General features: G+C 44.0%; 54 protein-coding genes and 1 pseudogene (2 of these 55 running past the window's edge). 36 read left to right on the top strand and 19 right to left on the bottom strand.

Features of this window, described 5'->3' with window-relative positions:
- A protein-coding gene (locus KJB35_RS23480; RefSeq protein ID WP_005386112.1) for a type VI secretion system ImpA family N-terminal domain-containing protein crosses the window boundary here: on the bottom strand, positions 1-396 show its beginning. 918 nt of this gene lie to the left of the window's left edge; 396 of the gene's 1,314 nt are visible here — the first part of the coding sequence; its start codon is at positions 394-396; its stop codon lies beyond the left edge, outside the window.
- 503 nt (positions 397-899) lie between these two features.
- On the opposite strand from KJB35_RS23480, the gene KJB35_RS23475 reads away from it, so the two are divergent.
- From KJB35_RS23475 to KJB35_RS23430, 10 genes and pseudogenes are all read left to right on the top strand, one after another.
- Complete coding sequence (locus KJB35_RS23475) at positions 900-1,499, top strand: hypothetical protein (protein WP_017633753.1); 600 nt, start codon at positions 900-902, stop codon at positions 1,497-1,499.
- Between the two features lie 9 nt (positions 1,500-1,508).
- Positions 1,509-3,002, top strand: a complete 1,494-nt coding sequence (locus KJB35_RS23470; protein WP_213869178.1) for a type VI secretion system-associated FHA domain protein — start codon at positions 1,509-1,511, stop codon at positions 3,000-3,002.
- Positions 2,995-3,495, top strand: a complete 501-nt coding sequence (gene tssJ / locus KJB35_RS23465) for a type VI secretion system lipoprotein TssJ (protein WP_005386118.1) — start codon at positions 2,995-2,997, stop codon at positions 3,493-3,495. The genes KJB35_RS23470 and tssJ overlap by 8 nt, the downstream gene beginning before the upstream one ends.
- An 11-nt stretch (positions 3,496-3,506) precedes the next feature.
- Positions 3,507-4,832, top strand: a complete 1,326-nt coding sequence (gene tssK / locus KJB35_RS23460) for a type VI secretion system baseplate subunit TssK (RefSeq protein WP_005373357.1) — start codon at positions 3,507-3,509, stop codon at positions 4,830-4,832.
- The gene (gene icmH, locus KJB35_RS23455; protein ID WP_005373354.1) at positions 4,829-5,620 is read left to right on the top strand and encodes a type IVB secretion system protein IcmH/DotU; all 792 of its coding nucleotides are present in this window, start codon (positions 4,829-4,831) and stop codon (positions 5,618-5,620) included. Before tssK ends, icmH begins: the two co-directional genes overlap by 4 nt.
- A 147-nt stretch (positions 5,621-5,767) precedes the next feature.
- Positions 5,768-6,215 (top strand): annotated as a pseudogene (locus tag KJB35_RS28460) (DUF4150 domain-containing protein); the annotation flags it as partial.
- Positions 6,216-7,237: 1,022 nt separating this feature from the next.
- Complete coding sequence (locus tag KJB35_RS23445) at positions 7,238-9,394, top strand: hypothetical protein (protein ID WP_005373349.1); 2,157 nt, start codon at positions 7,238-7,240, stop codon at positions 9,392-9,394.
- Positions 9,387-10,145: a hypothetical protein gene (locus KJB35_RS23440; protein WP_213907709.1), complete on the top strand. Its 759-nt coding sequence runs from the start codon at positions 9,387-9,389 to the stop codon at positions 10,143-10,145. Before KJB35_RS23445 ends, KJB35_RS23440 begins: the two co-directional genes overlap by 8 nt.
- 31 nt (positions 10,146-10,176) lie before the next feature.
- Positions 10,177-10,680, top strand: coding sequence for a hypothetical protein (locus KJB35_RS23435; RefSeq protein WP_005373343.1), 504 nt, complete (start codon positions 10,177-10,179; stop codon positions 10,678-10,680).
- A gap of 203 nt (positions 10,681-10,883) precedes the next feature.
- Positions 10,884-11,294, top strand: coding sequence for a hypothetical protein (locus KJB35_RS23430; RefSeq protein WP_054577796.1), 411 nt, complete (start codon positions 10,884-10,886; stop codon positions 11,292-11,294).
- A gap of 114 nt (positions 11,295-11,408) precedes the next feature.
- Here the strand turns inward: KJB35_RS23430 and KJB35_RS23425 are convergent, their stop codons facing one another.
- Positions 11,409-12,545: a multidrug effflux MFS transporter gene (locus KJB35_RS23425; protein WP_054577797.1), complete on the bottom strand. Its 1,137-nt coding sequence runs from the start codon at positions 12,543-12,545 to the stop codon at positions 11,409-11,411.
- A 99-nt stretch (positions 12,546-12,644) separates the two neighbouring features.
- On the opposite strand from KJB35_RS23425, the gene KJB35_RS23420 reads away from it, so the two are divergent.
- The gene (locus tag KJB35_RS23420) at positions 12,645-13,418 is read left to right on the top strand and encodes a helix-turn-helix domain-containing protein (RefSeq protein WP_017820362.1); all 774 of its coding nucleotides are present in this window, start codon (positions 12,645-12,647) and stop codon (positions 13,416-13,418) included.
- 90 nt (positions 13,419-13,508) lie between these two features.
- Here the strand turns inward: KJB35_RS23420 and KJB35_RS23415 are convergent, their stop codons facing one another.
- Positions 13,509-14,417, bottom strand: a complete 909-nt coding sequence (locus tag KJB35_RS23415; RefSeq protein ID WP_005373334.1) for a LysR family transcriptional regulator — start codon at positions 14,415-14,417, stop codon at positions 13,509-13,511.
- A gap of 135 nt (positions 14,418-14,552) precedes the next feature.
- Here KJB35_RS23415 and KJB35_RS23410 point away from each other — a divergent pair, with 135 nt between their 5' ends.
- From KJB35_RS23410 to mnhG, 9 genes are all read left to right on the top strand, one after another.
- The gene (locus KJB35_RS23410) at positions 14,553-15,272 is read left to right on the top strand and encodes an SDR family oxidoreductase (RefSeq protein ID WP_005373333.1); all 720 of its coding nucleotides are present in this window, start codon (positions 14,553-14,555) and stop codon (positions 15,270-15,272) included.
- Between the two features lie 393 nt (positions 15,273-15,665).
- A complete protein-coding gene (locus KJB35_RS23405) occupies positions 15,666-16,601 on the top strand; it encodes a universal stress protein (RefSeq protein ID WP_005373330.1) in 936 nt (311 codons plus the stop codon).
- 109 nt (positions 16,602-16,710) lie between these two features.
- Entirely contained in the window at positions 16,711-16,902 is a 192-nt protein-coding gene (locus KJB35_RS23400; protein WP_005373328.1) for a hypothetical protein, read from the top strand.
- Positions 16,903-17,066: 164 nt separating this feature from the next.
- Entirely contained in the window at positions 17,067-19,736 is a 2,670-nt protein-coding gene (gene mbhE, locus KJB35_RS23395; RefSeq protein ID WP_017820361.1) for a hydrogen gas-evolving membrane-bound hydrogenase subunit E, read from the top strand.
- The gene (locus KJB35_RS23390) at positions 19,736-20,089 is read left to right on the top strand and encodes a Na+/H+ antiporter subunit C (RefSeq protein WP_017633704.1); all 354 of its coding nucleotides are present in this window, start codon (positions 19,736-19,738) and stop codon (positions 20,087-20,089) included. Before mbhE ends, KJB35_RS23390 begins: the two co-directional genes overlap by 1 nt.
- Entirely contained in the window at positions 20,086-21,582 is a 1,497-nt protein-coding gene (locus KJB35_RS23385; RefSeq protein WP_213907707.1) for a proton-conducting transporter membrane subunit, read from the top strand. Before KJB35_RS23390 ends, KJB35_RS23385 begins: the two co-directional genes overlap by 4 nt.
- The gene (locus tag KJB35_RS23380; protein ID WP_054865529.1) at positions 21,579-22,055 is read left to right on the top strand and encodes a Na+/H+ antiporter subunit E; all 477 of its coding nucleotides are present in this window, start codon (positions 21,579-21,581) and stop codon (positions 22,053-22,055) included. Before KJB35_RS23385 ends, KJB35_RS23380 begins: the two co-directional genes overlap by 4 nt.
- A complete protein-coding gene (locus tag KJB35_RS23375) occupies positions 22,048-22,326 on the top strand; it encodes a cation:proton antiporter (protein ID WP_005373317.1) in 279 nt (92 codons plus the stop codon). The genes KJB35_RS23380 and KJB35_RS23375 overlap by 8 nt, the downstream gene beginning before the upstream one ends.
- Positions 22,326-22,619, top strand: a complete 294-nt coding sequence (gene mnhG / locus KJB35_RS23370; RefSeq protein WP_054865530.1) for a monovalent cation/H(+) antiporter subunit G — start codon at positions 22,326-22,328, stop codon at positions 22,617-22,619. The genes KJB35_RS23375 and mnhG overlap by 1 nt, the downstream gene beginning before the upstream one ends.
- A 19-nt stretch (positions 22,620-22,638) precedes the next feature.
- On the opposite strand, the gene KJB35_RS23365 is transcribed toward mnhG, so the two are convergent.
- The gene (locus tag KJB35_RS23365) at positions 22,639-23,346 is read right to left on the bottom strand and encodes a GntR family transcriptional regulator (protein ID WP_053307578.1); all 708 of its coding nucleotides are present in this window, start codon (positions 23,344-23,346) and stop codon (positions 22,639-22,641) included.
- A gap of 180 nt (positions 23,347-23,526) precedes the next feature.
- Between KJB35_RS23365 and KJB35_RS23360 the strand changes: the two genes are divergently transcribed.
- Together KJB35_RS23360 and KJB35_RS23355 are read left to right on the top strand one after the other, a co-directional pair.
- On the top strand, positions 23,527-24,855 hold the full coding sequence (locus KJB35_RS23360; RefSeq protein ID WP_151515680.1) for a 6-phospho-alpha-glucosidase: 1,329 nt from the start codon (positions 23,527-23,529) through the stop codon (positions 24,853-24,855).
- A gap of 55 nt (positions 24,856-24,910) precedes the next feature.
- On the top strand, positions 24,911-26,461 hold the full coding sequence (locus KJB35_RS23355; RefSeq protein ID WP_017633701.1) for an alpha-glucoside-specific PTS transporter subunit IIBC: 1,551 nt from the start codon (positions 24,911-24,913) through the stop codon (positions 26,459-26,461).
- Between the two features lie 177 nt (positions 26,462-26,638).
- Here the strand turns inward: KJB35_RS23355 and KJB35_RS23350 are convergent, their stop codons facing one another.
- The 3 genes from KJB35_RS23350 to KJB35_RS23340 form a co-directional block, all read right to left on the bottom strand.
- On the bottom strand, positions 26,639-28,666 hold the full coding sequence (locus KJB35_RS23350; protein ID WP_213907706.1) for an acetoacetate--CoA ligase: 2,028 nt from the start codon (positions 28,664-28,666) through the stop codon (positions 26,639-26,641).
- An 87-nt stretch (positions 28,667-28,753) separates the two neighbouring features.
- Positions 28,754-29,680 carry an electron transfer flavoprotein subunit alpha/FixB family protein gene (locus KJB35_RS23345; RefSeq protein WP_005373301.1) on the bottom strand — a complete coding sequence of 309 codons (927 nt, stop codon included), beginning with the start codon at positions 29,678-29,680 and terminating at the stop codon, positions 28,754-28,756.
- Positions 29,677-30,429 (bottom strand): electron transfer flavoprotein subunit beta/FixA family protein, encoded by a 753-nt coding sequence (locus tag KJB35_RS23340; RefSeq protein ID WP_005373300.1) that lies wholly within the window; start codon positions 30,427-30,429, stop codon positions 29,677-29,679. Before KJB35_RS23340 ends, KJB35_RS23345 begins: the two co-directional genes overlap by 4 nt.
- A gap of 155 nt (positions 30,430-30,584) precedes the next feature.
- Between KJB35_RS23340 and KJB35_RS23335 the strand changes: the two genes are divergently transcribed.
- The 9 genes from KJB35_RS23335 to KJB35_RS23295 all read left to right on the top strand — a co-directional run bounded on the left by KJB35_RS23335 (position 30,585) and on the right by KJB35_RS23295 (position 41,326).
- Entirely contained in the window at positions 30,585-32,222 is a 1,638-nt protein-coding gene (locus KJB35_RS23335) for an electron transfer flavoprotein-ubiquinone oxidoreductase (RefSeq protein ID WP_005373299.1), read from the top strand.
- Positions 32,223-32,464: 242 nt separating this feature from the next.
- Positions 32,465-33,265, top strand: coding sequence for an ABC transporter ATP-binding protein (locus KJB35_RS23330; RefSeq protein ID WP_005373297.1), 801 nt, complete (start codon positions 32,465-32,467; stop codon positions 33,263-33,265).
- Positions 33,265-35,217, top strand: a complete 1,953-nt coding sequence (locus KJB35_RS23325) for a long-chain fatty acid--CoA ligase (protein WP_154204278.1) — start codon at positions 33,265-33,267, stop codon at positions 35,215-35,217. The genes KJB35_RS23330 and KJB35_RS23325 overlap by 1 nt, the downstream gene beginning before the upstream one ends.
- Positions 35,217-36,110 carry a branched-chain amino acid ABC transporter permease gene (locus KJB35_RS23320; RefSeq protein WP_005373295.1) on the top strand — a complete coding sequence of 298 codons (894 nt, stop codon included), beginning with the start codon at positions 35,217-35,219 and terminating at the stop codon, positions 36,108-36,110. The genes KJB35_RS23325 and KJB35_RS23320 overlap by 1 nt, the downstream gene beginning before the upstream one ends.
- Before the next feature lie 11 nt (positions 36,111-36,121).
- Positions 36,122-37,189 carry a branched-chain amino acid ABC transporter permease gene (locus KJB35_RS23315; RefSeq protein ID WP_005382737.1) on the top strand — a complete coding sequence of 356 codons (1,068 nt, stop codon included), beginning with the start codon at positions 36,122-36,124 and terminating at the stop codon, positions 37,187-37,189.
- A 45-nt stretch (positions 37,190-37,234) separates the two neighbouring features.
- Positions 37,235-38,479, top strand: a complete 1,245-nt coding sequence (locus KJB35_RS23310) for an ABC transporter substrate-binding protein (protein ID WP_005373285.1) — start codon at positions 37,235-37,237, stop codon at positions 38,477-38,479.
- An 80-nt stretch (positions 38,480-38,559) separates the two neighbouring features.
- Positions 38,560-39,381 carry an ABC transporter ATP-binding protein gene (locus tag KJB35_RS23305; RefSeq protein WP_005373283.1) on the top strand — a complete coding sequence of 274 codons (822 nt, stop codon included), beginning with the start codon at positions 38,560-38,562 and terminating at the stop codon, positions 39,379-39,381.
- Positions 39,382-39,390: 9 nt separating this feature from the next.
- Positions 39,391-40,593 (top strand): phenylacetate--CoA ligase family protein, encoded by a 1,203-nt coding sequence (locus KJB35_RS23300; RefSeq protein ID WP_213907705.1) that lies wholly within the window; start codon positions 39,391-39,393, stop codon positions 40,591-40,593.
- 136 nt (positions 40,594-40,729) lie between these two features.
- Positions 40,730-41,326, top strand: coding sequence for a methyltransferase domain-containing protein (locus tag KJB35_RS23295; RefSeq protein WP_017820352.1), 597 nt, complete (start codon positions 40,730-40,732; stop codon positions 41,324-41,326).
- A 288-nt stretch (positions 41,327-41,614) separates the two neighbouring features.
- On the opposite strand, the gene KJB35_RS23290 is transcribed toward KJB35_RS23295, so the two are convergent.
- The 3 genes from KJB35_RS23290 to budA are packed head-to-tail and all read right to left on the bottom strand — an operon-like array spanning position 41,615 to position 44,888.
- A complete protein-coding gene (locus KJB35_RS23290; protein ID WP_017820351.1) occupies positions 41,615-42,373 on the bottom strand; it encodes an SDR family NAD(P)-dependent oxidoreductase in 759 nt (252 codons plus the stop codon).
- On the bottom strand, positions 42,370-44,073 hold the full coding sequence (alsS, locus tag KJB35_RS23285) for an acetolactate synthase AlsS (protein WP_285358016.1): 1,704 nt from the start codon (positions 44,071-44,073) through the stop codon (positions 42,370-42,372). Before alsS ends, KJB35_RS23290 begins: the two co-directional genes overlap by 4 nt.
- 29 nt (positions 44,074-44,102) lie before the next feature.
- Positions 44,103-44,888: an acetolactate decarboxylase gene (gene budA, locus KJB35_RS23280; protein WP_017820349.1), complete on the bottom strand. Its 786-nt coding sequence runs from the start codon at positions 44,886-44,888 to the stop codon at positions 44,103-44,105.
- 97 nt (positions 44,889-44,985) lie between these two features.
- Here budA and KJB35_RS23275 point away from each other — a divergent pair, with 97 nt between their 5' ends.
- The 3 genes from KJB35_RS23275 to KJB35_RS23265 all read left to right on the top strand — a co-directional run bounded on the left by KJB35_RS23275 (position 44,986) and on the right by KJB35_RS23265 (position 47,221).
- Positions 44,986-45,867: a LysR family transcriptional regulator gene (locus KJB35_RS23275; RefSeq protein ID WP_017820348.1), complete on the top strand. Its 882-nt coding sequence runs from the start codon at positions 44,986-44,988 to the stop codon at positions 45,865-45,867.
- A gap of 129 nt (positions 45,868-45,996) precedes the next feature.
- Positions 45,997-46,722 carry a hexitol phosphatase HxpB gene (gene hxpB / locus KJB35_RS23270; RefSeq protein ID WP_053349210.1) on the top strand — a complete coding sequence of 242 codons (726 nt, stop codon included), beginning with the start codon at positions 45,997-45,999 and terminating at the stop codon, positions 46,720-46,722.
- Positions 46,715-47,221 (top strand): hypothetical protein, encoded by a 507-nt coding sequence (locus KJB35_RS23265; protein ID WP_020480907.1) that lies wholly within the window; start codon positions 46,715-46,717, stop codon positions 47,219-47,221. Before hxpB ends, KJB35_RS23265 begins: the two co-directional genes overlap by 8 nt.
- A 133-nt stretch (positions 47,222-47,354) precedes the next feature.
- On the opposite strand, the gene KJB35_RS23260 is transcribed toward KJB35_RS23265, so the two are convergent.
- From KJB35_RS23260 to KJB35_RS23250, 3 genes are read right to left on the bottom strand one after another with little or no spacing between them, the layout of a single operon-like run.
- A complete protein-coding gene (locus tag KJB35_RS23260; protein ID WP_005373267.1) occupies positions 47,355-47,483 on the bottom strand; it encodes a DUF2474 domain-containing protein in 129 nt (42 codons plus the stop codon).
- 20 nt (positions 47,484-47,503) lie between these two features.
- Complete coding sequence (gene cydB, locus KJB35_RS23255; RefSeq protein ID WP_005373265.1) at positions 47,504-48,511, bottom strand: cytochrome d ubiquinol oxidase subunit II; 1,008 nt, start codon at positions 48,509-48,511, stop codon at positions 47,504-47,506.
- Positions 48,512-48,539: 28 nt separating this feature from the next.
- A complete protein-coding gene (locus KJB35_RS23250) occupies positions 48,540-49,904 on the bottom strand; it encodes a cytochrome ubiquinol oxidase subunit I (RefSeq protein WP_005373264.1) in 1,365 nt (454 codons plus the stop codon).
- 136 nt (positions 49,905-50,040) lie between these two features.
- Here KJB35_RS23250 and KJB35_RS23245 point away from each other — a divergent pair, with 136 nt between their 5' ends.
- Positions 50,041-51,474 (top strand): PLP-dependent aminotransferase family protein, encoded by a 1,434-nt coding sequence (locus KJB35_RS23245; protein ID WP_005373261.1) that lies wholly within the window; start codon positions 50,041-50,043, stop codon positions 51,472-51,474.
- 9 nt (positions 51,475-51,483) lie between these two features.
- On the opposite strand, the gene KJB35_RS23240 is transcribed toward KJB35_RS23245, so the two are convergent.
- Positions 51,484-52,032 carry a sugar O-acetyltransferase gene (locus KJB35_RS23240; RefSeq protein WP_005373259.1) on the bottom strand — a complete coding sequence of 183 codons (549 nt, stop codon included), beginning with the start codon at positions 52,030-52,032 and terminating at the stop codon, positions 51,484-51,486.
- Positions 52,033-52,369: 337 nt separating this feature from the next.
- Here KJB35_RS23240 and KJB35_RS23235 point away from each other — a divergent pair, with 337 nt between their 5' ends.
- Positions 52,370-53,236: a mechanosensitive ion channel family protein gene (locus KJB35_RS23235; RefSeq protein ID WP_005373258.1), complete on the top strand. Its 867-nt coding sequence runs from the start codon at positions 52,370-52,372 to the stop codon at positions 53,234-53,236.
- 97 nt (positions 53,237-53,333) lie between these two features.
- Here the strand turns inward: KJB35_RS23235 and KJB35_RS23230 are convergent, their stop codons facing one another.
- The 5 genes from KJB35_RS23230 to KJB35_RS23210 all read right to left on the bottom strand — a co-directional run.
- Complete coding sequence (locus KJB35_RS23230; protein WP_005373256.1) at positions 53,334-53,654, bottom strand: DUF1840 domain-containing protein; 321 nt, start codon at positions 53,652-53,654, stop codon at positions 53,334-53,336.
- Between the two features lie 173 nt (positions 53,655-53,827).
- A complete protein-coding gene (locus KJB35_RS23225; RefSeq protein WP_062731026.1) occupies positions 53,828-54,730 on the bottom strand; it encodes a hydroxymethylglutaryl-CoA lyase in 903 nt (300 codons plus the stop codon).
- Positions 54,711-56,759 carry an acetyl/propionyl/methylcrotonyl-CoA carboxylase subunit alpha gene (locus KJB35_RS23220; RefSeq protein ID WP_285358023.1) on the bottom strand — a complete coding sequence of 683 codons (2,049 nt, stop codon included), beginning with the start codon at positions 56,757-56,759 and terminating at the stop codon, positions 54,711-54,713. The genes KJB35_RS23225 and KJB35_RS23220 overlap by 20 nt, the downstream gene beginning before the upstream one ends.
- Positions 56,752-57,534, bottom strand: a complete 783-nt coding sequence (locus tag KJB35_RS23215) for an enoyl-CoA hydratase-related protein (protein ID WP_054702315.1) — start codon at positions 57,532-57,534, stop codon at positions 56,752-56,754. Before KJB35_RS23215 ends, KJB35_RS23220 begins: the two co-directional genes overlap by 8 nt.
- Positions 57,535-57,638: 104 nt before the next feature.
- Positions 57,639-57,671: the 3' end of a carboxyl transferase domain-containing protein gene (locus KJB35_RS23210; RefSeq protein ID WP_054702312.1), read on the bottom strand. Its footprint extends 1,575 nt past the window's final position; only the last 33 of its 1,608 coding nucleotides appear in the window; the start codon falls outside the window, past its right edge; it ends in the stop codon at positions 57,639-57,641.

Raw genomic sequence — 57,671 nt, 5'->3', positions numbered from 1 at the left:
TAACGCCCGATGCTTATTAATTCGTTTTTCAGTATGCTCTACCATCCATTCAATAGCGCTCATTCGTGCCTTTGACTTTGAGTGCTCTGGATACGCGTTGAACCAATATACGACACACACATCAAGTATTGAGTTTAACCCTTCAACAAGGCCTCTCAAGCCGTCGTTATAGGTTGACGCAACGGTAAAGTAACAGCAACAACGTAGGTCTTTCGCTTGGGTACTCAAGATCTTTTTTGAGAGTGTTTGAACCGTTTTCCACGAGACTCTCCCTGTGACTTTATTCAGGTTGTTTATTTGACGTTTAATTTCGTCAAAATCCTCAGAACCATTAGGATTAGAGCCGCTTGGGTTATTTTCATCGATTGGTCTTCGAGCGAAGTCGGTAAAAAACATAAGGAAAGTTCCAACTGATCATATAGAAGTATTAAGTTATATAGGATTTCACTACTGTTATATTAAATTATAAGCAGTGCACATCTGCCGCAATTCTATAGACAAAATAAGCGGATTAGATAATAAAAATTCATTAAAAGAAATTAAATTACTTTTAGTGTGATCTTTGTTCATAATATTAATATCAATAGTTAAGTCTGTTTATAAGAAGAAACTTATATATGAAGATGAGAACGTTGATTAAAAAGTAACTAAATTGTTATCGGAGATTACGTTTTGTTCAATTAGCAATCAAATTCTGTTACTTCTATTTAAATAGAAAGATTTACTGTCTCGTCACTTAATCTGTAGTCGGTTCTTTAGTTTTTGTTTGTAGGTAAAACAACCAACCTGATAGTTGAAATGTATTAAATTATAGGTGTTTTTTTAGGCTTATTGAAAAAGAGAATATAATTGATATCTTTCGCCTCTAAGTAGAATATCGGTTTTCCTAGAGGGACGAAATGCTAAAACCAAGTCAAATTGGGCTGATTTCAGCCATGTGTCTATTTTCTTCTGTTGCAATGGCAAAAGGGGAGCGATATGGACTCTCTACCAGTATGTTGACTATCGATAGCATTAAATACGATGAAGGTAAAAGTGGTGAGCAGGATACGCTTAGGTTCGGCTTGGTTCATACTCGTCCTATTGATGAAAACAATAACCGTTGGCGTTGGTGGTTAGGGCTAAACTATCTAGCAGAAGATATTGAAGCGCCAGCAAACGGCTTATATCAAGAAGCGACGAACTATGAACTTCGTGTTGTTCCTCAATATGCGTTGACTTCTTGGAGTGTTTTCACGCCATACGTTGGTGCGGGCTTGTCTGTCGGTTACTCGCAATATTCTAATCGCTGGCAAGTAGACCAAGAGGGCTATCGTTATGAGAGTGTTGAAGACATCGACCAGTTTGAGTTAGGTGCGGTTGTGACCCTTGGTACTGCTATAAAGTTAGGCAGTAATCCTGACGCCCATATACAAATTATCCCGCAGGCCTCTTATATCCTTCCGGTTGTAAATGATGGAATTGGTGGGCTTGAACTATCAGTTTCTTTGCTCTTTTGAGGTTCGTAAATGTACTCAAATCAGCTAGTTTTATTTATCTCAAAGTGCCCAGAGGAATACACCGGTGCAAAGCATATTGAAATGCCTGAAAGTGGTGGTTCGATAGGTCGTTCCCCAAGCTGTAGCGTGTCTTTAGCCGATCACAACCGCTTTATATCGGGCACTCATTGTTTGCTCAGCGTGTATGGAGATACCTACTATATAAGTGACGTATCAACTAACGGCACAATGGTAAATGGGAATAAAATACTAAAAAATCAACCCGTTGCGATAGTTGATGGTGACATCATTTCTTTAGGGCAATATGAGATTGGTGTTTCTCTTGAGCACGTTACCTCAACACTAGACATCGCCGCTGATATTGCTCCTGAGCGAGTATCTAGCGATCCTCTGGTTAGTCTAGGAGATGCGGTTGTCGAAGAGGAAGAAAAAGTCGGTGCCTTAGAAGATTTGTTTATGGAGACTAAACAGGATGACATTGATTGTCATGATCCTGTTGCTCACCTGAACTTTTCGATGCAGCGAGATGACGATTACTTAATTCGTGATAATGAGCGTACAGAATCTGAACAACCTAGAACCGTGGAAAGCACACGTCAGGTGGTCGATGACAGTTTCAGTATATATTCCGAATTTGATCAACCAAGCCTAATCCCTGAAGACTGGATGGCTGAGGAAACCAAGAGTAACGCATCAGTCAATGATGCATTAGCGCCAGAAAGCGGTAAGGCACATAGAGCCGATATTGCCTCAGCTGAGGTGATGCAACCTGGCACAGTAGCCCCAGATAGCACGATTCAAAGACAACATCGTACGCATAATGTTACTGAGATGGTCGTAGAGCAGGCTAATACAGGGTCAAAATGGGAAGAGATGACCCAATCTTTTACGCCTTCTCCTAACACTAATCAGCAACTTCAAATACCTACGGCAGAGAATGCGATAAACACTACGACGAAAGCACAAGTCGATGCTGATGCGGCCGTTTGCTCTCAAGATATAGCGCAAGCGTTTTTTGATGGTTTGGGTATTCGAAATCCAGAGTTGATGACAAACGAGGCGCAGTTATTCAAGCAAATGGGCACTTGCTTGCGTTTGTGTATTGATAACCTACAGAAAGAGTTGCACGAAGTGGAATCGTTAAAAGATGAGCAGAGTGCGAGTGAGGCTAACTCGAACATCGCAGAGCTAATGCTCACTTTGAATAGTCAGCAATTACTGGCTCCAAATGAACTGGTTGAACAAATGCTCGATGAGTTGAACGACCACCAAGTTATGTTTAACAAAGCACTGAATGAGCTCGTTTTAGAACAGTCAGAAACGAACGATCCCGTAGCATTTGCTAACAGGGTCGCTAGCCAGTCTTTGTTCTCAACTAAGTCAAAGCTGTGGGCCGAATACCTAGATTTCTACACTAATAATCGTCGCCTGCTTAATGAAACATCCTTAAAAGGGCTGATTAAGAAAAACTATAACAAAGTGATTAAGGGAAACCATGCGTAGTATCGCCGTATTACTCGGATTTGCCATGTTGTCCGGTTGTTCCATGTGGGATCAATTTAAAGAGTCCACAGGTATCACACCAGAAACTTCGTCGATTGAATTGGTTATTGAGGCATCACCTGTACTCAATGTGAGAAATGGGGGCCAGTCATCTCCAGTTATTCTCCGTCTTCACGAATTAAGTTCGCCAGTATTGTTCCGAAGCTTAGATTTCTTTGCCTTGTTTGAGAGCGATAAAGCGTCGTTGGGTGATGAGTACATCAAACGTTACGAATATCAAATACAGCCAGGTGGAAAAGTTCATGAAATGCTAACGCTAGACCCTGACACTCGTGCCGTCGGTTTTTCAGTGGCTTTTCGTGATATTGATGGTTCGTCATGGCGAAAAGTGGAAGTTATTGAAGAGAAGAGCGAGTACTACATCAAGCTCAAGTTAGAGGGCAGTGAGTTAATTTCTGATAACACTCGCGGCATTGAACAGGTTTACTTTTAAGGGATAGAAACATGTCTTTATACAATCCAGTTGTTTGGCAAGATGGAATGTTCATGAAGCCGCAGCATTTTCAACAACTCGATCGTTCGCAAAGTAAACTATCGAGCCTACTGAGTGCCAATGCATCGCCTTTGCATTGGGGAATTAAACGTTTAGAAATCAACTCTCAGTTACTAGCACTGGGTAAAATCGGTATTACTCGTGCTGAAGGTATTTTACAAGACCGGACACCATTTGAGCTTCCGTTGCTTGCCGAGCTGCCTGAAGTGAAAGATGTAGATCCTTCTATTGCCGATAAAGTCGTTTATTTGTGCTGTCCGTTACCATCGGAACGTTCTGAGTTGTTTGGTACCAAAAAAGACGGTGCGCGCTATACGATGGAATCTCAAGAAGCGGTTGACGCTTGTTATGATTCGGAAGACATGGCAAATATCGTCGTCGGTAAGCTTAACTTTTGCTTAATGTACGATCATGAAGATAAGAGTGCTTACACGTCTATTCCGATCTTAAAGATCTCAGAAGTGAAGCCTGATGGCAGCGTGATCTTAGATGATAGTTTCATTCCTACCTGTATCGATATTCATGCGTCGACAGTACTGAGTAAATTTGCGACCGAGTTTGCTTCTATGTTGAAGCATCGCGCGGAATCGATAGTTCAGCGATTAGGGGTGGTGGATCAACAAGGTGTATCATCGGTTTCTGACTTTATGCTATTGCAAGCGCTCAACCGATACGAACCCTTGTTTTGGCATTTCGCCAGCACAGAAGCTGTGCATCCTGAGTCTTTGTATCGAATTCTTCTTCAGGCAGAAGGTGAGCTTTCGACGCTGTGCTCAACGACACGCCGACCTATTGAGTTTACGAAGTACAATCATGGTGATCTTACTAGCTGTCTTTCTCGCGTCCTAGACAGTGCGAAAATGACATTGAGCGTGATGTCTGAGCAAAGAGCAATTCCACTGACCTTAAAAGATCAGAACTATGGCATCAGAACGGCAGCAATCCCTGACAATAAGATCATCGATACGACGACCTTTATCCTCGCAGTTAAAGCTGACGTGACCTTGGATGTCCTGCATACCCAGTTTGTCAGCCAAACGAAGATCGGTTCTATCGATAACATACGTGACTTGATTAACCTTCAACTGCCTGGGATTGAGATCAAACCAATGCCAGTTGTGCCACGCGCGCTGCCGTATCACGCTGGCTACACCTATTTCGAGCTCGATAAAACGGGCGAAGAGTGGATGGCATTGAAGAACACTGCTGCGATTGCGATTCACGTTGCGGGCGATTTCGCTAACTTATCATTGCAACTTTGGGCCGTTCGTCTATGAGTTACGCAGAAACCGACGTCACCGTAGTCTTATTCCAACCAGAGCCTGGCAAACCAATGGAGGTAATGCCAGCGCCTGACTTGTCGAGAAACATCGCAGTACAAGATCTATCTATCGATAACATGGGTATTAACCCGCTAGTGGACCAGTTCTCATGGTTGATCGCCAGTCTGTCTTGTATGTCTTCGATCCCTTGGCTTGATGACCCGATGCCATTTCGTGAACAAGTGGCACGTGAGATTCGAAAAGGTGAACGAAAACTTAATGAAATGGAGCTCGATCGTGCTTCGGTTCTTGTTATTCGTTACTGCTTGTGTGCGGCGATTGATGAATCTGTTTGTCGGCAAGAATGGGGAGCAAATAGTCACTGGAGCCAGAACAGCTTACTGTCTGAATTCCATAACGAAACATCTGGTGGTGACAAGTTTTTCGTTATTCTCGACCGCTTAAAAGCCGACCCTCGCAAATACCGTCACGTTATAGAGTTTCTCTATTTATTGCTTCAACTTGGTTTCCAAGGCAAGTACGGCCGTGAAGAGCGTGGCAACGAAAAGTTAGCGGAAATTGGCAGCACCATTTATCGATTAGTGCGAGATGACCGCCTAGCAGAACAAGAAAAAGTTTCTTTAATCAACCTTAAAGCTAAATATCTAAAGAAGCCGTTAAAAAGGGTAATTTCACCCAAGCTGATCTTAAGTCTTAGTGCGATGACGTTTGCGCTTATGTATGCGGCAACCTACATCGTCATAGACTTAAAATTTCAGCAACTGCTTGAAATGTATAGATAACCAGAGATCTAAAATGAGATCTTCTGCCAGTTTTAGGGCTTATTGTGAATATCACTGGTCTTTTAGTGAAATTCACTAGTTATTTAGAGAGATTGCAGTTTGCGATCTCTTTTATCATTCAATCAATAAAATTCAAATGGATTGGTTATGGGCGTAACAGTTGGTGCGAATGGACTTTCGATAGTTCATAAAGGCTCAGGTGGTGAAGCGAATGCAACGCTCCCAGATGTTTGTTTAACTAAGGTCGGCAAGCCAGTCGTCCCTATCCCTTATGGCAACAATGCTAAATCAGCAGACCTTGCTGGTGGGACTACGACAGTCTCTATGGATGGCGGTAACAGTGTCGCTATCAAGGGCAGTACGTTCTCAAAAAGTACCGGCGATGCGGGCGGTGACAGAAAAGGCGTTTCCTCTGGCACGATAGAAGCTGAAGCAAAATTCATTTCAGCCTCACCAACGGTTAAATTTGAAGGTAAGGGCGTATGTCGCCTGTCCGATCAAATGACCATGAACAAAGCCAACACTGTGTGTCTTGGCGGCGCACAAAACCCATCGGTTTCTGTGACTGAAGAGCAGGAAGGGACGTATACGCTGGATATAGAATGCAAATATCCAAATGGGCTCCCTTACTCTAATGCACAATTTTCTTTAGTCGAACCTTCAGGTGCTGTCATTGGGAGTGGAGTGCTGGATTCTAGCGGAAAAGCATCTGTTAATGGTCTCGCTCTAAAAGAATGCAGGTTAGTGCTCAGCGAAACTCAAGACTCTTACACCCCGAACCAATCTTTAGCTGAAAATATTGTTACGGAAACTTACCCTGATCCGAATGATTTTTGTACGTTTGTAGCAGGTCGCCGCTCGCCATTTTGGGAAGATCGTGTTGGGGTTGCTAATGACTGGGGCATATTGATGTCCCCATCCTTCAGTGATGATGACTTTAAAGATATTGTGTTAGAGCAAAGCCGTATATCGTCTCCTTATGCGATTAGTCAAAATCACTCTAAAGATTTTTCTGATGCTTATGTTTCGGCACTTTATCACATCCAAACTGATACTACTGCGCTAGAGAAATATGAACCTTTAGTTGAACTGCTCTTGGAGCAAGTGCACGAAAATGGCGATATATTGAGAGTCTTATATCAAGCTGATGTGTTTGAGCCTCCCTATGAATTATTAGCGAAGCTTCGCTTTTTAGGGACTGGGAATACTGTGAAGTATTTGCAGTTTGTTTTATGGACGTTGATAAACAATCAAATCTGTTCATACATCGATGAGCTAAACAGTGAAATCATCGGTCGTTTAGATTTCATACAAAGCCAAGCTTCTGCAAGATCGTTGAGTTCTGTTGAAGAGGGTATAAACGGTTATAAAAAAGCACTTAACCACTTCAAACAAGCACTTCCTGACGTCATTAGCCAAATTTTCGAAACCAAAAATGACACCCTAATTTCTATATCGGCAATGGCCCTTGGGAGTACCGTTAACATAGCGAGCCAATCTAGCTTTGCTACTAATTTAGGTAGGGTTAATGCGGTGGTGTACACGAAGTCAAACAACTTGAACCGCCCATCATTTGTCACTTTTGACGATAACTTTTCTGACTAGGACATTTAAATCATGGATGCAGTTTTTCCGATAGCGCAACGAGAAGGTGACGCTTACTACACGCTCAGTGATTTTACGAAATTGTTTGATCAAGCTAAGAGCGGTCGTTATTTAATAGGACAAGGGTACGGTTGGCATAGTGGCATTCACTTAACATCAAAAATGTTACCGTGGGGGAAAGGGCTCAGACCTATTCAAGCGATGCTTGATGGAAAAATAGTGGCATTTCGCATAAATCCTGATTACCTAACATCAACGTACCAAGAGCAAGAGTTTAAGTATAGTAATAACTTTGTGCTTATCGAGCATGAGGCTGTAAACCCCGAAGATAATGAAGATGTATTTAAGTTCTATACACTTTATATGCACCTTGCGCCACCTTCAGATATTGGCGCCAATTCATCTATAACCACGCGTTACCGTTTACAAGAAGCGAGAAATGTACGCACTTTCAAACATAGTGATGTGCCTACTAATTCTGGTGAAAAAAAACAGTCGATGTCTAAAGGAACATTACTTGAATACCTGTATGCAGAAGAGAAGGAGACCCATCCATACCAGATCGACAAAAATACCTACAAAATGATAAAGTGCCGTGTGGTAGAGAATGGTAAATCGGCAAGTGGTAGCGAAAAAGCACTGTTAAACAAGATTGTTTGGTTTGCTTCGGGTCTCAATAGTGACTTTGACATTTTAGAAGATTCCTCTGCTGTCCTATCAGAACCAGTTTCAGAACCTAAATGGATGTCGGACAAGGCGGCAATGATTAGGGACGGTAGTGTGGTTTCTTTACTCCCACTCCTATTTAGAGAGGGGATAAAGGTTTCAGCTGGGGAAGATATCGGTTACATGGGACTGCATGAGTACAGTAACGATGCAATTGGAACTAAGAAAGAAGATAATCGTGTGCATATCGAGATGTTCTCTTTTGAGGAGCCGCCCGAATTTTTCAAAAAACAGATTTCTCCCAAAAATGCGGAAGAAAATCCACTTGTTGTTCTCGATGGGGCCGATAGTAGCGGTGCCGTTGATATGAGTAATTCGTTTATTCAGCAATTACTTGAATCTGTGACAGAAGATCAAGTAACGGACTTCTCCTCGTTCACTGCTCGCGATGCCAAAGTATACTTAGACGGTAAGCGTAAACACTTTGAGCGATTTATTGTGAAACATCCTACAGATTGGCATACAGAGTCGTCACAAAGTCTTTATGAATCAATCCATCAGACCGCAAAGGAAGCTCTAGATATTAAGTGCTCCGCTGGTTTTGTGACTATAGAGGACTACCGTAACTCCCCATGGCGCGATCAAGTGATGGATAGCTTTGATCTTTTCTCGCAATTCGAACTGGAAAGAGCAGATAAGTTTTCATGGATGCAAGATTTACATGGTGATTTGCAACTAAGCGATGATAAGAGCCTTTGGCATTATTGGCCTTTTGTAGGAAATCACACCCAAAGTAAATGTTTCTGTAATCGTGATATTTCCAAGAGTTTTTTACTTGAAGTCTTAGGTGGAAAAGAAACTATTTTTGAGAACTCTCATTATGACAGTATGAGAAATGTTTCTTTAGATGAGTTATTAAATAGCTTGAATGACATGTTTAGGACGTATGAAATCGATGATTGTTTGAATAAAATCCACTTTCTGTCTCAAGCATTTCAAGAAAGTGATTTTTTCAAAACGACGGAAGAGTACTATTATAACGGGAAATATCCAGAGAAATGGAATAAGTACAGAGGTGGTGCATTCTATCATGGACGTGGTTTATTACAGATAACACATATAGAAAACTATGCTAAATACTTTGGTGTGAATACTAAAGATCTTACAAAAGAAATGATAGAAAGCGTTGCTAAAGATTTACACACGGCAGTAGATTCTTCAGGGTGGTTTTGGGTAAAAGGTAGTGCTTGGGGAGATATTCGTCCATTCGCTACCAAGAATGATCTATTTCGTGTAACGATCTCAGTAAATGGTGGTTACAATCATTTGTTAGAGAGAAAAAATAACTTATTAAAACTTTCAAAGTTGATTAATTGTAATTCAATATCCGATAACTATGACTTTAGTAAGTTTTATCTTAAGGATAGTTCAATGATCAATAAAAATTACTATAAAAGAAGTAAGAGTGTACATCACAAGCTGGAGTTAATGATAAATGAATAAAATGATTACATTTAGTTTAATCTTTTTATCAACATATTCTTTTGCGGAAAGCAGTATTACGCAAGAGCAAAAATTCACAGAGGCTGAGGGGCCTTTTTGTCAATATTCTCTAAAAGCAAATGGAACTTCATATGATTTTAGCTTTTTTGACTCATGTGGCACAAGCGATTTAATTAAATTGAATGAAGAGCTTTATTTGGTTGACTTGACTAATGGTAATATAAATAGCGAAGCATACTTTATTTTTGACACAGAAAAAAAAGAAGTTCCAAAAGAGATTGGTAGTTTGAACCTTAGTTATGACATTTACGATTATGGTTTTGATATTATCGATCATACATTATTGGACAGAGATAATGGTAAAATAATAAAAAACGCTAATAATAATTATACTGGCGTGTTGTCTTACATTTTCCAGAGAGATAATTTTAATATGAATATACCTAAAGATAGGATTTTGTATTGGAATAGAAATGGAGAAGAGAATTATTGTTCTTCTACAATAGTTTTTTCTGCTAATTATGACGAACATAGGCGAGATGTTTGCTGGAATAGTTTTTCATCAAGATATGAATATGTTGAGATTATTAAAGGTAGAGTAAGTTTAAGGATAAAGGGAGAGTTTGATGGAAGGCAGTTTAAGTTTGATAATAATGGTGAAGAACTGACGATTAATCCATATAATGGAAAGTATAGTACTAACAAAACCAACGAAAAATTCCCTGATGAAGACTATTTTAATATAAAGTGAATATATTGTTTTTATTTTTAATGTAGTTGAAATGCTTAAATTCAATGAAATTTATAAATCAATTGTGATGGTCGGGTTTTCATTTATTGTGTCGTTTTCAAATTTTGTAAGTGCAAGCTGCAACCAAAATTCTGTCATATTTACGTGTGATTTAGAAAATAAAGGTGGCAGTTTGAAAGCTTGCTTTAATCAAGCTGAGAATTCGATGTACTTCGTTGTTGACGAAAATGGGTTGAAAACAGTTTATGCCCCACGAAAGGGGAAGAGTTTAGATAACTATAAATGGATAGATATTTCTCTTGAAGAACCTGAATTCATTCCTTTGAAATTTGAAGTAAATGAAAACAAGAATGCGTACTTTTCATTGACTAGAGGTGGTGGACGGTTGAGTGTCGTTGCTAGCTTCGTTGACATGATTGAAGATGAAAATGCTGTTGAGTACTACTGTGAATTGGGAACTGAAACAGCTCTGGATCCCAACGTTAGATTAAAAATAAAACACGTAAAGCCTAATGAGTTTGAAGCTTGGGGTTAAATAGCAATAGATTCCGGTGAGAGCCTAAATAAAATTCATTGTAATAAAAAGTTAGCTTTTCTAGAAAATCTACTCGAGACGTTTGGATAAGAAATGTTCAGATAAAAAGCGCCGAAAGGCGCTTTTTATTTTCTTTAAAATAAAGTATGGTCTCCCTCCTTTTAAAATGGTAAGTGTTGAATAATTATACAGTGGTTAGGTAAATGAATAAAATAACTAAACTCGCTTTGGCTTTGTCCGTATTGACATCTGTTGTTGGGTGTCAACTGGTCTCAAATACGCCGATGCAATCGACAGCAACGAAGGAAATAATTGAAAAAGCAAAGGCAGAGTTTGATGGACAACGTTTTTATAAGTTGAATGAATATGATGAAGAAATCAACGTTTCAGATGACGGGGTCATTACCTTCAAGTCTTACTTACCACGCAGTGGCGGCTATGAATGGGTACCAATTGTTATACGCGATACTAGTTTTCGTGTTTCTTGCGATTATTTCAGTGAATATGTTGAAGCTGGAATGGTTGTTCAGGTTCAGTTTGTAGGTAAACGCGGGCGCATTGAAAATTACGACAAGCAACGTTGTGAAGAGTACGGTGAGCCAACATGGCAATAAGATCTATGGATAATTAAAGCGCCGACAGGCGCTTTTTATTTACGTTTTAGTTAACCGTTAGAAAAGATGTAGACCAATCTTCGGAAGATTAGGCAAGCAATGCGTAGTATCTGGTCACAAGTTGGTATGAACTTGCCTTTTAGAAAACGCTAATAAAATCGCTAAACAGCTACATGATAATAGAACGACACCTAAGTTTTGTACTGTTCCAGCCATCGCTAATCCCGTCCCGATCATGATGTAGTACATGAGCCCAAATAAAGCGCCTGCGCTGCCAACCTGTTGTTTATAATTAACGAGTGCATCACTGAGTATGTTGGGTATCGCAATCCCGTAAGACATGACGACTAACACCATTGGAGCAACAAACCAGATTGATTGGTTCAGAATCAACACACCGACTGATCCAACGCTAATCAATATTGCTGAGAACCAAAGTAGCTGGCTTTTTTGAACATTTTTGGACACTAGGGATTTGTTTAAATAACTCCCAAGCAGAGTGCCTAACCCCAGTACCATGCCACTGTATCCAAATTGTTCGGAGTTATACCCAAGTGCTGAGAAAGTAAATGCGCCAAGCTGGTAATAAGAAAATAGAGCAATGTTATACAAAGCAACCAGTAATCCTGAGCGCCAAATTCGCGCGTCTCTTACCATTTTCCAGCTAAGTTGATGCAACCGTACTGGTGTCTGTTCCTTCTGTGTTTCAGGAAGCTTAATAACGTTATAAGCGAACAATACTAACGCGATTAAAAACAAGGCAAAAAATACATAACGGTATCCACCAAGCGCTGTAAGCTGCCCGCCTAATAGCATGCCAACTACCGGGCTGATTGATATACCCATCCCCATTAAGCTGAAGACTTTACTCAGTTCTTGACCGTCAAACGCGTCACGAAGCATGGTCTGTGTGACAACGGATCCTACCGCGATACCAAATGCGCTTAGGGCTCGCGCGGCCATGACAACAGCAAAGCTTTCGGTTTGAGTTGCGAGTAAAGATGCGCAACCATAGATAAAGAGCCCAATAAGCATGGTGGGCCTTCTTCCCAGTTTATCTGCGAGAACTCCCCAAACTACAACGCCAATGGCAAAAGCTAGGAAGTAAATCGACAATGTTTGGGCTGCTTGTGCGTGGTTTACATCAAATGATAGAGCGATTGAGCTCAACGCTGGGCTATAGATGGTTTCTACAATTTGCGGAAACATCAACATAACCAGCATGAGCCATAAAGAGGGCTTAGTATTCATATTGTTACCCATCGTTAATGAAGTTGGCGGGCAGTATAAATGAGGCTATGATTGATCTAATAACAACATAAAAACCAAATACATCAATATTCGGACAAAATGGCGCTTATTAACGAAAAAACACAATTTGATGCAGACAAGATTACTAATTATGTAGTGGGAATTGCTGCGGATATTGGCAAGCACGACTCAGGTATGCATATGCACAAGAAAGGGCAGTTATTGTACGCACCTCAAGGTTGTATGAGTTTTGCTCTGGAAGACTCGATTTGTATTTTGCCACCGACAAAGGCGGTTTGGATCCCACCTAATACGCCGCATCGTGCACTAATGACGAATGTGGTGGCGTATCGATCTTTGTATTTTGATTGTGAGGAGTTTGCCTGTCCGAGTAAGATCGCGATGATAGAAGTGAATAATTTACTCCAAGCTCTTATTGATAAAATGTCATTTTGGGAGTGGGATAAGCCTAGCAGCGAGATGGTAAATACGACGGCGCTTTTTTGGGAGGAGTTTTATGCTGCGAAACGTTATTCGTTTCAGTTGCCTTTGCCATCGCATCGGCGCTTAACAACGTTTCGTCGAGAGTTGGTTGAACCTTCATTTCTAGCTCCTTCGCTTACTACTCTTGCAAGCAAAGTTGGGGCAAGCACCAAGACGGTAACACGATTATTTAAGTCGGAAACGGGTATGAATTATCAAGATTGGCGGCAACAGTGGAGGCTTTTAAAAGCAGTTGAATTGTTATCAACGGGCATGCCAGTCAGCGCAGTTGCCGATTGGCTGGAGTTTTCGTCAGACAGTGCATTTATTGCATTTTTCAAAAAGCAAACTGGACAAACACCTCTGACGTTTATGAAAACCAAGCCTTAAGAGTCAAAATGCTCACACTCTTTCTAGAACAACCCCCAGGTTCACAGGCTCAGCCTATAAAGCATACATAGACAGGTACCAACGTGCAGGTTACTTGTCTTTACTCTGCAGTTTGCGAAAGTATTGCGTGGTAAAATCAACAAAGGCTCGGATGCGTTTTGGTTGATGTCGGTCGTGATGATAAAGGAGTGAAAATTCCACACTCGGAATGCTCCAATTGGTAAACACTTCTTTTAGCTTGCCTGTCTGGAGTTCTTGTTGACAATAAAGTGCTGGCACACGGATGATGCCATTTCCCGCCAAGGCTGCTTTTATCATTACTCTGCCACTCTTACATCGTAACTGTCCACGTATCTGGTGTTCCGTTGACTGCTTTGTATTCGTGTTCTCAAATGCCCACCGTGTCACACTACCTGTCAAACAAACGTGTTTTTCTAAGTCCTTTGGATGCGAAGGATAGCCATATGTTTCTAAATAGTTTGGGCTTGCGTATGTCCCCATTTCCACATCGATCAGTTTGCGAGCGATAAAGTTGGAGTCGTCTAACTTTCCCATTCGAAAAGCGATATCGAATTCATCCGCGATTAAATCGACACGATGGCTACTAAAATCTAAGTTAATGCTCACTTGTGGGTGTTGGATTAGAAACTGAGCAACGATATCTGCGACAACGTCTTCTCCTAAATAGCCCCCCACACAGTTGATACGAATGTCACCTCTTAAGTCTTCTACATCATCAACCACTGCCATAACAGCTTGATCAATATTGTGAAGGGCAGTTTCACACTGTTTATACAGAACCTTGCCTGCTTCGGTGAGGTTCAGTGTTCGAGTGGTCCTTTGTAGCAAAGTGACACCAATCTGTTGCTCCAGATTTGTTATTTGACGTGAAACGTGTGAGCGAGAAACGCCAAGTTGCTCTGCTGCTTTCGTGAAGTTTCCTAGTTGAGCGATTAGGACGAAAGAGCGAATATCCGCAAGGTTGATGTGTGTTTGCATGATGATTTCTTCATAATTCAAAAAAGTATTGTTGCAGTATAACAACAGTGTTTCAACTAGGTCGGTATATATCAACAAACAAAGTTTTCTTAAACTTACCGCCACTGATGTAAACCGTTCGATTAAGGATTCAAAATGAAAAAGTTAATTGTTATTACAGGCGCTAGTTCAGGCATTGGTGAAGCGATTGCACGTCACTTCAGTGAACAGGGCCATGCTCTTCTTTTGTTAGCAAGACGTGTAGAACGTTTGGAAGCATTAAACTTACCAAATACGCTTTGTGAAAAGGTAGATGTGACCGACAAAGCTTCTTTTGAGGCTGCAATTGAGAAAGCTGAAGCGTTGTATGGTCCGGTAGATGCACTTGTAAATAACGCAGGCGTTATGCTTCTAGGTCAGATAGATACTCAGGAAGCATCGGAGTGGAAGCGCATGTTTGATGTGAACGTAATTGGTTTGCTCAATGGCATGCAGTCCGTCCTAGCACCTATGAAAGCACGTAACAGTGGTACGATCATTAACATCAGCTCTATCGCGGGCAAGAAAACATTCCCTGATCATGCTGCTTATTGCGGTACCAAATTTGCGGTTCATGCTATTTCTGAAAACGTACGTGAAGAAGTTGCGTCATCGAATGTTCGCGTTACGACGATTGCACCTGGTGCAGTGGAAACGGAATTACTTTCACATACAACGTCTCAAGATATTAAAGATGGTTATGACGCCTGGAAGGTGGATATGGGCGGCGTGTTGGCAGCAGACGACATTGCACGAGCAGTGCTGTTTGCTTATCAGCAACCGCAAGGTGTATGTGTTCGTGAAATTGCTTTGGCACCGACAAAACAACAACCTTAACATTGAGTTACGGCGATTTTAGGTCACTAAAGCCGTAAAACTTTGCATATCGATTCGTGATTGAGATGGCATCTTTAAACTAAGTTGCGTGAAAATTTAGGTCATCCATTTAAATCCGGACACTAAGTGTGTTATTGCTTATACCCAAGTTACTCAAGGTGAGAAAAAACTTTGAGTAATTTGGGTTTTTATTTGGTCTCAATTTTAGGTAGCGGAATTTATTTAGGTCGAAGGCGATAGTTGTGAAGAAAGGAGAGTGTGACGTAAAACAAAATGAAGCAATATCCGTCTCTTAATGAGAATTGATTTCATCAACGTCACAAGCCGTTACAATTATCCGTTAGGTATTATACTTTGTGGATGGTTAATATTTAACCAAACAAGGAGGTGTGTATGAAACGATTCGCAAACATACTTTTTGCAACACAAGGATTGCCAGGCCATAGTGACGCCCTCGAACAAGCGATGAGGATTGCATCTAGCAACAAAGTGCCTGTCTCAGGGCTAATAGCGTGTCCTGATTTCCCAACAGACATGATCCAGTATCAGCAAAGTTATGAGCAATCGCTGCAAGACTCCCTCAAACAAAGTATTCACGAATACAGACAGAAGCTGGGACTCTCTGAAGAGGATCTCGCATTTCCTCTTACTGTGAAAAGCAGTGAAAAGCCCGCTGTCTGTATTATTCAAGAAGCATTAGCTGATAACAAAGATCTCATCATCAAAGAAGCTGAACCGCTCGGTGAAGGTGCTGAGGGTTTCAAAGCTATTGATATGACTCTGTTACGAAAATGCCCTTGTCCGCTTTGGTTGCACCGACCAATTGATAAGCCAAGAGATAAGCGCCGTGTTGCTGTGGCTATCGACCCATTAACGGCAAGCGATGAACAGCACTCATTAGCCGTGCGTTTACTCGAATTATCGCGTTCGATAGCCGACACCTGCGATAGTCGTTTACACGTGATTTCTTGCTGGGAGTATTACTTAGAAAACTACCTTAATGGTAACGCTTGGATTCAAGTCGATGATGCTGAGTTGAAACATGAACTCGACAAAGCAAAAGCCGATCATAAACAAGCTCTGCAACAGCTGTTGGAGGAGTCTGGGATTACAGGTGAAATTGTGATTCACCACCTGCATGGAAAACCCGACGAAAAGATTCCAGATTACGTAGAGAGTATTGAGGTAGACGTGCTGGTAATGGGAACCTTAGCGAGAACTGGTATATCTGGCTATGTCATTGGTAATACGGCTGAAAATATTTTGCAATCGATTAACTGTAGTTTGGTCGCTCTTAAGCCCGATGGCTTTGTCTCACCGATTCAGTAATTGGGGTGTAACAAAGTTGGGTTTAAGTGATGTTTTAGGTAAAGGAGGGAGATGGATCTCTAGAACATGGAATTATCAATGTATCAATAAGTTATCAGAGGAGAGTGACATGAAAAACCTATGCCCGAAATGCCACACAGAAATGATAGAACGTTCGAATGTTTATGTTTGTCCGAGAAATGATATCGGTGACTGCACCTACGATGCATTCGAGTTAGCTGATGACGATAATCCATATACATTCAGCCAAGAACACGTAAGTAGTGACCTACGTTCTTATGCCGTAGCAGACAGCAAATAGCGGTTTGTATCGGCGTTCCTCTAAGTAGCACTCAGTGATTACTGTTTGCTACTTTTCCCTTGGTTTCATGATCGTTTTTGAAGCGCTTGGGTTAAAACAATACAGTGGAGTTTGTCATTTGCGCCGAATAGGGCGTACCTTCTTATAATAACGAATGGGCTGCGATGTTGAATAACATAACGGGTAAAGAAAACCTGCCGAAAAACCTAGATAATCAGTTGGTCTTACTGATTTTCCCTGCGCTGCCAGTTTTAATCTTCTCTTTTCTCTTCTATATCTATACTCCTGCAGGCGTGAGCTGGAATGCGGAATGGATACCAAGCCTCGATATCAACCTTAGCTTTAGATTAGATGGTCTTTCATTTCTTTTTGCGGGACTGATCAGTGGGATTGGCGCACTGATTCAAATCTACGCTTTGGCTTATTTACGAGAAAGTGATAGCCGGTTTTCCTTTCATTTGTATCTAACCCTATTCATGCTTGCCATGCTAGGGATTGTGATGAGCGATAACATTCTGTTGTTATTTGTTTTCTGGGAACTCACCACCATCACTTCTTATTTACTGATCGGGTTTAATCACGAAAATAAAACGTCTCGGAAAAACGCCTTGCAGTCGCTGATTGTTACTGGTGCTGGTGGACTAGCGTTGCTAGCTGGTCTTATCTTGCTGGGAGCAATGGCAGGGAGTTATGAGCTAAATACCATTATCGAGCAGGCAGACACTATTGCGCAGCATGAATGGTTTATCCCATCTCTAGTGCTCATACTACTCGGTGCATTTACTAAATCTGCGCAATTCCCGTTTCATTTTTGGCTACCTAACGCGATGGCAGCTCCCACTCCGGTCAGTGCGTATTTACACTCGGCAACAATGGTAAAGGCAGGCATTTACCTATTAGCACGTTTATCGCCAGTTTATGCCCACAGCGAGATCTGGTTTTATGCTTTAGTCATCACTGGGAGTATCACGGCCATTTGGTGCACATTTGTCGCATTAAAACAAACTGACTTGAAGCTGATGCTAGCCTACAGCACGAATGTTGCTTTGGGTAAATTAACATTATTACTAGGTATGGGCACAGATTTGGCCGTTAGTGCAGTATTGATGTTTATTCTCGCTCACTCTTTCTATAAAGCTGCGCTGTTTATGGTGGTGGGTAATATCGACAAAGCGACAGGAACACGAGATATTGATCAATTGTACGGCCTGAAGTCAGTTCTCGTCATCAGCATGGTTGCGGGGAGTTTGGCTGCATTGTCTAAAGCGGGGTTCCCGCCGTTGTTAGGCTTTTTGAGCAAAGAATACATGTACAAGTCCGCAGTAGAGCTCAATAACTGGATCGCCTTTGTACTTTTAATCGTGAATATACTGATGGTCGCGCTAACCATTATGCTTATTGCGAGACCATTCTTTGCTCGCCGTGATCTCGTGCCGATTGAAACTAAGCCAGTTGAGACAAAAAAAGCCATGTGGATCTCGCCTTTGCTCTTGGCAGTTGGCAGCCTCCTAGTTCCGTTATTCGGTTTGAATTGGTTAGATCGCAATATTATTTTTCCGGGCTCTGCTGACATTCTGCCCACAGCAACTCTTAAAGAGACATCACTATGGCATGGCGTGAATGTACCGTTAGTGTTAAGCGTTATTACGCTAGCGTTGGGGTATGTGGTGTACCGTGTTTATCCTACTGTGTCTGCATTTTTTCAGCGGCTACATCTATTCGTCCCCAAAGCGGAGAATATTTTTGAACGACTATTAGATGGCATGATGACAGTGGCGAAGTGGCAAACGGCGCGGTTACAGCAAAAGAAATTGAGTCGCTATGTCCTATTATTTTTCACGGTACTTGCCGTTGCGTTACTGAGTCAGGTAGCGCTTATTCCTCTGCCTTTGGTTGGCGAACTTTCAAGTGTCACTTTCTATGAGATTGGTATTGCATTATTGTTGATTGGTGCTGCGCTCGTATGTACGTTGTCCCACGCAAGACTTCTTGCGATTTCTGCGCTTGGTATGATTGGCTTCATGACCACGCTTGTTTTTATGATTTATAGCGCCCCGGACGTTGCGAAGACTTTACTGTTAGTGGAAACATTAATGGTGGTCTTTCTTGCATTGTTAATGCGTCATATGCCACGTCTAACCACCGTGCCTAAGCATTCAATAAAACGTAAAGTAGCGAATATTTGCATAGCAGGTGTGATAGGTGTTTCGGTTACTTTACTTTTGTTAGGAATCACGTCTCAGCCGATGGACTCTTCGGTGTCAGATTTCTTTGCAGAAAACAGTGTCCCGGGTGGACATGGGCGAAACATTGTTAACGTTATTCTGGTCGACTTTCGCGCATTTGATACATTGGGAGAAGTTGTTGTCGTTGTTATTGCAGGGATTGCTGCAGTGAGTTTGCTTAAGACAAGAGCGAAAAAGCAAAATCGTATCCAATCATTAATTTTTGCAACCACGGCACACATTGTTTCGGCACTCATGCTCGTATTTTCAGTGTATCTGTTGTTACGTGGTCATAACGAACCGGGTGGTGGCTTTATTGGTGCGTTGATTGCCGTTATTGGTTTATCACTTCTCATGTTCGCGGAATCACCGAAATACGTTCGTTCTAGGTTGTATTTCAAACCGTTTCTCATTGCGTTATCTGGCATCGCATTGAGCTTAGTTTCTGGTGCTTTGAGCTTTGCGTTTGATAAACCGTTTTTGACCGGACTGTGGTGGAAAGACGTGATACCACTAGGGACGCCATTGGTTTTTGATGTTGGTGTTTACCTTGCCGTTATAGGTGGCGTGATGGGTATGCTGCTTCGTATTAATGAGGAGCTAGAGTGATGGAAATAGTCTGGAGTGTTGTCGTTGGAGTATTTGTCGCAGCAGGTGTTTATTTAATGCTTGAAAAGCATATCTTGCGCCTTTTGTTCGGCATCATGTTACTCAGTAGTGCGGTTAACCTTGCTATTTTTACCGCTGGAAGGCTGACGCCCGGAGAGCCGCCATTGATTGGCGATAATGCTCTTTTACCACCAGATAGCGCGGCAAATCCTTTACCTCAAGCGCTTATCTTAACTGCGATAGTCATCGGTTTTGGACTACTTATTTTTGCTTTAATGCTGTTCTATCGAGCTTATAAAGACACTGGAACTGCAAACGTCGATGAAATGCAACGTTCTGAGGAGGGTCAATGAGTTCGATTTTGCTTACGTTACCGGCTGTTCTCTCGCTGAGTACGGCGTTGACTATCTTCTTCGTCCGTCGCTCAACAAAAAGTGTTGAGTGGTTGAGCGGTGTAAGTGCGACTTCGAACCTTTTCGTTGCGGGCTTTCTCACAGAAAACATCATAAGTAATGGTATTCAAGCCGTTGCTTTTGGTCAGTGGAGTGCGCCATTTGGTATCGTGTTTGTCGCAGATTACCTCAGCGTTGCTATGGTGATGATAACGGCGGTGATTGGTGCGATATGTGTTTTCTACGCGATGGCGGACCTTCACCGAAAGCCCTCCTATAGCAATTACCATGCGTTAATGCACGTGTTGCTTGCTGGCGTTTATGGTGCTTTCCTGACTGGAGATATTTTTAATCTGTATGTTTGGTTTGAGGTCATGCTCATTTCATCATTTGGTTTAATGGTGTTAGATGCAACGAAAACTCAAGTTGATGGTGCAGTAAAGTACGTGATGTTGAACCTGATTTCGACGCTGGTATTTTTGCTTGCTATCGGCTTGTTGTATGGCGCAACGGGCACCTTGAACTTGGCCGATCTCTACACCAAAGTAGGGGAAAATGAATTGAGCATCAACATGATGCTGTCCGCGCTATTTTTGTTTGCCTTTTCTATTAAAGCGGCACTCTTTCCTTTATTTGCTTGGTTGCCAGCTTCTTATCACACGTTACCAAGCGGTGTGGTGGCACTGTTTGCCGCGTTGCTTACTAAAGTCGGTGTATACGCGTTGATAAGAGTCTTCACCTTAGTATTTCCGCTCGCCGAGAGTGGCTGGCAACCGACGTTAATTTGGGTCGCAGGGCTAACCATGTTAACGGGCGTTTTAGGAGCGGCTAGCCAATTCGACATTAAGAAAATTCTTTCTTTTCATATTATTAGCCAAATAGGCTATATGATCATGGGGTTGGCTATTTACACTCCCTTAGCTTTAGCCGGTGCCATTTTCTACATTGTTCATCACATCATTGTAAAAGCGAATTTGTTCTTAATAGGTGGATTCATCGAGCGCAAATATGGCTCTAGTCAACTTGAACATTTGGGTGGGGTATATAAAGCTATGCCTTGGTTGGCGTTCTTGTTTCTTGTGCCTGCGTTTTCTCTGGCCGGTTTTCCACCGCTATCGGGTTTCTGGGGAAAGCTATTGGTCATCAAGTCGAGCATACAGGCTGAATATTACTGGTTAGCAGGTACCGCGTTATTGGTGGGGTTGCTTACTGTCTACTCGATGACGAAAATTTGGAGTGAGGCATTTTGGAAAAAGCCATTTAGAGAGAAGCCAGAACAGACTCTGCAGGCCAAAGTACATTGGTTGTACTGCGTTCCAATTATTGTATTGACGACGTTGACGCTAATCATTGGCTTAGTGGCGGAGCCTTTTTATCAATTTTCCGTTCAAGCTGCAGAACAACTGTTAAATCCGACTGAATACATCAGAGTGGTGTTAGGAGGAAATACATGATCTATCTATTCCTCAATTTTTTCTTAGCGTTAGCGTGGATGATGCTTAATGGCAGCTATTCGAGTCTGAATTTTGTTGTCGGATTTACGGTCGGTTTTTTTGCTTTAAGGTTGAGTCAACCATTTGGATTGAAAACGAGCTATTTTCAACGTTTTGCATCTGCATTGAAGTTATTGATGTACTTCGCTTATGAAATGGTTATATCGGTTGCGAAAGTGGTGTGGGACGTTGTGACACCTACTCATTTGAGTCAGCCTGATATCGTTTATGTCCCTCTGGAGGTCGATTCTGATCTAGAAATCTCATTACTGGCGAACATGGTTTCTTTAACACCGGGCACGCTTAGTTTGGATGTTACGGCTGATAAAAAGTATCTTATCGTTCATGCCATGTTTGCACCTGAACATGAAGAGGTTATTCGCGGAATTAAAGATGGGTTAGAGCATCGAATTTTGGAGGTGACGCGTGGATAGTTGGCTGCAAATAACGGTCACTTTTGCCTATTCTGGGCTACTACTCAGCTTTGTTATGGCTTTTGCTCGTTTAATTCTAGGACCAACGCTAGCTGATCGAGTTGTGGCGTTAGATCTGATTTCATTTATCACTATCGGATTTATTACGGTTTACACCTTAGACAGCGGTGAGGACGCTCTGTTAGATATCGCCATTACATTAGGTTTGGTTGCATTTCTCGGCACGATCGCATTTGCACGTTTGATCGTTAAAAGAAAGGAGAAAGAATAATGGACGTGTTGATTGGACTATTTTTATGCTTAGGAACATTGTTGACCTTGATTGCAAGTCTAGGTGTTCTGAGGCTTCCGGATTTGTATACCCGAATGCATGCAGCGACCAAAGCTGGGACCGTCGGAGTGAGCTGCTTGTTATTAGCGGTCGCTTTCTCACTCCCTGAAGTTACCGTGATCTCTCGGGTTATGGGTACGATGTTGTTTATCGTTCTCACTGCGCCAGTCGCCTCCCACCTGCTCGGCAGAGCAATGCGAGAGGTCGGATATAAGATTTGGCGCAATGATTAACCATTAGCGTCGAATAGTACTACGTCCTAGTTGAAATAAACTCGAAGCTGTATTGATGAAGTCGGAAGTAATTGACGGTATATTCAAATGCACGACCATCTTCTAGGTAACCAGTGGACTCAACTTTTAGAATAGGGGAAGCTTCTGATTCATTCAGGTATGAGGCCGTCTCTGCATCTAACAAGTACGGTTTGACAGACTGACTGCTTTTCGCAATTTTCAATCCTTTGCTATTTTCAATGTACTCATATTTAGAACCATTCATTATGGCTATGCTCAAGTCTGGAAATAACATTGCTGGCATATGAGTGACTTCGTAAATTTCAGGCTCATCATTAATACATCTGAGTCTATGTATTTCATATGTATCATCATTGGGCGAGAGATTTAACTGCTTAGCAACCTGCTCATTCGGCTTTTTAAGTTCGAACTTTATGACTTGAGAGCTAGGCGTTTTCCCCTGTTTACTGACTTCCTCGATAAAACCCAGCAAATGTAAGGCATCATGTTGGGCTTTTAGATCGTTTACATAAGTTCCACTACCTCTTGTCCGACTAATTAAATTATTGTCGACCAGAATTTGTAAGCTTTTTCTGATGGTTACGCGGCTTACGGAAAACTCTTCTTGCAAATCACTCTCTTTTGGAAGCATCGATTTCGGTTGTAGTTCCCCATCTTTGATCTTTTTTTCTAATCGTTCCGCAATGTCTATGTATTTGGGTTTCATAATACCTCGCTAAGTCTTGGATCATGATAGCAAGAATGTGATCTGAGATGTAGTTAATACTTTTCCTTAGGATCTTTGTGTGATTTTTATCTCGTATCTTTGTGCTTATACTTTAAATGTATCATAAAAGTATTAATACTTATTTTATACATTTTCAGGATAAACATTTGAGGTAGCGAAATGAAACGTCAAAAATTAACGATTGTTGGTGCTGGCAGTACATACACACTTGGTATGATGAACAGCCTTATTGCCGAAAAAGATAACTTTCCACTCGCAAAAGTCGTGTTTTACGACATAGATGAGAAACGCCAAGAGTCGAATGCATTAGCTACTGAAATTCTATTGCGAGAACACTATCCAGAAGTTGAAGAGTTTGTTTATACAACGGATAAATCTGTCGCATTCGCAGATTCGGACTTTTTCTTTATCCAGATCCGCACTGGTGGGTTGGCCATGCGCGAGCGCGATGAACAAATCCCGCTATCCAACTCTTGTGTTGGGCAAGAGACATGTGGCGCGGGAGGAATGGCATATGGACTTCGCTCTATCGGCGACATGATCCAGCTAGTGAACGAGATCCGACAAACGTGTCCAGATGCGTGGATTCTTAATTACACCAACCCGGCGGCAATTGTCGCTGAAGCTTTAAATCGTGAATTTCCGCATGATAAGCGAATTCTAAATATTTGTGATATGCCAGCAGCGATTATGGTCAGCTATGCGCAATTGTTAGGGTGTGAAATTTGGGACTTTGTTCCTGAATATTTTGGGCTTAATCACTATGGCTGGTTTACCAAAATTCGTAACAAACAGGGTGAAGACTTAACGGATAAAATTAAAAATATCATCCTAAAAGAAGGGATCAGTGCGGTTGATGCGGAAATAGCGGATGACCCATCGTGGCAAGCCACATTCAAAAACATGAGAACAATGCTTGCTGATAATCCAGAGTTTTTGCCGAATACGTATCTTCAATACTATTTGTACCCTGAAAAAATGGTGGTGAAAGAGGATATCAATAATACTCGCGCAAGGCAGGTAATTAACGGCCGTGAGAAACGAGTGTTCGAATTGAACGCAAGAATAATTGAAGCGGGCACCACGAAGCACGAAACACTGCATGCCGATATCCATGGTCGATACATGGTGAGAGTCGCGGCTTCGCTAGCCTACAACTTGAGCGATGTGTATCTCGTCATCGTACCGAATAATGGTGCTATTACAAATTTACAAAATGACGCCATGGTAGAAGTTCCAGCTGCGCTAACTAGTGATGGACCGAAAGCTTTTACTGTAGGAAAAATCCCAACCTTCCAAAAAGCCATGATTGAAAGCCAACTTGGTTACGAGAAATTAGTCGTGGATGCTTGGTACGAAGGAAGTCAGCAAAAGCTGATTAATGCACTCACACTTAACCGTACCGTGGTTAATGTGCCAAAAGCTAAAGAAATAACAAAACAATTACTAGAAGAAAATAAAGCCTACCTTCCTCAATTTTTTCAATAACAACTGGACGTTCGGGGCCTACTTGTAGGCTCCGTGAATGAAACAAGAGGTTTATATGAAAGACATTATTCAAAGGTTCGGGGCCGCGATGTTTGTTCCCGTTCTATTATTTCCAGCAGCGGGCATGTTATTGGGTTTCTCTGTTGTGCTGTTAAATCAAGAAGTGTTTCCTTGGGCACTAGAGGGGAGTGCTTGGGTTAAAGTCTCGACGATCATTTTACAGGCATCTCTCGCTGTATTTAAAAATATGGCACTTATTTTTGCCGTTGGGTTACCTATCGCTTTAGCTAAAAAAGCATCTGGTCGCGCTGTACTTGCAACACTCGTTTCCTACATTACGTTTAACTACGTTATTGGTGGAATCCTTCAATTTTGGGGACCAGAACTGGGCGTGAACTATACGGAAGGTGAGCGAGGTTTGACTGAAGTTGGTGGCATTCTAACGCTTGATACCAACTTGCTAGGTGCCATTTTAATTGCAAGTCTCTCTGTTTGGGTTCACAACCGATTCTTTGATAAAAAGCTACCGGATTGGGCGGCTGTATTTGGCGGAACGCCATTGGTTGTGATCATTAGTTTCCCCATTATGGTCGTGATGGCAATTCTAACTTGTTTGACTTGGCCAAGTATTCAGCATGGTATTAACAATCTGCAATCATTTTTGGTTTCTGCTGGATCGTTAGGGGTATGGCTATTTACGTTTTTAGAGCGAATCATGATACCAACGGGGTTGCATCATTTCGTATATGGTCCCGTTTTTTATGGGCCAGTTGCAGTCGATGGCGGAACGGTTGCCTATTGGATTCAAAATATACAGACATTCGCCCAGAGCTCGGAAAGTTTAACGACACAATTTCCTCAGGGTGGTTTGATGTTGACGGGAATGGGTAAAGTGTTTGGTTGTACGGGTATCGCACTAGCACTCTATTCAGTTGCGAAAAAAGAAAATAAAAAGATGGTGATGGGGTTAGTGCTCGGAGCCGCAATCACAGCAATTCTTACAGGGATCACCGAACCAATAGAGTTTACATTCTTATTTATCGCACCTGCGCTGTTTGCTTTGCATGCGTTGTTATCTGCGACAATGGCAACGATCGCCTTTATGTTTGGTGTTTCCGGTAACTTTCAGACTGGCTTGATAGACTTCATTTTCCAAAACTGGTTGCCTTTGGCTGGTAACCATGCAGGAACATACGTGATTCAGATTATTATTGGTCTCATGTTTACTGGTGTCTACTTTGTTACGTTTCGCGCGCTTATTTTAAAATACAACATACTTACTCCGGGACGTGAAGGTGCAGATAGTAAGTTGTATTCCAAAGCTGACTACAAAGAAGCGAAAGCGGTCCATAACAGTAGCGCAAGTCCGTCACAAGCTAGTGCCTTTATTGAAGGTTTGGGTGGAAAAGAAAACATTGAATTGTTAACTAATTGCGCGACGCGTCTGCGTGTTAAAGTTAAAGATGTCTCTCTGGTAAAGGAGAACGCATTTTTCACACAGCACGGAGCGGTGAATATTGTTAGAAATCAAGAGAGCCTTCAAATCATCGTTGGTTTAACGGTGCCACAAGTTCGCGAAGATATGAGCCAACTGATAAAAGCTTAACCCCCAAACTAATGCTCCAGCTCATATGGCTCAAAGGTGAGATAGAATTATCTCACCTTTTTTGTGCACATGAAGCATATTTCGCTCAGTTTCCACGAAAGTGGGGAGGAGTTATCGAGCGAGCTAAAATATAGTTAGGTTATACCCGTCTGTATTGTGGGAAGACTTGTTGGGTCTCTAAGTGACGGTGGCGCCTTCTATGTTGAAAAGCGTTTTAATTTCTTCCAGCACTTCTGGGTTAGCAATAGCACCAATGTTTTTTACAGCTTGTCCGTTTACCAATTGTTTCACTGCTAGCTCAACCAATTTGCCTGAGCGCGTTTTAGGAATATCACTGATAGCAAAAATTTGTCGTGGGACATGGCGCGGTGAACATTTTGTTTTCAATGTTTGGCGAATTGAATCGGTGAGTTGTTGGGTTAACTCGACGTTGTGAGCGAGTTTTACTAGTAACCAGATTTCTTCAGACTGCTGGTTTAACTTGCCGACAGCGATGGAGTCTTCAACCTCGGGTAACGCGTTCACTTGCTGATAGATTTCAGCGGTACCGATGCGTACGCCGCCTGGATTTAAGGTTGCGTCACTACGGCCATAAAAAATAAAGCCGCCATGTTCGGTTTGCATCACATCGTCGCCATGGTGCCAGATATCGGTAAACTTGCTCCAATAAGCGTTGTGATAACGTTCGCCGTTGTCGTGCCAGAAGCCAATAGGGAAGTTAGGTAGCGAGTTATTACAAGTCAGTTCGCCGCGTTTTTGCGTAATAGTATGTCCATCATCCTCTAGAACACGTGCGTCGATTCCCAGCCCTGAGCCTTGGCATTCACCTTTGTAAACTGGTGAAATAGGGTTTCCAAGTACAAAGCATCCGCAAATATCCGTGCCGCCAGCGATAGAAGCGAGATGCAAGTCCTGCTTGATGTGCTGATAGACATAACTAAATTGTTCTGGGTAAAGCACCGAACCAGTTGAGCAAAGAGTTTTGAGTGACTTCAGGTTATGTTCTAGTTTTGGAGAGCAGTTTGCCTGTTCCAGTGCTTCTAAGTATTTCGCTGAAGTACCAAACAGCGACACGCTATGTTCTTCTGCTAATTGCCATAAGACGGAGTGATCAGGGTAAACCGGACTACCGTCGTAAATCACTAAGGCTGCACCACTCGCAAGAGCGGAAACATGCCAGTTCCACATCATCCAACCACATGTTGTGTAGTAGAAAACCTTGTCTTGCGATTTGATGTCGCAATGCAGTTGATGTTCTTTGAGGTGATTGAGCAAGGTACCGCCTGCGGAATGGACAATACACTTAGGTTGACCTGTTGTACCAGAAGAATACAAAATGAATAACGGGTCATTAAACAGCATTGGTTGATATTGAATTGATTGTGGAGAAAAGTGGTGAGTAATATCGGACCAAGAGACAAAGTCAGAAGTGGTAGCTCTCTTAGCGTTTTGTAAATATTCGATTTGGCATACGCTAATAGTAGTCTCTTCGGAGGCACTGCTTAACTTACTACTAAGAGTGGTGTTCTTGTCCGTCATATCGAAAGCTTTGCCTCCGAACTGGTAGCCATCACAGCAAAAAAGAACTTTCGGCTTAACCTGACCAAAACGCTCTACGACGCTATCGATACCAAAATCAGGAGAGGTTGAAGTCCAAATAGCGCCAAGGCTTGTAGTAGCCAACATGGCTATAACGGTTTCAGGAAGGTAGGGCAAATAACCCGCAACGACATCGCCTTTACCGACACCACAATTGAGTAGCCATTGTTGAATGGCAGAAACTTGTTCAAGCAACTGTTTACCGGTGAGTTGTCGGTGTTCACCGCTTTCATTGCTAAAAACAATAAACTCACGCTCTGGTGATTGCTCAGCCTGAGATAGGAGGTTCTCTGCGTAGTTCAGCGTGGCGTCAGCAAACCATACTGTGTCTCTATTTACATGGTGATGATTAGAACCTGTTTGTGTCCATTTGGGACTGCCAAGGCTCTTGATTTGCGAACCTATATCTCCGATTACGTTGCAAAACTGCCAAGTATGTCGCCAAAATTCATCATTGTGCTCAATGGACCACTGGTGTAGAGACGTGTAATTGTTGATTACGGTACCTTCGGCTTTGTCTTTATTAACCTTTTCGATGAACCGTAATAAGTTGCTATTGCTGACGCGCTCAGCAGATGGTGACCAAATAGGTGCAGAATTTGGCATAGGTCCCTCTAATTTCAATTCTTTTGAATATGACCAAAAACAAAATAAAGGGGCGAACATAGCGGTGTTCGCCCCTTATCTGATCGTTTAAAGTTGTTCGGCAAGCTGAGGTAGTACCTCAAATAAATCACCAACCAATCCATAGTCGGCAACTTCAAAGATAGGAGATTCTGGATCTTTGTTGATCGCGACAATCACTTTGGATTCCTTCATTCCTGCAAGATGCTGGATGGCACCGGAAATCCCAACCGCTATATAAAGCTTAGGTGCAACGATTTTACCGGTTTGACCCACTTGTAAGTCGTTGGCAACAAACCCGGCATCAACTGCCGCGCGAGAAGCGCCAATGGCAGCACCTAGTTTATCGGCAACTTGTTCGATCAACGCGAAGTTCTCTTTGCTACCGACCCCGCGTCCACCTGACACAACCACCTCTGCCGCGCTTAATTCAGGACGTTCTGACACGGTTTTATCGACAGAAACCAATTCAACCATTGGAGCTGAGATAGTGACCTGCTGATGCTTAATATCAGCTTGGTTGTGACAAGTAACCGGCTCAAACGCAGACGCGCGCACGGTGATGACGCGAACCTTGTCGCTGGTGGTCACTTTGGCAAATGCGTTTCCTGCGTAAATAGGGCGGATAAAAGTGTTTTCATCGATAACTTGGACAATATCGGAAATTTGCCCAACGCCGAACTTCGCTGCTACTCGCGGTGCAAGATCTTTCCCTTTTGATGATGAGCTAGCCCAGATTGCGTCAAAACCTTCAGCAACACTCACTACAATAGGTGCGATACTCTCGGCAAATTGATGCTTAAGTTGCTCATCATCGACACAAATTACGTTTGATATACCATCAACGCGACAAGCTTGTTGAGCGACTTCTTCACACTGGTGGCCCACTACGATCAAAACATTGTCTTGGCTGACTTGTTTTGCTGCATTAACCACTTTGAGTGTGTCAGCATGCAATTGGTTATTGTCATGCTCTGCTATGATTAAGTTCTTCATGAAATCACCTTCGCTTCGTTACGCAGCTTATCGAGAAGCTCTGAGACAGATTCAACCTTGATGCCACCTTTTCTTTGCGCTGGCGGTGTGATTTCTTGAATGGTTTGGCTAAATACCACTTCAACACCCAGACTGTCAGGTGTGATGGTATCTAACGGCTTGCGCTTAGCTTTCATGATATTAGGCAAAGAGGCAAAACGCGGTTCATTCAGGCGTAAGTCAGTACTGATCACCGCAGGTAAGTTCATCGCGACCGTCATCAAGCCGCCGTCCACTTCTCTCACGACCTGAACTTTTTGATCTTCTATCTTCACGTCGGAAGCGAAAGTTGCTTGAGGCCAGTCAAGTAGGGCGGCCAGCATCTGAGCCACTTGGTTGTTGTCCGTATCAATGGATTGTTTACCCGTAATCACAAGCTGTGCTTGTTCTTGCTCAACCAGAGCTTTGAGCAGCTTAGCGACGACCAATGGCTCTATTTTGTCTTCAGTATCGATATGAATAGCGCGATCGGCACCTAACGCAAGCGCAGTACGTAGTTGCTCCTGACACTGGCTACCGCCGGCACTGACAACGATGACTTCATCTGCAATACCTTGCTCCTTTAGTCGTACGGCTTCTTCAACGGCTATTTCGCAAAATGGATTAATCGTCATCTTGACGTTATTGGTTTCAACATCGCTATGGTCCGCTTTCACGCGAACTTTAACGTAGGGATCAATGACCCTTTTGATTGGCACTAGTATTTTCACGTTAGATTCCTTTTACAGTGAAGACTATGTGTTTACAGTGAAGACGATGTGATGACGTCTTTAAAATGATGTTAATTTACCTTTACGTTTGCGTCAACTTTAAATATATTGTTGATTAACAAGTTGGCAACATGCAAAGAAAAAGGAATGCAATCATGGAAAGAGACTGCATGGAATTTGATGTTCTGATTGTAGGCGCAGGTCCCGCAGGCTTGTCTGCGGCATGCCGAATCAAACAATTAGCAGCAGAAAAAGAACAAGACCTCTCTGTTTGCGTGGTAGAAAAAGGCTCTGAAGTTGGAGCGCATATTTTATCGGGTGCGGTGTTTGAAACGCGAAGTTTGGATGAGCTTTTTCCCGACTGGCAAGAGAAAGGCGCTCCGCTCAATACCAAAGTAAACCAAGATAAAACCTACTATCTAGGCAATGACATCAATGGTCATGAACTGCCTTCTTGGGCGGTGCCTAATACGTTACATAACAAAGGTAATTACATCATAAGTTTGGGCAGTCTATGCCGATGGATGGCGTTGCAGGCTGAGAACTTGGGGGTGGAGATCTACCCAGGTTTTACCGCCAGTCAAGCGATCATCGATGAAGATAGTCGTGTTTGTGGCGTGATCACGGGCGATATGGGGTTAGACAAAAATGGTGAACAAAAAGGAAATTTCGAACCTGGTATTGAACTGCGAGCGAAGTTTACTTTATTTGCTGAAGGCGCACGGGGGCATATTGGTAAGCAGTTGATTAACCGATTTAATCTTGCTGAAGAGAAAACGCCTCAACATTACGCTATCGGTTTTAAAGAGCTGTGGGAAATCCCATCAGAGCAGCATCAGCAAGGTTTAGTAGTGCACGGATTAGGTTGGCCGCTATCAAATGAAGCTACAGGTGGCAGTTATCTCTACCATTTAGAGGGAAACCAAGTTGCCGTCGGGTTGATTGTTGACTTGAATTATAAGAATCCGCACTTGAGTCCATTTGATGAGTTTCAACGTTTTAAACACCACCCGTTGATTGAGCAATACCTCAAAAATGGGAAGCGTATTAGCTATGGCGCAAGGGCGATCACCAAGGGTGGCTTTCATTCGCTTCCCACTCAGCAATTTGCTGGTGGTTTATTAATTGGATGCGATGCAGGAACACTTAACGGCGCTAAAATCAAAGGCACACACACGGCAATAAAATCTGGCATGCTTGCCGCTGAAGCAGTATGTGAAGCCCTTGAGAGTCAGTCAGTTACTGCTGATTATCAAAAGCATTTCAAACAGTCTTGGCTGTATGAAGAGCTTTATCAAGCACGTAACTTCTCAAGTGGCATTCACCGCTTTGGATCGTGGCTGGGCGGTGGTTTAGCGCTGCTGGAACATAACGTATTAAAAGGCAAAGCTAAGTGGCATATCCGCTGTGATAAGCCTGATCATCAGTCTCTGTTATTGGCGGAAAGCAGCAATGAAATTGTCTATCCGAAGCCTGATGGCGTGTTAAGTTTCGATCGCCTCTCTTCTGTTTATCTATCCAATATCTTCCATGAGGAAGATCAACCATGCCACTTACGACTGGAGAACCAGCGGATCCCTATTGAGCAGAACCTTGAATTATATGCAGAGCCAGCACAGCGCTATTGTCCGGCTGGCGTGTATGAAATCGTACAGGGGGAGCAGCAGCCAGAGCTGCAAATAAATGCGGCCAACTGTATCCACTGTAAGACCTGCGACATCAAAGATCCAAGTCAAAATATTACCTGGACTCCGCCAGAAGGTGGTGGTGGTCCGAACTATCCAAATATGTAAGCGTTTGAGAATAATTTTTATTAACAATTTATTTACTTAAAGTTTGCGTTAGTTCAAATCTTTCTCGATGAACTCGATTGCAACTTAATCTTTCAGGCACTATTCTGATTTTAAATTGACGTTTACGTAAACTGAATACAAAGTTGATGCATAGGTGTAAAAGCGGTTACCAGTATCAAAGTTAGGTTTGATCAAATAGTGCTCAATGGAACGCACTTAAAATAACGAAAGGGAGATCAACTATGGTATCGGAATCGCCTCTGTTGCAGGTAAACGATATTTCATTGGCTTTTGGTGGGGTGAAAGCTTTAACTGACGTGAGCTTCCATGTGAATGAAAAGGAAATTTTTTCAATCATTGGCCCAAACGGTGCAGGTAAAACCTCAATGCTCAATTGCATCTCTGGTCGATACACACCAAACAAAGGCTCTGTAATCTTCGCTGGAGATGATGTAACTAAACGGACACCTAGCCAACGAGCTGAGTTAGGGTTGGGAAGAACCTTCCAAAACTTAGCGCTCTTTTCTCACATGTCGGTACTGGACAACATCATGGTTGGCCGACACCACCTACTAAAAAACAACTTCGTCACGGGGCCACTCTATTGGTTCTCTAATGCGCAGAAAGAAGAGATGGCGCACCGCAAATATGTGGAAGACGTGATCGATTTTCTAGAAATCCAGCACATCCGAAAAGCGACTGCAGGCACCCTATCTTACGGCTTACGTAAGCGTGTAGAGCTTGCTCGTGCCATTGCCTTAAAACCTAAGTTACTGCTGCTTGATGAACCAATGGCAGGTATGAACTTGGAAGAAAAGGAAGACATGGCACGTTACATCATGGATCTGAATGAAGAATTAGATATCACGATCATCATGATTGAGCACGACATGGGCGTGGTCATGGACATCTCTAATCGCGTTTTGGTTTTGGATTTCGGTAAACACATTGCTACGGGTGAGCCTGAAGAAGTGATGGCCAACCCACATGTGAAACAAGCGTACTTAGGCGAAGAGTTACCGACATTAGAGGAGAGTGCATAATGGCACAGCAACATAATGATTGGGCAGATATAACCCGCTTAGATACCTTTCCAAAAGTGTTGCAACACAATGCCAAGAACTGGCCCGAACAAGTCGCAATGCGTGAAAAGGAGTTTGGTATATGGCGAGAGTTCACTTGGAAGGATTATGAAAACCGCGTCAAGTGGATGGCACTGGCACTACGAGATTTGGGTATTGGTGAGCAAGATGTCGTTGGTTTGTTAGGTGATAACCGCCCGGAATGGGTATGGGGCGAGTTAGCGGCACATGCGATCAAAGGTTTCTCGCTGGGCATCTATCAAGATTCTATGCACGAAGAGGTGGCGTACCTTATCAACTATGCCAAAGCAAAAGTCGTGATTGCCGAAGATGAAGAGCAATGCGACAAGCTGCTTGAGCTTGGTGATGAAATTCCTAGCGTTGAATACATTATTTACTGCGATCCTCGTGGAATGCGTAAATACGATGATCCAAGATTGATTGATGTTGAACAGGTCTACAAAAAAGGTCAGCTGATTGATAAAGCGGACCCAGACAAATATCTCAATATGGTTGTTGAAACCAAAGGCAGCGATCTTTCAATTCTTTGTACAACGTCGGGTACGACTTCTAAACCAAAATTGGCTCAGCTACACAGTGGCACGTTCTTGGATCACTGTGCGGCTTACTTGCGTGCAGACCCTCGTTCCCCAGGCGACAACTACGTTTCTGTTCTGCCTTTGCCTTGGATTATGGAGCAGGTTTACGTGGTTGGTCAGGCGTTGATTTCTCGTCAAATCGTTAACTTTGTGGAAGAACAAGAAACCATGATGTCCGACTTGCGTGAAATCGGTCCAAACTTTGTGCTGTTAGCGCCACGTGTGTGGGAAAACATTGTGGCAGACGTGTCTGCACGAATGATGGATTCGACACCGTTTAAGCAAAAGATGTACAAACTGGGCATGAGCTTAGCCAACAAAGCGTTAGAGCAGGGCAAACGTTCTAAACTCGCCGAATGGATTCTTTTGCGTGCTTTGCGAGACCGTTTAGGCTTTTCGAACCTAACATCTGCTGCAACGGGCGGTGCGGCGATGGGGCCTGACACTTTCCGTTACCTACAAGCTATTGGTGTGCCACTTAAGCAGCTTTATGGTCAGACCGAAATGTGTGGCGCATACACCGTGCACCAAGCGGATGATGTGGATTACGATTCCGTTGGTGTTGCGTTTGATAATGCAGATGTGAAAGTCATCAACCCGGACAGCAATGGCGTTGGTGAAATCATCGCGAAAAGTACAGGCATGTTTACTGGCTACTTAAACAACCAAGCAGCATATGATGAAGATGTTCAAGATGGTTGGATGCACACAGGCGATGCGGGCTATTTTAAAGATTCCGGTCACTTGGTGGTGATTGATCGTCTGAAAGATATGTCGGAAACCAGCCATGGCGACCGTTATTCGCCACAGTTTATCGAAAACAAACTCAAGTTCTCGCCGTTTATTGCAGAAGCCGTGGTGGTAGGTAAAGGTCGACCTTGGCTGTCTGCCATCATCTGTATTCGCTATGCGATCGTCGCGAAGTGGGCAGAGCAACGCGGCTTGGCATTTACCAACTACACCAACTTATCTGCTCAACCAGAAGTGTACCAAGCGATTCGTGAAGAAGTTCAAAAAGTGAACGAATCCCTACCGGATGCACAGAAGATCAGTAAATTCATTCTACTTTACAAAGAGTTGGATGCCGACGATGGAGAGCTAACTCGCACACGTAAAGTACGCCGTGGTGTGGTTGCAGAGAAATACGGAGACATCATCGAAACCATCTACAGCGACGATCCAAAAGTCGATGTCGATACAGTGATCACTTATCAAGATGGCACTAAAACACGCATTCAAACGTCGCTAGTTATTGAAACGCTTATTGAGCATGAGCCAACACTAGTGGATAGCGAACAACGGAGGATCGCATAGTGAATACGGATTTATTACTGCAACTCGTCATTAATGGCGTGATCGTTGGCATGTTGTATGGCGTTGTCGCCATGTGCTTTGTATTGATTTACAAATCGACCCAGGTGGTCAACTTTGCTCAGGGTGAGTTCCTGTTGATTGGCGCATGGGTATGTTGGGCGGCATTGGTACACCTACAGTTACCGTTTTTTATCGGCTTTTTACTCACGCTCGCGTTCATGATGATTTTTGGTATCGCCGTGCAAACCATTGTGCTCAGACCGTTGATTGGTGAACCGATTATCTCTGTGATCATGGTGACCATCGGTCTATCGATGTTTTTCCAAGCGCTGATGAAGTGGATATTCGGCGTCTCGGCTGTTTCGTACCCGCAAGTGTTCGAAACCAACGTGGTGAATATCGGAGGTTTGAATGTTGAGTTTGCTTACATTCTGAGCTTGATCTTCTCAATGCTCATCATGGGCGCGTTCTACTGGTTCTTCAAATTCAGCAAAATGGGTCTGGCAATGCGCGCAACGGCATTCAACCAGCAAGTAGCCCAGAGTCTTGGCATTTCCATCAAGAAAGTGTTCGCCATCAGTTGGGCTATTTCGGCAATGGTATCTGCAACAGCAGGGATTGTTATCGGTATCGTTAACGGCGTATCTGACGCGCTATCCATTATTGGTATCAAAGTTTTCCCAGCCGTTATTTTAGGTGGCTTAGATTCGGTAGTCGGCGCAATTGTCGGTGGTATTACCATCGGGGTGCTAGAAAACTTGGCTGAGTTTTTTGATAGCCAATACCTGCAAGTGGGTAACTTATACAACATCGCACCATTCTATGTGCTGTTAATCATTCTTGCCTTCAAGCCATATGGCCTGTTTGGTACCAAAGATATTGAGCGTATTTAAGGAGAAATAACATGGCTCAACTTAGCATGCGCCCATGTGGGGATTTTCGAACCACATACAAAAGCGATACGCCAATTTTTGAAACCAAAACCATCAGAAGCCTTGCGATTGCTGGTGTCATCGCCATGCTGGCAGCACCGCTGGTCTTGGATATTTACTTCCTAAACCTGTTTATTCAGATTGCATACCTCGGTATCGCGGCATTGGGCTTAAACATTTTGGTTGGTTTTACCGGACAAATCTCGCTAGGTCACGGTGCGTTCTTTGGCTTTGGCGCCTTTGCATCGGCTTGGCTAAATAACCAGTTTAACATTCCAGTCGTGTTTGCGATTCCGCTCGCGGGTTACTTAACCATGATTGTGGGGATGCTGTTTGGTCTGCCAGCGGCTCGAATTAAAGGTTTATACCTAGCTATCGCAACGTTGGCGGCGCAGTTTATTCTAGAGGACTTCTTTGCTCGCGCAGATTGGTTCAGTGGCGGCTCATACGGTGCAAGCGCGAACCCAATTAATTTGTTTGGCTTTGAGTTTACGACTGACGAAAGCTTCTTCTATATCGCTCTGTTTGCGCTGATCTTCATGTATATGTGGGCATCAAACTTAATCCGTTCTCGTGACGGTCGCGCGTTTGTCTCAGTACGAGATCACTATCTGTCAGCAGAGATCATGGGCATCAACCTAACCAAGTATCGTCTGCTCTCATTTGGAGTGTGTGCATTCTATGCGGGCATCGGGGGTGCACTCTACGGACATTATCTAGGGTTTGTATCAGCAGAAGGTTTCACCATCATGATGTCTATCCAGTTTTTGGCCATGATCATCATTGGTGGCTTAGGCTCAGTCAAAGGTACGCTGATGGGTACGATATTTATCGTACTTCTGCCTGAAGTTTTAGAGTTTGGCGTAACGGGGCTTTCAGCGTTTGGTGATACCACCGCTTTCACTGATGGTCTGGCTTACTTCAAAGAGATGGCGATTGGTTTAGTCATCATGCTGTTCCTCATTTTCGAACCTCAAGGATTATCGCATCGCTGGCAACAGATTCGAGCATATTGGAAACACTATCCGTTCTCATATTAACGTGGAATTAAGTGGAATATACCTCAATAACAAGGACAACGAGTTATGAACAAAGGACATTTAGCGACAACGTTGGTGCTGTCATCTGCACTGTTTACTACCGCAACTTGGGCAAAAGATTCTGTGTTTGTCGGGCAATTAGTCGACTTTTCTGGACCAACTGCCTATGTGAGCAAGCCTTATGGTTCTGGCGTGCGAGACGCATTGCGTTGGATTAACCAAAACGGTGGCATTAACGGTACCGAGCTCGAATTTGAAACAGTAGACATGGCGTACAAAGTACCAGTGGCGATTTCTAACTATAAACGTTGGGTTGCGCGTAAAGACATGGTTGCGCTGCAAGGTTGGGGTACGGCGGATACCGAAGCGCTTATTTCGTTTGTTACCAAAGACAAAGTGCCGGTGTTCTCTGCTTCTTACTCTGGTCACTTAACTGACCCAACTGGCAAAAACCCAAAAACCGCGAAACCAGCGCCTTATAATTTCTTTTATGGTGCGTCGTACTCAGATGCGTGCCGTGCGCTAGTTAAGTGGGCGAAAGAAGATTGGGAATCTAAGGGCAATCAAGGTGCGCCGAAATTTACGCACATTGGCGATAACCATCCATTCCCGAATGCGCCAAAAGAAGCGTGTGCAGAGTACGCCAAAGAGCTTGGTTTTGATGTGCAAAACCCAGTCGTTGTGTCACTAAAACCAGGGGACTTTAAAGCGCAATGTTTGTCGCTGAAAGAGTCAGGCACCAACTACGGTTACATTGCCAATATCGGTAGCTCGGTTATCTCACTAGTGAAGTCTTGTAACACGGTTGGGACAGAGTTCCAGTACATGGCAAACATTTGGGGCGGCGACAAGCCAGTGCTTGAAGCAGCAGGCGATGGCCTTAAAGATTACGTTTTCCCAGGTATGACGGCGTTTTGGGGAGACGATAACGAAGGCATGAAGCTGGTTCGTGAGATTTCTAAGCAGTCTGAATCAGAGCCGGGCGAATTCAGAACTCACCATTACATTCGCGGTATCTGTTCTGCGTTCTATATGAAAGAAGCGATGGAGTGGGCGAAAGATAATGGTGGCATCACAGGTGAAAACATCAAGAAGGGCATGTATGTCCATGACAACTGGGTACCACAAGGCTTAGAAGGTGTTTGTGTCCCTGCGAACTGGAAACCGGAAGATCACCGAGGCACAACAACCGTGAACGTCTTTATGGGCAACAACGATGGCGGCGCAGTTGATATCAAGAAAGTATCACAGGTGACATTGTCACGTCGTGACGATTGGCTAGGTTACTAATCTACGACTTATTAATAACAAAGCTTACTGAAAATAAGGATGGGTGAGAGAACACTCTCACCCTAGCAAGGAGTAGCTTGATGGCTGAATTAGCAACGAATATCGAACCGGCAGAAATACTGCTTTCAGTGAACAACATTGAAGTCGTCTACGACGAAGTAATACTAGTACTTCGCGGTGTGAGTTTAGAAGTTCCAAAAGGGCAGATTGTGACCTTACTGGGGGCCAACGGTGCGGGTAAATCCACAACGTTGAAAGCCATTTCTGGTTTATTGAAAACCGAAGATGGTGAAGTGACGCGCGGCGAAATCAACTTCATGGGCGAGCGTATAGACAACAAAAGCCCGGAAGAGATCGTCCGTTCGGGCATCTTCCAAGTTATGGAAGGGCGACGAATTGTTGAAGATATGACGGTAATAGAAAATCTTCGCTTAGGCGCTTATACACGCACTGACAACGAAGTTGAACAAGACATCGAAATGGTGTTTGACTATTTCCCGCGACTCAAAGAGCGCACTGGCCTGGCGGGCTATTTGTCTGGCGGTGAGCAACAAATGTTAGCGATTGGCCGAGCGTTAATGGCTCGACCGAAGATGATTTTGTTGGACGAACCGTCTATGGGGCTTTCTCCACTGCTAGTTAAAGAAGTATTCAGCATTATTAACAAGATCAACAAAGAGCAAGGTATTACCATGCTTTTGGTTGAACAGAATGCCAACTTCGCTCTTCAAGCGGCCGATTACGGTTACATCATGGAATCAGGCAAAATCGTACTAGATGGCAGCAAGCACGAATTGCTAAACAATGAAGACGTAAAAGAATTCTACCTTGGCGGCGGCGATGAAGATCGCAAGAGCTTTAAGAATCTGAAATCTTACAAACGTCGTAAGCGTTGGTTGTAAGGAGTAAGGATGAACGAACTATTTGATGCGAAAGAATCGTTGTCTCTACAGGCGCGAGAAGAGTCGTTGTTTCAACGTCTGCCAACGTTGATTGAAAATTCGAAAGTCAATAGCGAACATTACGCGGCGCATTTTTCTGGGTTAGAGCCTACATTGGCAAACAATCGTGAAGGGCTTGCTCAGTTCCCGATTACACGTAAGTTCAATGTACCTAATCAGCAGCAACTTAAACCGCCGTTTGGTGGCTTAAATATCGTTGCCATTGGTCAAATGGCGCGTGTTTTTCAGTCTCCTGGGCCTTTATATGAGGCTCAAACGGATGAGGCCGATTTCTGGCGTATGGGGCGCGCGTTTCACGCTGCTGGGTTCTGTGCGGGTGATTTAGTGCATAACACGCTCTCTTACCATTTCTCTCCTGGCGGATTTATTATGGATGGTGGCGCAAGGGCTTGTGGCTGTGCGGTATTTCCGGCTGGAGTAGGCAATACCGAAGCGCAAATAGAGGCAATTAAACAGCTTCAACCTAATGGTTACACTGGCACACCTTCTTATTTGCTGACGTTGCTACAAAAGTACCAAGAGAAATACAATGAGCTGCCTAGCTTTGAGAAAGCTCTGGTCTCTGGTGAAGCGGTTACAGCAGGCATGCAACAGATGTTTGAGGAAAAAGGCATTGCAGTCTTTCAAGCCTACGCAAGTGCAGAGCTTGGTTTGATTGCTTATCAAGTGTCTGGTGAACAAGGATTAGTGATTGCCGAAGATATTATTGTTGAAATCGTTGATCCTGATGGTGTTCCTGTACAACCGGGAGAAGTCGGTGAAGTCGTTGTAACGTCGTTCGATGAGAAGTTCCCGCTGATTCGCTACGCAACGGGAGATTTATCGGCATATCTAGAGACAAGTTCTGATTCTTCACGCACGAATGCACGAATTAAGGGCTGGATGGGACGAGCAGACTCCGCGGTGAAAGTAAAAGGGCTGTTTGTTTATCCGCATCAAATCCAAGAAGTCTGTCGTCGCCACGATATTAAAGGCTCCTTGAAAATTGAGCGCGATGGCTTCAACGATGCCATTACTTTTTGTTGTCATGATGTGCATGTATCAGCAGAGGACATTCAAGCAACACTACAGTCAGTCACTAAACTGAAAGGCAATGTCCAGTTTGTACCGAACCAAGTGGAGCAGCCGTTAATCAATGATCTTCGCAGTTAACTCATTGGTGGCATAAGTGCAGTAGAAAGTGGTTGTCATAAAAAACTAACAACGTCAGACAAAAGGCTAGAAAAGGGATACCACATTGCGCTGCGTATCCCTTTATTTTTTACTACCGCAATCAGGGAGCGGGTAAATGAAACAGGCACCAATGATTAACACACAATTCTGGGATGATTTGTTTATCCGAGGCACTATGCCTTGGGATGCCCAATCGACACCTCAAGAACTCAAGGACTATCTCGACAATTCACTTCATGTAGGCCAGTCAGTGTTTATTCCTGGGTGTGGTGCCGCTTATGAACTGAGCACTTTTATTCAATATGGGCATGACGTGATCGCGATGGATTACAGCCAAGAAGCGGTAAAAATGGCGCAATCAGCGTTAGGTAACTACAAAGATAAAGTCGTATTGGGTGATGTATTTAATGCCGATTTTTCTCACTCGTTTGATGTCATTTACGAGCGGGCCTTTCTCGCAGCACTACCAAGAGACATGTGGTCAGAATACTTTGCTATGGTGGATAAATTATTGCCAAGCGGAGGTTTTCTAATTGGTTTTTTCGTCATTGATGATAATTACCTATCACGCTTCCCTCCATTTTGTTTGAGAAGTGGGGAACTGGCATCTTTTCTAGAGCCCACGTTTGAACTTGTGGAATCCTCAGTGGTGGTAAACAGTGTTGAGGTTTTTAAAGGCAGAGAGCAATGGATGGTGTGGCAGAAACGTTAGTCGTCACTGAGACTTCTTTAGAAAGTATTCGCGGAAACTGTCTGGTTCTTTGTGAATCGCTGATACATAAGTCTTCACTCTATACCTGATGGAATGCTCACATAGTTTGTCGGTTTGTGTGAAACATTAATTTCTCGTTGCTGGTTTAAGTTGTTGAGATATCTCTAACAGCGGTTGAGTGGTTGAGTTTATTGCTGGCATGGGTTGTGTGCTCAGAGCGTAAAGCGACAGATCAGCATCGATCCGAAAGGTAGTAGAACGTCTCTTACTGATCTGTCTATTTCATGCTTATACTATTTTAGGTTGACCATCTGATGCGGTGGCACCGCCGTCTACAGGTAGGTTTACGCCATTAATGAAAGATGCGTCATCACTTGCCAAGAAAGTCACGACAGACGCAATTTCTTCAGGTTCGGCTGCTCGGCCAAGCGCAATGCGCTCATTGAATTTATCGCGGATGTCCTGCGGCCAGCCGTTTGTCATGTTGGTTTTTACTAAACTTGGGCATACGGCGTTAATTCTTACCCCATCCGCACCATGGTCCAATGCCATCGCTCGGGTAAGGTTCACCACGGCACCTTTACTCGCGCAATAGAATGCGGCACCCCAGTCACCACCCAAACCGGAAACGGACGCGGTATTTACCATACAACCTTTCGTTTTTAAGAGTTCAGGCAAAGCAAACTTCGCGCAATAAACGACGCCGTCAATGTTTACACCAGAGATCTTCTTCCAGTCTTCCACACTACCTTCAATCACGGAACCAGGGACATGTACGCCAGCATTGTTTACTAAAATATCCAGTTTACCGAAACGGGTAACAACATCAGAAATCAGTGCTGCGACTTTTTCTGGGTCAGAAACATCAATAGAATGCGCAGACACACGCTGTTTATCAAAGCCCTCAACGGCGTTTGCCAACTGCTCTTCATTCCAATCGGCAAGAGCGACGTTTGCGCCTTCTTCATACAAACGTTTTGCGATGGCCAAACCAATGCCATTGGCAGAACCAGTGACGAGTGCGACTTTATTTTTTAATCCTCTCATGCGATTTCTCCTTCGAAACTTACAAAAACGGGATCTTGATTTTTCTCTGTGCGCGGCAACATCAGTTTGTCGTTGTCGCTGTAATCTACGGGGATAGCCACCACTGCTGGTCCTTCAACGTCCATGGCTTTATTCAATGTCGGTAGCAATTCGTGTTGACTAGTCACTGCGAAGCCTTTCGCGCCAAATGACTCGGCGTAGGCCTTGAAATCAATTGGTCCAAATTTCACACCAGAGCAGCGCTGATATTTGTTGATCTCTTGCATTTCTACCATGTTGTAGGCGTTATCAACCCACACAATATGGACGATATTGCAGTTCAGTCTAACCGCGGTTTCTAACTCCATGCTCGATTGCATAAAACCGCCGTCTCCTGATATCGATACCACTTTGCTACCAGGTTTTAGTAGGCTGGCACCAATGGCCCATGGCAGTGCAACGCCCATCGTTTGTTGGCCGTTAGACACCAGCATTTGGCGAGCTCGAAAACAGCTTAAGTAACGAGCGATCCAGATGTGGAAGCTCCCCATATCAAGGCATAGCGTGGTATCTGGTGTGATGATAGATTGCATGGCTTTAATTAGCGCCAGTGGATGAAACCCTTGCTTGTTATAGACTTTGGGATAAGCCTTGATCACTTGCCGTTGCAGTGCTACCTCTTCCAGTATTGAAAGTGCCGTTGGGGAAAGGCGAGCATATTCAGAGATATAGCTGCCCATTTTATCTAATGACTGCGCAATGTTTCCGACGATTTCAACACAAGGTTGATAATTAAGTTGGTATTCTGCTGGTTCAATATCGAGGTGAATCACTGGGTTGCGGTGGCTGTTCCAAAGCTCAGGGTCATACTCTATTGGGCTAAAGCCGATGGTGAGAATTAAATCGGCGTCCCGCAGTAAAACATCGCCAGGTTGGTTATTAAACAAACCGACACGCCCAGCAAAGTGATGATAGTAATTGATGTCTACCGTGCCGGCGGCCTGGTAAGTGCCGACAACGGGTAGCTGCGTATTTTGAAGAAATCGGGCGATAGCAGCAGCGTTTTGACTGCGGCTCGCGTGAAGGCCAAGTAAAACCACACAGCGCTTTGCTTTACTGATTCGACTGACCGCTTCTTCGATTGCTACGATGTCTGCGCAACCAGGCTGTGTGTAAGGCGAGGGGACAATAATGTCCGTTTGGGTTTGCTCGGATAAAACATCTTGGGGGAGACTCAAAAAGCAAGCCCCAGGACGACCTGACTCTGCGATACGAAATGCGTTCGCCATGATCTCGCTTGCGGCGTCCACATGCTGCACTTCAGCACTGAACTTAGTTATAGAGCGAAAAATACTGACGGTATCCATGCTCTGGTGTGTTTGTTTTTGCTGGTCAGTTCGTTTCACCGCACCACCGATAGCAATCAGCGGATCGCCTTCGGAGTTTGCTGTTGCCACCCCCGTAACTAGATTTCCACAGCCAGGGCCTGACGTAACCATTATGACGCCTGCTTTGCCGGTTAGTCTTCCCATAACGCCCGCCATAAATGCGCCGTTAGCCTCGTGGCGTACCGGAATCATTTGGATGTTAGTGTCTTCAATCGCATCGAACAGTCGATCGATTTTTGCACCGGGAATACCGAAAATGTACTTAATGCCGAGAGACTCTAGCTGTTGAGCGATCAACTGAGCTCCATTTTTATTTGAAGGTTTGGATTGCATTTGTTGTCCTTATTATTTGCCTGACTTTGTTACTTTTCCGCCTTTTCTATGGCGGTATTTATATCTTCCGGAGCCAAATTGGCGTTGAGGAAGTCTGTCGATACTGGGGTATCAATCACTAGCCGTGAGACTTTGCCAATCTGGAGAAATCCTGACGAAATGCTGTAATCCTGGATATGACCACCTCCTTGGCGGTCATCGGTAATAAAATGTTCGTGATAGCCGGGTACATTGATGCCAGTCGTATATTTAGGACTGCGAAAGCCGGCGACCACGCCTTGCTTATGCGTGAAGCGGAATGTTGGTTGTTCTTTGACCACTTCAAGCATTGGTCGATAAGGGCGTGTTTGTTTAGGTACGGTACGAGTACGAACTGAATCGAAAACACCATCAATGCGCACTGCGCAAAATAGGTTATCGCTTGGAACCAGGTCGTCTATGAGGCTATGGACTTCATGACGTGACATGCGCGATGTCAATGGCAGCTCGATATCAGGCTTAAAAAAAGTCATGACAGCAAAGGGCGTTTTTTGCTCTAGGTCTGCCGGGTTTGCGGAGCCATCCGACTTGAGTTGAAAAACTTCCTTATCAAAAGCAATCAACTCACCATCCAATTCATTGAACGTACCTAAACCAAAATCCCCATGTTTCAGCAGTTCTTCTATGGTTGTCGAGCCTTCGTAAACACCAGCGATCAAAGCACTCATTAACGAAGTCTGATAAATCTCACCATCTCCGGTAACGTGATGGTATTCAGAAAATTCTTTCGCTACTTCAAGCGAACAAGCGCATAGAGGGTTATAAAATCCACGCATGAGTAAGACCAGTTATGCAATGAAGAGTATATTTAGATTGACTTCTACACGGTGCTAAATCCAATATAAAAAAGATTTATTTTGATATGGAAAATATATGGAATTTCGCTACCTGAAGTATTTTGTCGCGGTCGCCGAGACTCGTCACTTTACCCGAGCAGCTGAACGGTTAGGGATTGCGCAACCTCCTTTGAGTCAACAAATCAAAAAGCTAGAGCACGAGCTTGGCGTGGACTTATTTAAGCGCTTGTCTAGAGGAGTAGAACTGACCCATGCAGGGCAAGTCTTTTATACGGATGCGGTAAATATTCTTGCTGATGTGGAACGCGCTAAAGCAAAAGCCCGACAGATTGCCCGTGGTGAAAATACGCAGGTTAAAATTGGGTTCGCGACGTCAACATCAACCTGCATTAAGGTATTGGAGAGGATTGGGCGTATTCAAGAGAATGGGGTTCATTTACAGACGGCGGAACTGTCAATGCCAGAGCTTGCCACTCAGTTAAAAAGCAAACAACTTGATCTCGCAATCATGCGGCTACCCTGTTACGCCAGTGAGCCTTTTGAGCACAAGGTGTTGTTTAACGACCCGTTTGTCGCGGTGATTCCGGCGGGCCACGAACTGGCAAAGTATCCCTGTATCCAGATGAAACAGTTGAGAGGCCATAAAATTTTACTGTTTCCACGAGAGACTGGACCCGCATTGTTTGATGGCATGAGTACACTTTTTGCCGACGCAGGAGTAAGGCTCGAACCACAGTTCGCAGCACCGCAACTTCGTACGACGATTGCCATGGCGCAGGCCGGGTTAGGTATTGCTCTCGTTCCGCGCTCACTGGCTGAACATCTCGATGATTCCGCGACAGTCGCCGAGATTGAGGATATCCCTCTCACTAGTCGTGTTGTTGTTGCTTGGGAGGCATCTAATCTCAATAAACAAGCGCTAAAAGTAGCCATGCACATCGGTCATGTTGAGGCTTAAAGATGAGTCATCGAACTGGCTCTGATAGCCACAGGCAAATGTGATACTCTCACTCGTTATATGCAAAGCTATGCTTTGGTTGAATAGACAAATCTTACTCAACGAATAGAACTTACTGAGGATGTACCAATGATATACGCTGCGGTCTTTGATATGGACGGGTTGCTGATTGATTCAGAACCTTTGTGGAAGGAAGCGGAAAAGCAGGTGTTTTCATCAGTTGGTGTCCAAGTGACCGAAGTGCTGTCAAAGCAGACTGCAACTATGACGACAGGTGAAGTAACAAGGTTTTGGTATGAACGTAATCCTTGGCAAGAAAAGAGCCTAGAGGAAGTAGAGAATGCTGTTGTGGATAAAGTGGAGGCATTAATAATTGAAAAAGGATGCGAATTAGAGGGTGTTACAGAAACACTCAAATTGCTTAAGGAAAAAGGGTTTAAGATAGGGTTGTCTACTAATTCACCTTATCAACTCATTCCCATCATTTTGAACAAACTCGGTATTGCCAGTTACTTTGACGCGATATCATCGTCAGACGATGTAGAGCAGGGTAAGCCAGAGCCAGATGTCTACCTTTTAACAATCAATAAACTAGGTGTAGATTCAAGTAACTGTATTGCCTTTGAAGACTCTTATTCGGGTATGCTTGCGGCAACACGAGCAAACATAAAAACAGTCGTGATACCTCAACCTGATAAGTTCTACCAAGAGTTTAATGAAGCCAGTCTAAAGCTGCAAAAGCTATCAGAGTTTAATGAAAGCCATTTGGCGAGTTTAATGGACTTGAATTTGAAAGAAACAATTGCACCAACACCGCATGAAAGTTTTTTAGAAGAAGGACTTGATTGTGAATAGTCGGTCGCTGAAAAAATACCTACTGCCAATGTTCTTATTGGTTTTACCTATAGAATCATTCGCAAAAGATACGACTATGTTGGACGAGCTCAATAATCGATTTGTTACATTTGAAAGGCGATTTGATGATTGTATCAACTCTGCTTCTCAAAATGATATGAGTGAAAACATTGTCGGTCAGATTCAAGCGCTTAATATTGATTTTGAAATTTCGGTTGGCTATTTATACAAACAATCACTTTATTTATGCTCTGATGATGAATTCAGTGATTTAGCAAGAATTATCATGATAATTGAAACCTCCGATAATGATGGATTGCAATTATCAAAGGCAAAAGCTAGTCAAATTAGAAAGCTACTTTTTAGCAAAGTGGATTTACGTTTAGAGTCGAAGTTTCAAAGTTTACCGCAAGATAAAAAGGAAGCATTACTGAGCATTGCGAAAAAGCTTGAACCTTTTGATCTCGTAAGCATGCATGAACGACTTCAGGCAATGTAGACTTATGAAAGAATGTTTTGAGTAGATTCTTAACGCTTGGCTTTTTCATTAAGATTGAGTATTAGGTTCAACGCCTCTAGCTCTTACACAAGATCTAGAGGCATCCATTTTTTATTGACTTAAAAGTGCCGAGCTAAGATTTTAACCCGGCAGCGGTCATCATGACGCGAAATAACATAGACACTAACCCTAATGCAGCGACGCTAACGACCCAAATTCCAACCATCCAAGCCCATTGGCGGCACCAATTTTTGATTTTCATACTCACTCCTTATCAACTCGTTAATGGTACGCTTCGCCTTCTTTTACTTTTCCGGAGAAGACGTAGTAACTCCAAAAGGTGTAAGCCAGAATGATCGGGATGATGATCACTGCTCCAACGAGCATAAAGCGCTGACTGCTTGCAGGAGCCGCTGCTTCCCATATTGATATGCTAGGAGGAATGATATTTGGCCAGATACTGATGCCAAGCCCAGCGAACCCGAGAATCACGATCACCAATGCCATCACGAAAGGGCTGCGCTCTTTACGCTTTTTAACGGAGTCGGCAATCTTCAAACATACCAGCCCAGTAATGACAGGTACGGGCAGTAAGTAGAACAAATTAGGCAGAGAAAACCATCTTTCCGCAATGGCAGGGTAAGCAAGTGGAGTCCAAGCGCTCACAATGACTAATGCGGAGATCATTGCCAGTAGTGTTTTGTTAGTGAAGCGGTACATCGTGTTTTGCAGTTCACCTTCCGTCTTCATGATGAGCCATGTGCTACCAAGCAGCGCGTACGTTGCGACTAAACCCAAACCACAAAAGATGGGAAAAGGGCTGAGCCAGTCGAGTTGGCTACCTACGAAGACGCGGTTTTCCACCGCAAAGCCTTGAATTACCGCGCCAACAACGATGCCTTGGAAAAACGTGGTTAAAATCGAGCCGACCATAAAAGAGCGATCCCAGAACTTTAAGTGGCTTTCCAATGCTTTAAAGCGAAACTCAAACGCGACGCCACGAAAGATCAAAGCAATCAACATCAACGTTAAAGGGATGGTTAGCGCTTCAATAATCACAGCGTAAGCCATCGGAAAAGCGCCAAATAGAGATGCGCCTCCAAGTACAATCCAAGTTTCGTTACCGTCCCAAACAGGTGCGACACTGTTGACCATGACGTCTTTTTGCTTTTCATCCTTGATGAAGGGCATCAGTACTCCAATACCCAAATCGAAGCCATCCATGATGATGTACATCAAAGTGGCAAAAACGATGATCGCGAACCAAATCACGGATAAATCAAAATGCATATTTTCTACCTTCACTTTGTGACAAATTCTAAATGCGACCTGAAACGGTCGTCATGTCGTGCTCATCGTGTTCGATTGCATCGGGGCCTTTCTTGATTTGGTGGATCATGTAGTAATAACCAAAACCAAATACCAAGCTGTATACAACAAGAAAACACAGCAGGCTGATGCTCATTTGTAGGTCTCCGTGTGCAGAAACCGCATCACGCGTTTTTTGTACGCCATACACGACCCAAGGTTGCCGACCAACCTCTGTCGTAAACCAGCCAGCGAGTATTGCGATAAGACCAGATGGCCCCATAAACAATGAAAACTTGAGGAACCAACGCGAAGTATAAAGCGTGTTCTTTTTTCGTAACCATATGCTGTAGAAGCTCTGAAAAATCATCAGAAGTCCTAGCCCGACCATGATTCGAAATGACCAAAAGACGATAGGTGAGTTCGGTCGTTCCTCTTTCGGGAAGTCTTTCAGCGCCGGGATTGGCTCAGTTAAACTGTGGCGTAGGATCAAACTTCCTAAAACAGGAATTTCTAAGGCATAGTCTGTGCGTTCTTGTTCCATGTTTGGCATGCCGAACAATATCAATGGGGTTGGTTTGCCATCGCTGTTATCCCAATGTCCTTCGATGGCAGCGATTTTGGCGGGCTGGTGTTCCAGAGTGTTTAGCCCGTGCACATCGCCAATCACGGCTTGGAGTGGCGCAAGGAACACTAAGATCCCGAGCGACATCGAAAACATGGTTTTTACCGCAGTCGATTGATTGCCTCTCAATAAATGCCAAGCGGCTGACGCGCCTACAAAGAGTGCTGAACTGACGAAAGCCGCGACGCTCATGTGCGCCAAACGATAAGGAAATGAAGGATTGAAAACGATAGCAAACCAGTCGGTTGGCACCACACGTCCGTCGACAATTTCATAGCCTTGTGGCGTTTGCATCCAACTGTTGGAGGCGAGAATCCAGAACGTCGAAATGATCGTTCCTAACGCCACCATCGAGGTTGCAAAAAAGTGCAGCTTTTCGCCGACGCGACGCCACCCAAACAGCATTACGCCAAGAAATCCGGCTTCGAGAAAGAAAGCCGTTAACACTTCATAAGTCAGTAATGGGCCTGTGATAGAACCAGCGAAGTCGGAGAAACCACTCCAGTTGGTGCCGAATTGATAGGCCATGACAAGACCAGATACAACACCCATTCCAAAGTTAACCGCAAAAATTTTCGACCAGAAGTGATAGAGCTTTTGGTAATCGGGATTACGTGTTTTTAGCCATAAGCCTTCCAGCACGGCGAGATAGGTGGCCAAACCTATGGTGATAGCGGGGAAAATAATATGAAAGGATACCGTAAAGGCGAACTGTATCCGTGCAAGCATAAATGCGTCGAGGCCAAACATTAAACTTCCTTTGATCTTTTAAGTTTTATGAGAGAGCTATTTTAAAAGGAGCGGAATGAGGGAAGTAGGTACAGACAGTGACTATAAACCTATAACAGATTAAATATTGAAGTGTTATTATTTTGAATTCGGCTTTATGGAAGGGGATTTGCGTTTGGCGAAGTATCAAGAGTTAGTGGAACAGCTTAAAAGGCAGATAAAATCGGGGATATGGCATCCGGGTGACAAGCTGCCTTCGCTGCGTCGCCAATCTGAACACTCGGGTTTGAGCTTGATGACGGTGTTGCACGCGTATCAAATTCTGGAATCTCAAGGCTGGGTAACGTCACAGCCGCGATCTGGTTATCGAGTCGCGCCCAATATTAAGAGTTCAAATGAACCCCAAGCGCCAGCCGCGGTTTCGTGGACAGAGCAGGTAGACATCAATGAGTTTATCTTTGATGTTCTGCAGGCGAGCAAAAATCCATCCATGATCAATTTTGGCTTTGCCTATCCAGACCCAAGTTTGTATCCACGCTATCACGTGAATCGGGCGATGAGCGCAGCCGCTCGCAATATGCCGATTTCCACCACCTTTGATAACTTACCGCCGGGAAATGAACAATTACGCACCATCATCGCGAAGCGTTATGCTGCGAAAGGCATTGAAATTTCACCCGATGAAATTGTCATTACGGCAGGCGCGCTGGAGGCGTTAACGCTCAGTTTGCAAGCTTGTACAAGACCGGGAGATTGGGTGGTTGTGGAGTCGCCTGCATTCTATGGCGCTTTGCAATCCTTAGAGCGGTTAGGTTTGAAAGCGCTCTCAGTAAGAACAGACCCAGTCACGGGCATTGACCTAGACTCATTGGAACGAGCGCTGCAAACACACGATGTGAAAGCATGTTGGCTGATGTCGAACTTCCAGAATCCTCTGGGTTTTACGCTTTCCAACGAGAAAAAACAAAAGCTGATTGAACTGACACAGCGATATAACGTGCCAGTAATTGAAGATGATGTGTACAGCGAACTGCATGCCGAGAATGACTCGGTTTACCCACTAAGAATGTTTGATGACACGGGTAATACCATGTTGTGCTCCTCGTTTTCAAAATCATTAATCGCAGGGCTACGTATTGGTTGGGTTGCGGCGGGAAAGCGGGCGCTAGAGGTACAAAAGTTACAGCTAATGAGTACATTAGCGACGAGTGCACCAGTGCAAATGACATTGGTGCACTATTTAACAAGCCGCAATTATGAATCGCATTTGAAGCAGTTACGGAAAAAGCTGTTTGAACGTAAAAGTAAGATGACGGTTCTGCTTAGTGAGCTGTTACCTGAAGCAGTCAAAGTGTTAAGCCAAAGCGGTGGGTACTTTATTTGGTTAGAGCTCCCCAAGCATATTGATGCCTTGCCGATATATCGAGAAGCACTAAAAGGTAATATCAGCATCGCACCGGGAAAGATGTTCAGCCTGACAGAACAATACGATCACTGTATTCGTCTTAACGCTTCTTTTGAGCTCAATGACAAATATGTTCATGCTCTCAATCTGCTCGCTAATATTATTCGCGATCATTTGGCGAAATAGCGACTTTCTTCAGTTTTTTGGTTTAATGGAGCGCGCCGGATTTCCAACAACTCGATCGCCCGGCGCAACGTCTTTGGTTACGACAGAGCCAGCGCCGACGACGGCCTCATCACCAATGGTCACGCCTGGCAGTATGATAGCGCCCCCACCAATCCAAACGTTATTGCCGATTTTTACCGGTTTGGCGATCTCATCTCCGGCTAAGCGTCTTTGCGTATCGAGTGAATGAGCGGCTGTGTAAATTTGCACTCTAGGCCCAATCATGACGTTCGCGCCAACCTCAACCTGTCCATTGTCCAGAATAATGGCATCCCAGTTGATGTAGGTGTTTTCTCCGATGGACAAGTGACAACCGTAGGTAAGTTGTAGCGGTGGCTCTATACAGGCGCTATTTTTTAATTGGACGCCCATTTCCGCCAATAGCTGTCTACGGATATCTGGGTTTGGTTCGTGGTTAAACTGGAAGACAAGCTGCGCAGTTTTGGCGCGCATTAGCTTTAGTTCTTCATCCAGACAATTATAGGTTTCTCCAGAGCGCATCCGAGTCAGTTCTGACATAACAATCATTCCATCAATATAAATTGCAATAAGGTGCATAATAATAAGTGAGAGTGATTCGAAGTGAAAATTTGACGCTTAAAAATCAGAAAGTTATCACTGATTTGCCTTGCGTATCCAGTTGGTTGATTGGCTCGTTTAGTTCACAAAGACGTGCTCCCTAAATGGCTTAATCGGTTGAAGCCAAAGTGGGAAACCACTCGAAGCGTTTTACGTAGATTACAATATAGTTAATAAGAAGAACTTAGTTGAGCCGCTTGCGCTATCGATTGACCTAAAAATTTAAGACTTATGCGCTCTGGCTTGCTGGCAACGATGAATCAAGAGTGAGCACTTTATGTTCGAACGGGTCATTTCATTTTTAGAAACAACGCTGTTTACCTTTAACGAACAACCTATCACGTTATGGGCGATATTGATGGTGCCGACATGGGTGATTGTCGCTTTATGGTTATCAAAAATTTTGATCAAAACCGTTACGTCAAGAATGTCCTCATCGGGGAAAGACCCAAACGTGATTCATTTGGTTAAACGGATATTATTTGTCATCGCTCTCGCCATTATTTTTATGACCACACTTTCGATGATCAATGTGCCAATTACCGCGTTTGCCTTTCTGTCTGGTGCCATCGCTATCGGCTTCGGTTTTGGTGCGCAAAACATTATTAACAACTTCATAAGTGGCTGGATTTTGATTGGTGAAAAGCCAATTCGAATTGGGGACTTTTTAGAGGTTGAGGGCGCCAAAGGCACTGTCGAGCAAATAAATACACGTTCAACGAGAATCAGACGAACCGATGGTGTTCATATGCTCATACCCAACAGTCAGTTGATTGAGAACGTGGTGATCAACTGGACGTTATGCGACAGATTAGTTCGTGGCTCGGTCGTCGTCGGCGTCGCGTATGGGAGCGATGTCAAACAGGTTGCTGCCTTAATGGCGGAAGTGACTTCGCAGCAAGCGCAAGTTCTGAGTTCGCCAGCGCCAGATGTGTTTTTTCAAGACTTTGGTGACAATGCTTTGATCTTCGAATCTTATTTTTGGATTAACTCAACGGTTGAGGGCGGTATTCGCTCGGTCGCAAGTGCCATGCGTTTTGAAATCTACGAAGCTTTCGAAAAGCACGGCATTGAAATCGCGTTTCCACAACGAGATGTGCACATTGATGGGCAAATAAAGTTGTCTAGGGAGAGAAACGGATAGGGCGATAAGCGGTATTGGTGTTCTTATCTTGGTGTCGAGTAACCATAGCGAGGCGGTCACAACACGGATTCACCTCGCTAGAAACAAGTTGAAGGCGTTATTGGTTGTCCCACATGACTTCGCATTCTTCTTTGATTGCTGATTTTAGCAACTCAATCAGTGGAAACGCTCTGCGTCCTAGGCTTACCGCGGGCTCTGCTTGTTCTTCCTCTTCGTCTACATCAGTAGGGAGGTTTTCTTCAGCTGCATTTTTCGCAGATAGAGCAGAAGTTAATCTTGATAGCGCGTCAGGAACATCTTGAGCGGAAATTGATCCCGGCACCGTGCCGCTGTGACCCATCATTTTGAGCATATCTAATGCAATATCACCAAACATTGTGACGTTTGAGTGGCTTCGACAACGAAATGTTATGAGCATTTACCTGATCCTGTTTTATATGTTCGGTTTGAAACTAAATTGTAGCTGAAATCAGACACTAATTAATGTGATGAAGACCGTTGAGCGTCAAGGTTTTTATGAGTAACAACAAAAAACGGGCACGTACGTCTGCATGCCCGTTGAAATACATTACCTGATTGGTTGTTGATGATTTACAAGCTATACGGATCGCCCAGAGCTAATGCGACCCTAGAAGCAGGAGACTTTCCTAACGCACGGCAAATTTGCCAACCCGCTTCATTGATGACGCCAAGGTCAACGCCTGTTTCAATCCCAAGTTGCTCACACAGATAAAGTACATCTTCCGTTGCAACATTGCCACTGGCTCCTTTCGCGTAAGGGCAGCCGCCGAGCCCCGCTACTGCGCTATCAATGGTGTTGATGCCCATTAACAAGGCTTGGTAGATATTGGCTAATGCTTGTCCATAAGTGTCATGAAAATGTACTGCGAGCGCGTCTTTTGGCAGTAGCGTTAACAACGAATCCAGCATGGCGATAACGCGATTAGGCGTTGCTTTACCGACAGTATCACCGAGCGAAATCTCATAACATCCCATATCAAACAACGTATTGGCGACCTTGGTAGTTTGCTCTGGCTTGATTACTCCCTCATATGGACACACCATGGTACAAGACAAGTACCCGCGTACAGGAATGTTGTGCTGGTTCGCCAATTCGATAACGGGTTCAAATCGAGCGAGACTTTCGGTAATGCTGCAGTTGATGTTCTTCTGGCTGAACGTTTCTGAAGCGGAGCCAAACACCGCAATTCGCTTTACACCGCTTTCCAGCGCACGTTCTAACCCTGCGAGATTTGGTGTGAGCGCGCTATAAACCACTTCAGGCTTTTTTGAGATACCAGCAAACACCTGATCGGAATCGGCCATTTGAGGCACCCACCTTGGAGAGACGAAAGATCCAGCCTCAATATGCTTTAAGCCACTGCTGCTTAGTTGGTTAATCAAACGGATTTTATCAACCAGCGTCACTGCCGTTTCATTTTGCAGACCATCACGAGCGCCGACTTCGACGATATTAACCTTCGCTGGTAGCATATTCGCGCTCCTTATCTTCACTGACGTTATCCGATATCAAAGACAAATTCAGCAGGATGGAACCGTGCTGTACTTGGTCCCCGTGCTGATAAAACAATTCGTCGACTTTTGCTGCTACCGGAGCCGTGATGGTGTATTCCATTTTCATTGCTTCGAGTACCAAAAGCGGATCGCCCGCCGCCACTTCGTCACCTTTAGCCACCATAACTGCTGAAATTATGCCGTTGAGTGGTGCGGTTGGACTTAGTTCATCATCTACATCTTTTGCAGAGTCAAAGTTAGGTTGATGAGCGAACGTGCGCTGCTGACCAAGATAAAATAGTGTTGTCTTTTGTTCGTTGCTAAGTGCATTAAAGGTGTAACGCACATTATCAATATCGACGATAAACTGGTTGTCACTTTCAAGCAGGATGACCTGATGCAGCTCCTCACCACATCGGACAGTGAAGTGAGTTCCTGTATCTTGCGATGATTGTTGCAAACGTACCTGATGGTTGGCATTGGCATCCGTGAAGTTAAATCGGTAAACGTTGTCAACTGACAGTCTAAAACCTCGTCTGGTTGGCGCGGGTAACGTTGAGCTGTCTGATTTTGAAATGAGATCATTCCAGCGAGCAACCGCCGCCAATGTAAACCAGATTGAATCCGACACGTCTTGCTGCTCATTTATGCCTTGTTGATGTGTGACGATGAAACCTGTATCGAGCTCAATCTCGGCAAAGGCTGGCTGCGAAATAATACTGTGCAGATAACCAATGTTTGTCGTTACTCCACGTACGTGATATTGAGTTAACGCCTGCTTAATCTGCTTTAGAGCGATATCACGAGTTTGCCCCCAGACGATCAGTTTGCTGATCATTGGATCGTAATATTCGCTGATGCTATCGCCTTGGGTAACACCACTATCAACGCGTACGCACGCTAGGCGCACACTACTGTCTGATACGGGTTCTTTTAAGTAATCAATGCGGCCAGTCGACGGCATAAAGTCATTGTCTGTATCTTCTGCGTAAATTCGCAGCTCAATTGAATGACCGTTGTGGGTGATTTCAGATTGCGAAATAGGTAAATGCTCGCCAGCTGCGACTTTTAATTGCCACTCCACCAAATCAACGCCGGTGATCAATTCAGTAACAGGGTGTTCAACTTGCAGACGAGTATTCATTTCCATGAAGTAAAACTCACCGCGGCTATCGAGCAAGAACTCCACCGTGCCCGCGCCAACATAGTCGATCGCTTGAGCGGCCTGAACCGCAGCTTCACCCATTTGTTTACGCAGTTCATCACTAAGACCGGGAGCTGGTGCTTCTTCGACTACTTTTTGGTGACGGCGTTGAATGGAGCAATCGCGATCAGAAAGATAGACACAGTTGCCATGTTGGTCAGCAAATACCTGAACTTCAACGTGGCGAGGCTGCAATATACATTTTTCGATTAGAAGCTGCTTATCGCCAAAGCTTGAAAGTGCTTCACGCTGCGCACCGTCGATGGCCAGAGGCATTTCGGCTGCGCTATTGACCACTCGCATGCCTTTACCGCCGCCCCCTTGGGTTGCTTTAAGCATCACTGGGTAACCGATTTTTTCAGCTTCCGCTAATAAGTGCTCTACGCTGTTGTCTGTGCCGTGATAGCCGGGAACCAAGGGCACGTTCGCCTCTGACATGATTGCCTTGGCTTGAGATTTAGAACCCATTGCCTCAATTGCGCTGGTGGAAGGGCCAATAAAGGCGATGCCATTTTCGCTGCACGTTTTCGCCAGTTTCGGGTTCTCGGAAAGAAAACCATACCCAGGGTGGATAGCATCGGCTTGCCATTTTTTCGCAGCACCGATAATCGCATCGATATCGAGATACGATTCACTCGCCGGAGCGGGGCCAATGAATTCAGCGAAATCCGCTTGTTTAACATGTAAGCTGCTGCGATCCGCTTCGGAATAGACGGCAACCGTCTCGATAGCCATGGCTTTTGCGGTTTTAATGATTCGGCAGGCAATTTCACCGCGGTTTGCGATCAGTATTCTTTTAAACATGATTCCTCCAATTGGCGGCGCGCTTTTCAAAAAATGCAGCTAGTCCTTCTTGTCCTTCTGCGGACACGCGGGCGGTTGCAATAGCTTGGCTGGTGTATTCAATTAATGAATGCTCGATAGGTTGATTGTCACAACGTAAGCAGAGCGTTTTTGCTGCCTGCATGGCTTGTGGACCGTTGTTGAGCAGGTGATCAATGGTGCGATTGACGGCTTCACGTGGTTGAGCGTCTATCTGATGAAGAATACTCATCGATAGAGCGGTTTCGGCATCGATCATTTCCGCAGTCAAAAAGTAGCGTCGGCTTTGGCGTTGTCCAATCGCTCGAATTACGTAGGGTCCGATGGTCGCGGGCAATAAGCCGAGTTTCACTTCACTCAAACAGAAGCGGCTTTCAGGTGTGCCGATAGCGATATCGCAGCAGCAGATAAGCCCAAGTGCGCCACCAAATGCTGCGCCGTGCACCATAGCAATGGTTGGTTTGCTAAAGGTATCCAGTTTATGCAGGAGCATCGCCAATTGCTGTGCGTCTTGCAGGTTTTCACTCTCGGTTTTGGTGGCCATTGACTGCATCCAGCCAAGGTCTGCACCCGCAGAAAAGTGTTTCCCTTGTGCCGTTAATACTAACGCGCGTAGAGAGTCGTCTCGCTCAAGTTGTTCCAAGGTTTCGATAAGTGAAGCAATTAATTCATCATTAAACGCGTTGTGTTTTTCTGGTCGATTCAGGCTCAACCAGGCAACGCCATTGCTGTCTTTTTCAAGCAGTAGTCCGGTCATGTGACTTCCTTTGTCTGACATTTCAGTCTGTATTTCAATGCTCGCTAACCATTACTTGTTAAACATCGGTATTCGCGAGGAGTTAAGGTTTGCCTTGCATCCGACTACATACGGAAGATGCCAAATTTACTGTCTGG

The organism is Vibrio sp. D431a (genome assembly GCF_030248655.1).
Classification (GTDB): domain Bacteria; phylum Pseudomonadota; class Gammaproteobacteria; order Enterobacterales; family Vibrionaceae; genus Vibrio; species Vibrio alginolyticus.
Note: the sequence above shows the minus strand (reverse complement) of the source record. Positions and strands in the feature narration are given on the sequence as shown.

Excerpts from the sequence above, each read along its gene's own strand:
- KJB35_RS23325 (WP_154204278.1), top strand. The coding sequence starts at position 33,265 with ATGGCACAGCAACATAATGATTGGGCAGATATAACCCGCTTAGATACC.
- KJB35_RS23400 (WP_005373328.1), top strand. The coding sequence starts at position 16,711 with ATGAAAAACCTATGCCCGAAATGCCACACAGAAATGATAGAACGTTCG.
- icmH (WP_005373354.1), top strand. The coding sequence starts at position 4,829 with ATGAGTTACGCAGAAACCGACGTCACCGTAGTCTTATTCCAACCAGAG.
- cydB (WP_005373265.1), bottom strand. The coding sequence starts at position 48,511 with ATGCATTTTGATTTATCCGTGATTTGGTTCGCGATCATCGTTTTTGCC.
- budA (WP_017820349.1), bottom strand. The coding sequence starts at position 44,888 with ATGCGTGGATTTTATAACCCTCTATGCGCTTGTTCGCTTGAAGTAGCG.
- KJB35_RS23315 (WP_005382737.1), top strand. The coding sequence starts at position 36,122 with ATGGCTCAACTTAGCATGCGCCCATGTGGGGATTTTCGAACCACATAC.
- KJB35_RS23470 (WP_213869178.1), top strand. The coding sequence starts at position 1,509 with ATGTACTCAAATCAGCTAGTTTTATTTATCTCAAAGTGCCCAGAGGAA.
- tssJ (WP_005386118.1), top strand. The coding sequence starts at position 2,995 with ATGCGTAGTATCGCCGTATTACTCGGATTTGCCATGTTGTCCGGTTGT.
- KJB35_RS23410 (WP_005373333.1), top strand. The coding sequence starts at position 14,553 with ATGAAAAAGTTAATTGTTATTACAGGCGCTAGTTCAGGCATTGGTGAA.
- KJB35_RS23385 (WP_213907707.1), top strand. The coding sequence starts at position 20,086 with ATGAGTTCGATTTTGCTTACGTTACCGGCTGTTCTCTCGCTGAGTACG.
- KJB35_RS23275 (WP_017820348.1), top strand. The coding sequence starts at position 44,986 with ATGGAATTTCGCTACCTGAAGTATTTTGTCGCGGTCGCCGAGACTCGT.
- KJB35_RS23235 (WP_005373258.1), top strand. The coding sequence starts at position 52,370 with ATGTTCGAACGGGTCATTTCATTTTTAGAAACAACGCTGTTTACCTTT.
- KJB35_RS23365 (WP_053307578.1), bottom strand. The coding sequence starts at position 23,346 with ATGAAACCCAAATACATAGACATTGCGGAACGATTAGAAAAAAAGATC.
- KJB35_RS23305 (WP_005373283.1), top strand. The coding sequence starts at position 38,560 with ATGGCTGAATTAGCAACGAATATCGAACCGGCAGAAATACTGCTTTCA.
- KJB35_RS23225 (WP_062731026.1), bottom strand. The coding sequence starts at position 54,730 with ATGCTACCAGCGAAGGTTAATATCGTCGAAGTCGGCGCTCGTGATGGT.
- KJB35_RS23405 (WP_005373330.1), top strand. The coding sequence starts at position 15,666 with ATGAAACGATTCGCAAACATACTTTTTGCAACACAAGGATTGCCAGGC.
- KJB35_RS23440 (WP_213907709.1), top strand. The coding sequence starts at position 9,387 with ATGAATAAAATGATTACATTTAGTTTAATCTTTTTATCAACATATTCT.
- KJB35_RS23355 (WP_017633701.1), top strand. The coding sequence starts at position 24,911 with ATGAAAGACATTATTCAAAGGTTCGGGGCCGCGATGTTTGTTCCCGTT.
- alsS (WP_285358016.1), bottom strand. The coding sequence starts at position 44,073 with ATGCAATCCAAACCTTCAAATAAAAATGGAGCTCAGTTGATCGCTCAA.
- KJB35_RS23335 (WP_005373299.1), top strand. The coding sequence starts at position 30,585 with ATGGAAAGAGACTGCATGGAATTTGATGTTCTGATTGTAGGCGCAGGT.
- KJB35_RS23230 (WP_005373256.1), bottom strand. The coding sequence starts at position 53,654 with ATGCTCATAACATTTCGTTGTCGAAGCCACTCAAACGTCACAATGTTT.
- KJB35_RS23415 (WP_005373334.1), bottom strand. The coding sequence starts at position 14,417 with ATGCAAACACACATCAACCTTGCGGATATTCGCTCTTTCGTCCTAATC.
- KJB35_RS23380 (WP_054865529.1), top strand. The coding sequence starts at position 21,579 with ATGATCTATCTATTCCTCAATTTTTTCTTAGCGTTAGCGTGGATGATG.
- hxpB (WP_053349210.1), top strand. The coding sequence starts at position 45,997 with ATGATATACGCTGCGGTCTTTGATATGGACGGGTTGCTGATTGATTCA.
- KJB35_RS23250 (WP_005373264.1), bottom strand. The coding sequence starts at position 49,904 with ATGTTTGGCCTCGACGCATTTATGCTTGCACGGATACAGTTCGCCTTT.
- KJB35_RS23445 (WP_005373349.1), top strand. The coding sequence starts at position 7,238 with ATGGATGCAGTTTTTCCGATAGCGCAACGAGAAGGTGACGCTTACTAC.
- KJB35_RS23295 (WP_017820352.1), top strand. The coding sequence starts at position 40,730 with ATGAAACAGGCACCAATGATTAACACACAATTCTGGGATGATTTGTTT.
- mnhG (WP_054865530.1), top strand. The coding sequence starts at position 22,326 with ATGGACGTGTTGATTGGACTATTTTTATGCTTAGGAACATTGTTGACC.
- KJB35_RS23215 (WP_054702315.1), bottom strand. The coding sequence starts at position 57,534 with ATGACCGGACTACTGCTTGAAAAAGACAGCAATGGCGTTGCCTGGTTG.
- tssK (WP_005373357.1), top strand. The coding sequence starts at position 3,507 with ATGTCTTTATACAATCCAGTTGTTTGGCAAGATGGAATGTTCATGAAG.
- KJB35_RS23220 (WP_285358023.1), bottom strand. The coding sequence starts at position 56,759 with ATGTTTAAAAGAATACTGATCGCAAACCGCGGTGAAATTGCCTGCCGA.
- KJB35_RS23435 (WP_005373343.1), top strand. The coding sequence starts at position 10,177 with ATGCTTAAATTCAATGAAATTTATAAATCAATTGTGATGGTCGGGTTT.
- KJB35_RS23245 (WP_005373261.1), top strand. The coding sequence starts at position 50,041 with ATGGAAGGGGATTTGCGTTTGGCGAAGTATCAAGAGTTAGTGGAACAG.
- KJB35_RS23350 (WP_213907706.1), bottom strand. The coding sequence starts at position 28,666 with ATGCCAAATTCTGCACCTATTTGGTCACCATCTGCTGAGCGCGTCAGC.
- KJB35_RS23475 (WP_017633753.1), top strand. The coding sequence starts at position 900 with ATGCTAAAACCAAGTCAAATTGGGCTGATTTCAGCCATGTGTCTATTT.
- KJB35_RS23290 (WP_017820351.1), bottom strand. The coding sequence starts at position 42,373 with ATGAGAGGATTAAAAAATAAAGTCGCACTCGTCACTGGTTCTGCCAAT.
- KJB35_RS23360 (WP_151515680.1), top strand. The coding sequence starts at position 23,527 with ATGAAACGTCAAAAATTAACGATTGTTGGTGCTGGCAGTACATACACA.
- KJB35_RS23430 (WP_054577796.1), top strand. The coding sequence starts at position 10,884 with ATGAATAAAATAACTAAACTCGCTTTGGCTTTGTCCGTATTGACATCT.
- KJB35_RS23240 (WP_005373259.1), bottom strand. The coding sequence starts at position 52,032 with ATGTCAGAACTGACTCGGATGCGCTCTGGAGAAACCTATAATTGTCTG.
- KJB35_RS23425 (WP_054577797.1), bottom strand. The coding sequence starts at position 12,545 with ATGAATACTAAGCCCTCTTTATGGCTCATGCTGGTTATGTTGATGTTT.
- KJB35_RS23420 (WP_017820362.1), top strand. The coding sequence starts at position 12,645 with ATGGCGCTTATTAACGAAAAAACACAATTTGATGCAGACAAGATTACT.
- KJB35_RS23330 (WP_005373297.1), top strand. The coding sequence starts at position 32,465 with ATGGTATCGGAATCGCCTCTGTTGCAGGTAAACGATATTTCATTGGCT.
- KJB35_RS23300 (WP_213907705.1), top strand. The coding sequence starts at position 39,391 with ATGAACGAACTATTTGATGCGAAAGAATCGTTGTCTCTACAGGCGCGA.
- KJB35_RS23390 (WP_017633704.1), top strand. The coding sequence starts at position 19,736 with ATGGAAATAGTCTGGAGTGTTGTCGTTGGAGTATTTGTCGCAGCAGGT.
- mbhE (WP_017820361.1), top strand. The coding sequence starts at position 17,067 with ATGTTGAATAACATAACGGGTAAAGAAAACCTGCCGAAAAACCTAGAT.
- KJB35_RS23345 (WP_005373301.1), bottom strand. The coding sequence starts at position 29,680 with ATGAAGAACTTAATCATAGCAGAGCATGACAATAACCAATTGCATGCT.
- KJB35_RS23310 (WP_005373285.1), top strand. The coding sequence starts at position 37,235 with ATGAACAAAGGACATTTAGCGACAACGTTGGTGCTGTCATCTGCACTG.
- KJB35_RS23260 (WP_005373267.1), bottom strand. The coding sequence starts at position 47,483 with ATGAAAATCAAAAATTGGTGCCGCCAATGGGCTTGGATGGTTGGAATT.